The sequence below is a fragment of the Paramagnetospirillum marisnigri genome, from assembly GCF_001650715.1.
Taxonomy (GTDB): domain Bacteria; phylum Pseudomonadota; class Alphaproteobacteria; order Rhodospirillales; family Magnetospirillaceae; genus Phaeospirillum; species Phaeospirillum marisnigri.
Genome location: NZ_LWQT01000043.1, coordinates 1 through 55,643, shown reverse-complemented (window position 1 = coordinate 55,643; position 55,643 = coordinate 1). Strand labels below are relative to the sequence as shown.

The window sequence follows — 55,643 nt, the reverse complement described above, 5'->3', positions numbered from 1 at the left end:
AGCCGCGATCGTCAAGGAACACTTCCCCGGCATCACCGTGCGCCACCAGCCCCGCGATTCCCTGATGCCGGAACGCGGCACCCTGAACGTGGACAAGGCGCGACGGCTGATCGGCTACGACCCCTGCTATCCGGTGGACAAGGGCTATCGCCGCTATCTGGACTGGTATCTGGGCTACAGCGCCGCCAAGCCGGACCTGTTCAAGCCATGACCGCCACCGGCGGCGGATCGGTGGGGGTGGTGGTGCTCGCCCGTCTCGACTCCCGTCGCCTGCCGGGCAAGGCGCTGCGACCGCTGGCCGGTCGGCCGCTGATGGGGCGGGTTCTGGACCGGGTCAGGCGGGTCGCGTGCGCCTCGGTGGTGGTCGCCACCAGCGACCGGGGGCTGGACGAGCCCATCGCCGCCTTCTGCGCCGCCGAGGGCGTCGCCGTCCATCGCGGCTCGGCAGAGGATGTGCTGGGCCGCCTGACCGGCTGCGTCGCCGCCCACGACTTCGCCCATGCGGTGCGCATCTGCGGCGACAGCCCCTTCGCCGATCCCGAATTGATCGCCGCCATGCTGGCCCTGCATCTTCGCGAGGGGGCGGAGCTGACCACCAATGTGTTTCCGCGCGGCTTTCCCCCCGGCGCCTCGGTGGAGATTCTGACGGCGGCGGCGCTGGAGCGGCTGGACGCCCTGGCCCGCGATCCGGAACAGCGCGAGCATGTCACCCGCGCCTGCTATGACCATCCGGCCCAGTTCCGGATTCACAATGTGGCGCCACCGCATCCCTTCCCCGCCACCCGTCTGGTGGTGGACGATGGCCGCGACCTGGACCGCGCCGAGGCGGTGTGCCGGGTGTTGGACCGCCATCCCTCGGCGACGTTGCTGGAGTTGGCCGAGGCCGCCGCCCGCTGGGATGAGAGGAACCCGGCATGAGATTTGACGCCAAGACGCCGCCGCGCCGCTTCGCCGTCGGAACCGGAAACAAGCTGACCATTAGCGATTGCGGTTCCATGGCGCTGGACCCCGACGAACAGGTCACCCTGACCACGCCATCGGGGGGCGAATACGACATCACCCGCAAGGACTGGGGCTTCTACGCCACCCCGTCGCTCAACGGCCGACTGATCGGCTTCGGCCTGCGCGGCGCCCTGACCCGTAACACCCAAAGCGGCCGGATTTTCGTGATGCTGGTGGAACGCGGCTTCGAGGATGCCTTCCACGCCTATCTGGCGGAGGAAGCCATGGAGGTGGTGTGCTGGCTGGATGGCTCGGAGCCCTTGGGCGGGAAATAGTTCAGTTCGCCTCCGCCCTGGGGCTAAAATCAGCCAGCGCAATCGGCCGGAGTGGTTTGGCATCATGTCGCTTCCCTTGTCGGGACTGTTGGTGGTGGCCCTGGAACAGGCGGTGGCGGCGCCACTATGCACCTCGCGTCTTGCCGACGCCGGTGCCCGGGTGATCAAGATCGAACGGCCCGAGGGCGATTTCGCCCGTGGCTACGACCATGTGGCCCAGGGCGAGAGCGCCTATTTCGTCTGGATCAACCGGGGCAAGGACTCCCTGACCCTGGACATCAAGGCGCCCGAGGACGCCGCCCTGCTGGAGCGCATCCTGGCCCGCGCCGATGTCTTCGTGCAGAACCTGGCGCCGGGCGCCGCCGAGCGGGCGGGATTTGGTTCCGAGGCCCTGCGCCAGCGCCATCCCCGCCTGATCACCTGCGACATCACCGGCTATGGCGAGGACGGCCCCTATCGCGACATGAAGGCCTATGACCTGCTGGTCCAGGCCGAGGTGGGACTGGCCGCCATCACCGGCGCGCCCGAGGCCCCCGGCCGGGTCGGCGTCTCGGTGGCCGATATCGCCTGCGGCATGTATGCCCATGCGGGTATCTTGCAGGCATTGCTGGAGCGCGAGCGCAGCGGCAAGGGCTCCGGCATCGCGGTGTCGCTGTTCGACGCCCTGGCCGACTGGATGACGGTGCCGCTGCTGCACCACGACTATGGCGGCAAGGCCCCGGAGCGGGTCGGCCTCAACCATCCCAGCATCGCGCCCTATGGCGCTTTCGCCCTGGGCGATGGCCGCCAGGTGGTGCTGTCCATCCAGAACGAGCGGGAATGGGCGCAGTTCTGCGAGGTGGTGCTGGAACACCCCGCCATGACCCATGATCCGCGCTTTGCTTCGAACCGCGTCCGCGTCGCCAACCGGCCCGAGTTGGAAACCATCATCACCGCGGTCTTCGCCGCCCTCGACCATGCCGAGGCGGTGCGCCGCCTGAACGCGGCCCGCATCGCCTATGGCTCGCTCAACGGGGTGGCCGAGCTGTCCGACCATGTCCAGTTGCGGCGCATGGCCCAGCCGACCCCATCCGGCCCGGTCCAGATGGTGGCGCCGCCGGTCCAGATTCGTGGCGAGAACTTCACTCCCCGCCCCGTCCCCGCCCTGGGCCAGCAGTCCGATTCCATCCGGAAAGAGTTCGCGTCTTAAAGTTCACCCCCCGACGAACACCCGGGCCTTGCGCAGGAAGATGGAGACCTCCAGGCCCCGGCGCAGCTTCAGCTTGTCCTTGTGCTCGCGGGTAACCTCGGAGTCCAGCACGGTGCCGTCGGGCAGCACCACCTCCACCCGCACCACCGGCCCCAGCACGATGACCTGGCGGATGGTGGCCTGGGGCAGGTCGGGCGACAGTTCCAGGATTTCCACGTCGTGAGGACGCACGAAGGCGGTGCCGCCGCCATCCACGGCGCCGCCGCCGATATGCAAGCCCCCCACCTGGGCCGCGCCGCCGGTCACCGAACAGGGCACCGCGTTGACATTGCCGAGGAAGCGATAGACGAAGGGAGTGGCGGGGCTGTCGTAGATTTCCGCAGGCGTGCCGATCTGCTCGATGCGGCCCTTGTTCATCACCACCACCTCGTCGGCGACTTCCAGGGCCTCTTCCTGGTCATGGGTGACGAAAACGCCGGTCAGCCCCATCTCGTCATGCAGGTTGCGCAGCCAGCGGCGCAGATCCTTCCTGACCTGGGCGTCCAGGGCGCCGAAAGGCTCGTCCAGCAGCAGCAGGCGAGGCTCCACCGCCAGGGCGCGGGCCAGGGCGACGCGCTGGCGCTGGCCGCCGGAAAGCTGGCTGGGATAGCGCCCGGCCAGCCCCTCCAGCTGCACCAGATTGAGCAGGGTATGAACCCGCTCGGCGATGACCGCCTTGGAGGGGCGATCGGCGCCCTTCCTGACCTTGAGGCCGAAGGCCACGTTCTCTGCCACGCTCATATGGCGGAACAGGGCATAATGCTGGAACACGAAGCCGACCCGGCGGTCGCGGGTGCCCAGGCCGGTGGCGTCGATTCCGCCAAGCTTGATCCGCCCGGCATCGGGTTGTTCCAACCCGGCCAGGATGCGCAGCAAGGTGGTCTTGCCCGAGCCCGACGGCCCCAGCAAGGCCACCAGCTTGCCCTGGTTGACCCTGAGCGACACCCGGTCCAGCGCCTTGAAGTCGCCGAAATGCTTGGAGACGTCCTCGACCTCGATCATGCCCCCGTTCCTCTCAATGTCCCGTGGCGACGAGTTCGTCGCGGTGCCACCATTCAAGGGCAGTCTTGGCCGCGAGCGTGACCAGGGCCAGAACGGCAAGGAGAGACGCGACCGCGAAAGCTCCGACGAAATCATATTCATTGTAGAGGATCTCCACATGCAACGGCATGGTGTTGGTCAAACCCCGGATATGGCCCGATACCACCGAAACGGCGCCGAACTCCCCCATGGCGCGGGCATTGCACAGCAAGACACCGTACAGCAGGCCCCAGCGCACATTGGGCAGGGTCACCAGCCAGAAGGTGCGCCAGCCATTGGCGCCCAGGGTCAGGGCGGCTTCTTCCTCTTCCCGGCCCTGCTCCTCCATCAGGGGGATCAGTTCGCGGGCGACGAAGGGAAAGGTGACGAAAATGGTGGCCAGCACGATGCCCGGCACCGCGAAGACCACCTTGAGATCATGCTCGGCCAGCCAGGGGCCCAGCCAGCCCTGCAAGCCGAACATCAGCACATAGATCAGACCGGAAATCACCGGCGAGACCGAGAATGGCAGCTCGATCAGCGATACCAGCAGGCTTTTGCCGCGAAAGTCGAACTTGGCGATGGCCCAACTGGCCGCCAGCCCGAAGACGATGTTGAGCGGCACCGCGATGACGGCCACCAGCAGGGTCAGCCAGATGGCGGGCAGGGCATCCTCGCCCGACAGCGCCCGCCAATAGGCGTCCCAGCCTTTGGCGAAGGCCTCGGCCAGCACCGCCACCAGAGGCAGCGCCAGGAACAGGGCCAGAAAGCCCAGGGCGATGGCGGTCAACAGCCAGCGCACGACAACCGGATCGCGGGTGGAAGCGGTCTGCATCTCAGCCTCCCATGCGCGCGCGGCGCCATTTCTGCAGCAGATTGACCACCAGCAACAGGGTGAAGGAAATGGCCAGCATGATGGTGGCGATCACCGTCGCCCCCACATAATCGTACTGTTCCAGCTTGGTGACGATCAGCAGCGGCGCGATCTCGGACACGCCGGGCATGTTGCCGGCGATGAAGATCACCGAGCCGTATTCCCCCACCGCCCGGGCCAGGGCCAGGGAAAAGCCGGTCAGCAGCGACGGCGCGACGGCGGGCAGGATGACGCGGAAGAAGGTCTGGAGCCGGTCGGCGCCCAGCGAGGCCGCCGCCTCCTCCAGTTCCAGGTCCACGTCCTGCAGCACCGGCTCCACCGTGCGCACCACGAAGGGCAGGCCGATGAACACCATGGCCACCACCACGCCCAGGGGCGTGAAGGCGACCTTGACGCCCAGCGGCTCCAACAGACGGCCCAGCCAGCCATTGGGGGCATAAAGCGCGGTGAGCGCGATGCCCGCCACGGCGGTGGGCAGGGCAAAGGGCAGGTCGACGAAGGCATCAACCACCTTGCGACCGGGAAAGGGATAGCGTACCAGCACCCAGGCCACCAGCAGGCCGAACACCGCGTTGATCACGGCGGCGGCCAGGGCGCCGCCAAAGGACAGCCACAGGGCCGACAGCACCCGGGGATCGCCCAGCACCGCCAGCCACTGGTCCAGGCTGGCGCTGGCGGCCTTCAGCAGCAAAGCCGCCAGCGGCAACAGCACGATCAGCGACAGGTAAGTCAGGGTGAAGCCCAGAGTCAGGCCGAAGCCCGGGATGACGCTCGACGCCACCCGGGTCCGACGCAACAGCGACAGCGGCACTGATGTCACGCGCCTGTCCTCACTTCTTGGCGATGATGCGGTCGAATACGCCGCCATCGGAGAAATGGGTATTCTGGGCCTTGGTCCAACCTCCGAAGACATCGTCGATGGTGAAAAGGCGAACCGGCAGGAAGGTCGAGGCATATTTCTTCGCCACGTCGGCATCGCGGGGACGATAGAAGTTCCGCGCGATGACGTCCTGGGCCTCGGGGGTGTAGAGATACTGGAGATAGGCCTCGGCCACCGCGCGGGTGCCGCGCTTGTCCACCACCTTGTCCACCACCGCCACCGGCGGTTCGGCCAGGATGGACAGCGACGGCGCCACGATCTCGAAGCCGTTGCCGAATTCCTTGAGCGCCAGCACCGCCTCGTTCTCCCACGACAGGAAGACGTCGCCGATGCCGCGCTGGGCGAAGGTGGTCAGCGCGCCGCGCGCCCCCGAATCCAGCACCGGGACATTCTTGAACAGGGCGGCGACGAAGGCCTCGGCCTTGGCCGGATCATTGTTGTTCTTGTTCAAGGCATGGCCCCAGGCGGCCAGATAGTTCCAGCGGGCACCGCCCGAAGTCTTGGGATTGGGGGTGATCACCGCCACGCCGGGCTTCACCAGATCGTCCCAATCCTTGATCTGCTTGGGATTGCCCTTGCGGACCAGGAACACGATGGTCGAGGTGTAGGGCGCGCTGTTATGGGAAAGGCGCTTCTGCCAATCGGGGGCCAGCAGCTTGGCCTTGTCGGCGATGGCGTCGATGTCATAGGCCAGCGCCAGGGTGACCACGTCGGCGGGCAGGCCGTCGATCACCGAGCGGGCCTGCTTGCCCGAACCGCCATGGGACTGGTTGATCTTCAGGTCCTCGCCGGTCTTGGCCTTCCACGACTTGATGAAGCCGTCGTTGACAGCCTGATACAGCTCGCGGGTGGGATCGTAGGACACGTTCAGCAGCGTCCTGGGCTCGGCGGCCTGCGCTCCCGGGATCAAGGCGGCCAGCCCCAGGGCCAACACCACCACCAACAGACCCACCACCACCAAGCGCCCGACATCCTCGTCGCGGAACAGAGCCATGACCGCCTCCAATCACTTCCAAAGCCACCAATCTATCAATCTGTAGATTATTGGATTATGGGAGTCAAGCGCTCCATTTCGGGACTGAAGACAGCCCGGATAGGCCTATTTGGATTTCAGCTCGTGGACGCCGGTCCAGTCGGCGGGCGGCGGCGCGGCCTGATAGGCCTTGCAGCGTTCGACGAACAGGGCCGCCAGCTTGGCGCCGCCACCTTTCTCGCCGAGAGTCTGGTACAGGGAAATGGCCTGATCCCACTGCCGGGCGCGATAGGCGTTGAAGGCGGCCTCGGTCGTGCGGCACATCTCGATCTGGTCGTGGGTGGCCAGCAGTTCCGGCGGCCCCTGGCGCAAGCCCACCAGCTCGAACACCATTTCACCCGCCTTGCGGCCCTTGACCGCCACCAGATCCAGCGGCCGGATCAGGAGGGAGTCCCCCGCCGCCTGGGCCACCGCCGCGCTGATGCAGATCTTGGTGCCATAGACCTTGTTGACGCCTTCAAGGCGAGAGGCGACGTTGACCCCATCGCCGACGGCGGTATAGCTCATCCGCTGTTCCGAACCGATATTACCGACGATGACATTGGCGGTATGCAGCCCGATGCGGACAAACATGGTGGGAAGTCCATCGGCCTCCCATTCGGCATTGAGAGCCGACTGGAGCTGCTGGGCGCGCAACGCCGCGATACAGCCGCGCAGGGCATGGTCCTCGCGCCAGGCGGGCGCCCCCCAGAAAGCCATGACCGCGTCGCCGATATACTTGTCGACGGTGCCGTCCTCCTGACCGATGCACTGCGACATGGCGGCAAGGTGGCGCGAGACGTGGACCAGCAGGTCGCCCGCCTCCATGCGCTCGGACAGGCCGGTGAAATCGGCGATGTCGGTAAACATCACCGTCAAGGTGCGATCCTGCCCGCCCAGTTCGATGGTGCGGCCGCTGGCCACCAGTTCTCGAACCAGATCGCGGGGCACGAACATGCCGAAGGTTCTCAGCGCCCGCTTCATCATGTTGAGCGAGTCGATCAGTTCGTTGACCTCGCGCACCCAGGCATGGATGGCGATGGGACCGGCCAGGTCGAATTTCTGGATCTTGCGAATCTCGCCGCTCAGCCTGGCCAGGGGTTTGGAAATCCAGCGGGAAATGACGGTCATCCCCACCATTCCCAGCACCATCAACGCCAGACCCACCAGGACGATATCGCGGGTATTGGACTTCAGGGTGCCGACAAAGTCATCTTCCAGCACCACCACGCCCAAGAGCCACTTCTTGCCGAAATCGTCGGGCAATTCGCGGAACGAGCCCAGATAGGCCATGCCCCCTGAATTGAACCGCAGAAACTTCGCGCGCGTGGCGTGATAGGCGGCGAAGGCGTCGCTGACACGGATGTCGTTCAGTTCGGCGGCCTTGACCAGCGACAGTTTCAGCCCGTCCTGGCGCACCACCTTCGAGGCGTCGGGATGGGCGATCAACTGGTCCTTCTCGTCAACGATCATGCCGATGCCGCCCGAGCCCAGTTCCAGCTTGGACATGAAGTCCGATAATTGCCGCGTCGATATGTTGGCGGCGGTGGCGCCGATCACCCGCCCGTCCTTGGCGATGATCGGATAGGCGGCGGCGATGCCTGCCTGCCGGTTGCTGGTGAACACCACCAGATCGGTCCAGATCAGGCTGCGCTTGGCCACCACCTCCTTGTACCAGTCGCGAGTGCGGTGGTCGTAATTCAGTTGGTTGGAGGTCTCCCGTCCCAACACGGTGCCGTCGCGACGAACATAGGTCCAGACATCGGAATAGACGCCGCCCTTGCGGTCGACCACCCGCAACGCGAACTGCGCGCCATGGGGCGGCGGATTGTTGTTGGCACCGAATTTTTCCGTTCCCGGCGGGATCGGAAAGGCCTGGAGAAAGCGGCCATCGGCTTCAAAGGCATAATAGATGCTTTGAAGCTGCGGGCTGGAATCGAGCAGGCTCATCAGATAGGGGAACAGCGAACCGTCGCGGGCCTTGGCCTCGTCCTCGGTGGCCACTTCGGCCATGGAACGGACATGGGCGGCGACCGGGTCCAGCAAGGCCACGGTGCTGGCCATACCCGAATCGGCGACGCGATCGACAAATCTTTCGGTCAAATCCAGAACGGCGCCGGCATTCTTGACATAGGCATAGCTCACCAGCGTCACGATGATGACGCTGAGAAGAGTCGCGAATGCGGTCACGATATTGACCTGGAGGGTCAATCCCTTGCCGCGGGGGCGCCGCCTTCGCTCGGGAGGTGCCGCCATATCCATCCGAAAGCTATTCCTTTTTGTTCAATCCGTTCGGCCCGTCTCCATTTCCCCGTAAGGATATAGGAACAGGATGCCCCGGTTCACAGATACATATATGCGTGACAAAGTCACATATTGCGTTATTTCGTATGAGCCTCACTGTCAAGCCGCCTTGCCCCCCCCCATACGCCAGCATAAGCTCCGGCCATGATGCCAACCACCGTCACTCTTTGCGCCGACGACTACGGCATTGCCCCCGGCGTCGGCCGCGCCATTCGCGCCCTGATCGCCTCGGGACGGCTGCAGGCCACCGGCTGCATGACCGCTTCTCCCCATTGGTCGGACGAGGCCAAACGGCTCCTGCCCCTGGAAGGTCAGGCCGAGTTCGGGGTGCACCTCACCCTGACCGACCATGCCCCTCTGACCACCATGCCCCATCTTGCTCCCCATGGCAAACTACCTCCGGTTGGAGCCATGGTGAAACGCGCCGTGCTGGGCCGCCTCGACCGGTCCGAAATCGCCGCCGAGTTGGAAGCCCAGCTGGACGCCTTCGAGTCGGCCATGGGACGCCCACCGGATTTTCTCGACGGCCACCACCATGTGCATCAGCTACCGGTGGTACGCGACGTGGTGATGGAGCTGTGGTCACGGCGGCTGAAGGCGCGAGGCGGCTGGGTTCGGTCTTGCTGGGAAAATCCCTTGCGCATCGCCGCCCGGGGCATCGACCCCATCCGCGCCACCATCATCGCCGTTCTGGGACTGGGCCTGCGCCGGATGCTGCACAGGGCGGGCGCCCGTCATAACCACAGCTTCCGGGGAGTCTATGACTTTTCCGGCAAGGTTTCCTATGCCGAGCTGTTCCGCATCTTCACCGACCACCCGTCGCCCGGCACTCTGGTGATGTGCCATCCCGGCGAGGTTGACGATGAATTGCGGGCCTGCGAGTGGCTGACCGATCAGCGCGAGGTCGAATACCGTTTCCTGGCCTCGGAGGACTGCGCCCGCTCGCTGGCGGAGCGCGGGCTGACCCTCGGCAGGCTATGAGCCGCTCCGCCGCCGCCTTGCGCCTGGCCGCGTTCTACGCGGCCATCTTCGCCGCCGTCGGAATCCATATTCCGTTCTGGCCGCTTTGGCTCAAGGATCGCGGCCTCAGCCCCACCGAGATCGGCCTGCTGGTGGCCGCCGGATACATGACCCGGCTGGTGGCGACCCCCCTGGTGGGCCATTGGGTGGATCATCGCGGCGACCGCAAGCGGCCGCTGCTGATCCTCAGCATCGCCGCCGCCCTCACCTGGCTGGCCTTTCCCTGGGTGCACGGCTTCTGGGCCATTCTGGTGGTCACCGTGGTCACCATTTTTCCGTTCACCAGCCTGATGCCGGTGGGCGACGCCCTGTCGCTGATGGTGGTGCAGTCCCAACGGCTGGATTACGGCCGCATCCGGCTGTGGGGATCACTCGCCTTCATCATCGCCGCCACCACCATGGGCCAGGTGCTGGCCGACTGGCCGGTAAGCCTGTTGCCCTGGCTGATGGTGGCGGCCCTGGCGCTCACCGCCGCCACCTGCACCACCCTACCCGACGCCCGGGTTCCGGCCCACGAGGCACCAGCGCCCCTGGCGCCGCTGATGGCTTCGGGCATCTTCCTGCTGTTCCTGGCCACCGCCGCCTTCAACCAGTCGGCCCACACCGTCTATTACGCCTTCGCCACCATCCACTGGAAGGCGTCGGGCCTGTCCGACCCCGCCATCGGCATCTTGTGGTCCGAGGGCGTGGTGGCGGAAATCCTGCTGTTCGCCTTCAGTGGCTGGGTCGTCGCCCGGCTGGGGCCATCGGGCCTGCTGCTGGCCGCGGCCCTGGGGGGCGTGGCGCGTTGGTCCATCCTGGGGCTGACCGCCGATCCGGTCTGGGTCGCCGCCGCCCAGTTATTGCACGCGGCGACCTTCGGCTGCGGCCATCTGGGCGCCATGCATTTCATCTCGCGCGCGGTGCCGCCATCGCTGGCCGGCCGGGCGCAAGGAGTCTATGCCGCCATCGCCGTCGGCCTCGCCCCAGGCCTGATGACGCCATTGAGCGGCTATCTGTTCGAGCTTTTGGGCGGCGCCTCCTTCCTGGCCATGGGCGGCCTGTCGGCGATATCGTCGCTGCTGGCCTGGAGGCTGCTCCGATCCTGGCGCAATGGCCACGCCATCCCCATGTGAAACACATTCCCCCGGACCGCGGAGTGGGATAGACTCCCCCATGGGGAAGATGTCACGGGTGGATCGGGGATGAGTGCCAAGCCCAAGAGTGTCGCGGAAATGTCGCGCCAGGAAATGATGGAGATGCTGAGCCGCTTCGCCGGCCTGGCACCGCCCAAGGGGCATGACCAGGACGACTGGGACGGCTGGCTGGTGGCGTCGGTGCTGCTGCGCTGTCGCCGTGATCTCGGCGACGAGGCCAAGGGCGCCGCAGCCGCCATCGCCATGCTGGCACCGCTGAAATTCTTCCCGCAACTGCTGCCTCATCTCGAGGACCAGTTGGGCCGCGCCCTCACCGCCGAGGAATTGCGCCCCGCAGCGGCCCTACGGAAGAAGAAGTAGCCGCCACACCGCCCCGGCCAAGCCACAGGCGGCCAAAGTGGTCAGCATGCCCGCGTGAAAGCGCAGCATGGCCACGGCCGCCAGCACGGCCAGGACCAGCGCCGCCGGGTCCAGCGACGACCATTGGGGAACTCCCAGCTGAATCGGCCCGATCCGCTGCTCGTCAATGCGCGCGAACAGCACATGCAGCGCGAACCAGACCGCCAGGTTGAAGATCACCCCCACCACGGCGGCGGTGATGGCCGAGAGGGCGCCGGACAGGGCGCCGTTGCCGCGCAGCCGCTCCACGAAGGGTGCTCCCGCCAGAATCCAAAGGAAGCAGGGGGTGAAGGTGACCCAGACCGCCATGGCGGCACCGGCCACCCCACCCAGCCAGGGCGCCAGCGGCCCGGGATCGCGCCATCCCGCCAGGAAGCCGACGAACTGGTTGACCAGGATCAGCGGACCGGGCGTGGTCTCGGCCAGCCCCAGCCCGTCCAGCATCTCGCCCGGCCGCAGCCAGCCCTGCACCTCCACCGCCTCCTGGGCCACATAGGCCAGCACCGCGTAAGCGCCGCCGAAGGTGACCACCGCCAGCTTGCTGAAGAACAGGCCGATGGCGGCGAAGGACCCTTCGCCCCAGGCCATGGCCGCGAGCACCGGCCCCCACCACAGCAGCAGCAGCAGGACCACCAGCCGGGTCAGCCGGGCGGCCCCGGGCCGCAGATGGTCGGCCCCCGTCTCGATGATCCGGTCGGCGGCGCCCTGGTCCTGTGCCTGGGCGGCGGGCAGGAAAGCGGGATGGCCGGCCCGGGCGGCGACGAATCCCACCGAACCAGCCGCCAGGACGACCAGGGGAAACGGAATCGCCAGGAAGAAGATGCCGACAAAGGCCGCCGTCGCCAGCCACAGGAATATCCGATGCTTCAGGGCGCGACGGCCGATGCGCAACAGCGCTTCCAATACCACCGCCAGCACGGCGGGCTTGATGCCGTAGAACAGGGCGTCAACCAGCGGCACCTGCTGGAATCCGGCATAGAGCGCCGCCAGCCCCATCATCACCAGGAAGCCGGGCAACACGAACAGAATGCCCGCCGCGACGCCTCCGGGGCCGCGATGCAACAGCCATCCCACATAGGTGGCCAGCTGCTGGGCCTCGGGGCCGGGCAGCAGCATGCAGAAATTCAGCGCGTGGAGGAAACGGGCCTCGCTGATCCATTTCTTCTCGTCCACCAGGATGCGGTGCATGGTGGCGATCTGGGCCGCCGGGCCGCCGAAGCTGAGGAGTCCCACCTTCACCCAGACCCTGAACGCCTCGCCGAACGAAGGATGCCCCTCGTTCACGCCGCGTCACCGGCATCGAGGGCATGCCGCATCAGGAAGATATTGGCCTGATCGGGCGGCATGGGCTTGGCCAGGAAATAGCCCTGCATCTCGTCGCATTCCTGGGTGATCAGGATGGCTTTCTGGTCGGCCTCCTCGATCCCTTCCGCCACCACCTTGAGCCCCAGGCTGTGGGCAATGCCGATGATGCTGCCCACCAGCATCATGTCCCGCGAATCGCGGGCGAGGTCTCGCACGAAGGAGCGGTCGATCTTCAGGGTGTCCACCGGCAGGCACTTGAGATAGCTGAGCGAAGAATAGCCGGTTCCGAAATCGTCGATGGCCAGGCGTATTTCCAGTTTCTTCAACGCGTCGAGTACCTGGCGCTGCTGCTGTTCAAGGTCCAGAACGAAGGTCTCGGTGATCTCGAGCTCCAGACACTCGGCGGGGAAACCGGTCACGGCCAGCACGGCGGCAATGGTCTCGGGCAAATTCCCATCCCGGAAATCGCCGCCTGACAGGTTCACCGCCATGGTGATGTCATGTCCGGCCTCGCGCCAGATCCTTCCCTGGCGGCAGGCCTTGCCCAAGACCAGCATGTCGATACGCTCGACCAGATGCATTTCTTCCGCGATGGGGATGAAATCGGCGGGCGAGACCGCGCCAAACTGGGGATGGGTCCAGCGGACCAGGGCCTCGAAGCCAGAGATGGCGCCGGTCCTCAGATCAGCCTTGGGCTGATAATGGACCTCGAAGCCGCCGTCCTCGACCGTCTGGCGCAGGGCCGATTCCAGTTCCAGGCGGCGTTCCTCGCGGCGGGTCATCTCGGCGGCGTAGAAGTTGTGCCGCCCCTTGCCGCTCGCCTTGGCCTGATACATGGCGGTGTCGGCATGTTTCAGCAATTCGTCGCCGCTGCGGCCATGATCGGGATAGACACTGATGCCGATGCTGGCGCCGATGAAGACCTCCCGCCCCTCGATGACCATGGGCAGGGCCAGTTCGGCCAGGATCTTGTCCGCCACCACCACGGCATCGGCGGGTGACGCGATCTCATCCACGATGACGGTAAACTCGTCGCCACCCAGCCGGGCGATGGTATCGGTCATGCGCACGCATTGGCGCAGCCGCCGGGCGACTTCCTTCAACAACTCGTCCCCGGCCCGGTGGCCCATCGTGTCATTGACCTTCTTGAACCCGTCCAGGTCCAGGAACAGCAGCGCCGCCTGCCGGTCATGCCGCAAGGCATGCACCACGGCGCGCTCAAGCCTGTCCTGGAACAGCACCCGGTTGGGCAGTTCGGTCAAGACGTCGTAATGGGCCAGGCGCAGGATGTGCCGCTGGGCCTCGACCTGATCGGTGATGTCGTTGAAGCTGCCGATATAGTAGCGGACCCGCCCCTGCTCATCCTTGACCGCAACGATGCTTTCCCAGGCGACAAAAATGCTGCCGTCGCGCCGCCGGTTCCATATTTCGCCCTGCCAGCGGCCGGTGGCGGAGATGGACTGCCACATTTCCTGATAGAAGGACTCGTCGTGGTGGTCCGAGCGCAGAAGCCGGGGATTGGTGCCGATCACGTCTTGCGACGTGTAGCCGGTCATCTCGGTGAACATGGGATTGGCCCGCAATATCCGGCCATCCACATCGGTGATGATGGTGGCATCCAGGGCATAGCGGAAAACATGGGCGGCGAGGCGGTTTTCCTCCTCGGCGCGCTCCTTCTCCGCCATGCGGACGGCGCTGCGCCGGGAAATGACCAGGATGCCTCCCAGCCCCAACAGCCAGATGCCCCCGTGGGAGGCGGCCAGGGCAAGCACCGCCGCCGCCTCGGCGGCGCGATAGGGCGCCAGCGGCACCGCCACGCCCACCGCCCCCCGAACCTCGCCGTTCTTGAACCCCAGATGCCCATGACATTTCTGGCAGCTCTGTTCCATGATGAAGGGCTTGATCAGGCGCAGATGCGGCGCGCCGTCCACATCGGTGACCGCCAGCTTCTCCTTAATGCTCCCGGCGGAGAACTGGCGGATGGCCTCGGCCTCCCAAGGGTCCGCCTCGTTATTGGGATTGAGGTAGACGATGCCGACGATGCGTCCCTTGATGCCATAAAGGTCACCGTAATCCTGCATCATCTCGCGCAGCATATAGGCGGGATTCATCAAGGTGAGCAGGCGCCCGTCCGTGGTCAGCAGGTCCCGGTCGGGCAGATGGGCCATCCAGGGGCTGGGCGGTGTTTTCTCGGACGGCTCCACATAGACGCCACCATGGGAGGATGCCCAGGCGCGGTAGGCCACGTCCTTGTCGAAGGCACCCCGGGCGGAATTCAGTGCCATGTCAAACGAGATGATTTCCTGGCGCTGCACATTCCACCAGAGCGAACCGCCGAGCAGAAGACTCCAGGCCAGGACGGCCAGAGCGGCATAGCGCAAGACAATGGAACGCGCGCGTCTAGGCAAGCGATCCGTCACCCGGTCGGGCGTCTCGCCATCCCCATCCAGCCCTGACCGTGACGCCTGGATCACACGCTCTCCTCACTCAGGGAACCGCCCTGCGGCGCTTCCGCTTCGCCCACTATGCCGACCCCGCCGCGTTCCAGCGAATGGCCCCGGTGCCGGTGATATCGTATCCGCCCAGCGCCGCCGCGCGGGCGGCGAATTCCGGCGTCCTGGCAAATGCCAGCAATGCCTGGACCGCCGGTTCGAAATAGGCCTGCCGGTCGATGACCAGATCGAAGCGCTCGCCACACAGCGGCACGAAGCCCAATTTCAACGTCTGGGCCACGGAGGCCACCGCCAGCCCGGCATCGGCGGTGCCCTCCAGGATGGCCAGCCCCATATCGGTCTCGCTGCGAACCGGGGTTCCAACCACCATGATATCGTCTTCCGACAGCCCGGCCTCGGCCAGCAGACGCTGGAACAGCACCCGGCTCCCAGCCCCCTGTTGTCTCAGCGCGACCCTGTGCCGGTGCTGCGCGAGATCGGCCACCCCGGCGATCCCCAGCGGATTTCCCGCCGCGACCACCAGCCCTTGCTGCCGCCGCGCCCACTCCACCAGCACCACATTGTGTTCGGCCAGCGCTTGGCGCACATGAGGGATATTGTATTCGCCGCTCTCCGGATCAAGCAGATGCAAACCCGCCAGCGCCGCCTCGCCGGCGGCAACCCGCGCCAGCCCATCGGCCGAACTGCCGGGCAGCATGGCCAGGGAGCCGCCAACCTCGCGCAGACACCATTCCAGCAAGGGATCATGGCTGCCGGCCACGACCATGGCGGCAGAACCAGACCGGCTGCCCGCCGATCCCTGGGCGCTGTTCCGCTTCAGCCAGGCATCGATCTCGATCTTGGGAAACAACCATTTCCCCGTCACCCGGGTGCACGGGATGCGTCGATCCTTCAGCAGTTCATAGACCTTGCGCTCCTTGACCCGCAGATATCGGGCCACCTGATGGGTATCCATCATTTCCGGATATTCGGAGGAGGAGTCCATGCACGACCGCCACTTCATTTAATTATTAGCAGAGAGTATCAAAGCCTGCGGCCAAGTCCATTCACCAAAGTCACACCACCCCCTGTCCACGGAAAGTTATCGCCGCATCAGGGGGGGGCAACAAAAAGGCCGGGGCAAGCCCCGGCCTTTGAAGCCATGGTCGATTGGGACGGATTACTCGCCGCCGGCAACCGCCGCCAGGGCCTTGGCGAGTTCATAGACCCGCTTCCTGACCTGGGGGTCGGTGATGTTGTAATAGGCGCGCACCAGTTCCAGCGTCTCGCGCTTGGTCATGGGGTCGGCCTCGTAGGTGGCGGGCTCGTCCGACAGGCCGACGGAGCCCTTGATGATGTTCACCGGGCTCTGGGCCTGGGTATTGTCGGACATGTCGTCGAAGAAATAAGACACCGGCACGTCAAGGACGCGCGACAGGTCGAACAGGCGCGACGCGCCGATCCGATTGGCGCCGCGCTCGTATTTTTGAACCTGCTGGAAGGTCAGGCCGATGGCCTCTCCCAGCTTCTCCTGGCTCATCCCCAGCAGCGTGCGACGCAGGCGCATACGGGCGCCCACATGCACATCGACAGGATTGGGGGCGCCACTTTCAAGCCGACCTCGCGTCGACACGTTTCTTTTGACCAAGATAACCTCACGTAGTCCAGAATTGCTGACAACATTCTAGCGGAGGTTCGGTGCGATGCAACTAGTTTTAGCATCTTCTCCTATACTATCGGCGCGCAACACTGGCCGTTGTATATAGGACCGGCACCCCTATCCGACGAGATAGGGGTGCCCCATGGAGAATTCAATGGCGAATGAGCGGAGGCGTGATCACAGGACCCGGACATTCTTGAACTGCCAGGGGTCAGAGGTGTCCACATCCTCGGGAAACAGCTCACCACGTCCCTGAAGAGGATTCCAATCGGTATAGACCCCGACCACCGGCCCGAGATAGGGCCTGGCGATCTCCAGAATGCGATCGAAATCGATCTCGTCGGGCTCCACCACGCCACGATCCGGATTTTCCAGCGCCCAGATGATCCCCGCCAATATCGTGGCGGTGACCTGGAGGCTGGTGGCGCTGTTATGGGGGGCCAATTCACGGGCCTCGGCGATGGACAGTTGCGAGCCATACCAATAGGCGCCCTTGGCATGACCGGCCAGCAACACGCCCAATTCGTCGATACCCGCGGTGATTTCATTGCCCATCAGGCGCTGGCGCTCCTGCATCTTCCAGTTCTTGCCCGCCAGTTCGTGCAGCGACACCACGGCGTCGTCGCAAGGATGATAGGCATAGTGAACGGTGGGTCGATAACTGACGGCATCCCCGCTCTTCACCGTGAAATAGTCGGCGATGGAGATGGATTCGCTATGGGTAATCAGGAAACCGTGGAACGGGCCTTCGGTGGGGGTCCAGGTGCGCACCCGCTGGCTGGCGCCGGGACGCATCAGATAGATGGCGCTGCCGCCGCCGAATTCATGGCGGCGCCCCTCGGGCGGCAATTCCTTCTCGTGGCTGCCCCAGCCCAGTTCGGCGGGCTGGCAGCCTTCGCCGACGAAGCCGTCGATGGACCAGGTATTGACGAACTCGCCCACCGCCTTGGGCACCGATCCCACCTGGGTGTCGCGCTCGGCGACATGGATGACCTTGACGCCCAGCCGGGCCGCCAGCGCCGCCCAGGCATCGCGGGACCGGGGAGTTTCCACCGCCTGCCCGGTATCGGCGGCGATGTTGAGCAGGGCCTGCTTGACGAAATGCGAGACCAAGCCGGGATTGGCGCCATGGGTGACCAGCGCCGTCGGCATGGGAATGCCGGGAACCCTCAGCTTCAGCATCTCCTCGCGGAGCGCGTAATTGGAGCGCAGCGACGGAGACAGGCCGGGGTCGGTATAACCGCCGGGCCAGGGTTCGATGCAGGTATCGAGGTAAAGCGCCCCCACATCGCGACACAGCTCGACCAGTGCCACCGACGACACATCCACCGAAAGATTCAGCAGGAAGTCGCCCTTGCGCAGCATGGGAGTCAGTCGGTCGCGGTAATCGTCGGAGGTCAGCGCCTTGTTGATGAAGGTGATGCCGTATTCCTGGGCCACCTCGCGGCCGCGTTCACAGGCCGTGATGATGGTCATCCTGGCCGGGTCGATGTCGATATGGCGCAGGATCAGCGGCAGGATGCCCTGCCCGATACTGCCGCAGCCGATCACGACCATGCGGCCGGAAAAGACAATGGTGCGCATAAAGGTCCTCCTCTTACCTCAGTCATTGGCCGGTCGAAGCCGACCCTTGAACCCGAAAACGACGCCCTCCACGCGGTCTCCCGGGAAGGAGACCGCGCTCATGCTCAGCGGCGGCAGGCGACCATGGTTCCGGTCGCGACAGCCGCCGTCACATACTCGTACTGATTTCCGGGATGAAGCCCATCTTATGGGTCACGAACATCTACACCTCCCTTTCGGGCGCCGACCCAACCCCGTCGGCTCTTCCAAAAAGGACGCGGTCGTCGTTGCATAACCGACAAGGGCCATAGGCACGTGCGTGTGCGTCACTGAAGGGGTATATACCCGCCATTTTTCCGCGATGCAACACCCGCCGAGGAATTTTCTATCCCAAGGGTATGATCTTGATCCCGGCAGACGCCAGCGCGGCACGCACCGCGCGCGCCAGGGCCACCGCGCCGGGGTCGTCGCCATGGACGCAGACCGATTGAGCCTGGCAGGCGATCTCGCGCCCCGAAAGGCTGCGAATCACCCCGTCGCGGGCCATGCGCAGCACATGCGCCGCCGCTTCGGCGGGGTCGTGGATCAGGGCATGGGGCGAGGAGCGCGGCACCAGATAACCCTCGTCATCATAGGTGCGATCGGCGAATACTTCCTCCGCCACCCGCAGCCCGCTCCGCCGCCCCGCCTCCACCAGGGCGGACCCGGCGGGCGCCAGCAGGATCAGGCCGCCGTCCACCGCCGCCACCGCCCGCGCCACCGCCTGGGCGATATCCAACTCCACCGCCGCCCGGTTGCTCAAGGCGCCGTGCGGTTTGACATGGGCGAGATGGCCGCCATGCAGCGCCACCACCCCGGCCAGGGCGCCCACCTGGCAGGCCACCACCGCTTCCAGCTCGGCCACGGACAGCTCCATGGCGCGACGACCGAAGCCCTCGCGGTCGGGATAGGAGGGATGCGCCCCCAGCCCGACGCCGCGCGCCATGGCGGCGGCCACGGTGCGGCTCATCATGGCGGCGTCCCCGGCATGGAAGCCGCAGGCGATATTGGCCGAGGCCACCACGTCCAGCATGGCGGCATCGTCGCCACAGCCCTCGCCCAGATCGGCATTGAGGTTGATGGTTTTCATGGCTCCTCCCCGCTGACCATGCCGGAAACCAGATTGGCCGAATAGAGCGCCGCCAGATCCAGCCCCCCCCCATCGGACCGCAGGGCGGCCACGGCGGCGGCCACCGCCTGTTCCAGCGTCCGGCGCGCCGCCTGGGCCTCGGCCAGCGAGACGGCCGAAAAGCGCAGCCGGGTTCCCGGCACCGCGCGGCCCAGCCGGGGCAGATCGGCGGAGATCACCGTGGCGATCTTGGCATAGCCGCCCACGGTCTGGTGGTCGGCCAGCAGCACGATGGGCTGGCCGTTGCCCGGCACCTGGATACAGCCCGCCACCAGCCCGTCGGACGGAATGCCCGCCCCGTCCCGGTGCTCCAGCCCTGGCCCTTCCAGCCGCAATCCCATGCGGTCGGCATCCTTGGCCACCGCATAGTCCGAGGACAGGAACAGGGCCAGGGCCTCGTCGGTGAAGCGATCCGCCTGCGGCCCCGGCATCACCCGGATGGGACCCGCGCCATAATCGAATGGCGCCGCCAGGAGCAGGCACGGCTCGTCCGAGGGATGCGGACGGCGGAGCGGCAGCACCGCCCCCGCCGACAGGGCCTTGCCGCCCAATGGCCCCAGGGCGGCGCGGCTATAGGTGGACAGGCTGCCCAGCACCGGTTCCAGGTCGAAACCGCCTTCCACCGCCAGCACCGCCGTGGCAGCGCCTTCCACCGCTCCCAGGGCGAGGACGTCGCCGTCGCGCAGCAGATGGGCGCGATCATGGTCGAGGCGACAGCTCTCGCCGTCGCGGGTCAGGGTCAGACGGACGGGACCGACCACCGCCAGCCGCGCCCCCTCGCCCACCACCGCCAGACGGGGGCCGAGGGCGCAAAGCTCCAGCCCGGCCTCGCCCGGGGCATTACCCACCAGGGCATTGGCGAGGCGCAGCGCCACCGGGTCCAGCACTCCCGCCACCGGCACCCCCTGGGCCTGATAGCCGAACCGCCCCAGATCCTGGACGGTGGTGTTGAGACCGGGGGAAACAACGCGCAGGGCGGTCATCGCGGCACGAACTCCACCCGGTCGCCCGCCGCCAGCAAAGCGGGCGGATCACGCTCGGCGTCGAACAGGGCGATATCGGCGCGGCCCAGCAGGTGCCAGCCGCCGGGGCTGTCCCAGGGATAAACGGCGCTCATGTCGTCGGCCATGGCCACTGACCCGGCGGGAACCTTCAGGCGGGGCTCGGCCCGGCGCGGCAGGCGCAATTCGGGCGGCAGGGTGCCCAGATAGGCGAAACCGGGCTGGAAGCCCAGCAACCGGACCCGGAAGACCGTTCCAGAGTGCAGTTCCACCACCCTGGCAGGCGTCAGGCCGCAGGCCATGGCCACCGCGTCCAGGTCGGGACCGTCATAGGTTACCGGGATGCGCCACAGCCGCCCCTCGGCCTCGGCCAAGCCCTCTGCCTGCCCCAACCGCTCAACGACCCAGGCCTCGACCTCGGCGCGGCAGGTCGCCAGGGGATCGAAACGGATCAGCACGGAGTCCAGGCCGGGAACCACCTCCACCAGCCCGCGAACACCACCGGCCCGTCCCAGCACGGCGGCCAGCACCGCCGGGACAGGACCGGCGGTGCAATCCACCGAAAAGGCGGCATCCCCCACATCGCTGATCCGCATGACGCCCCACCTTCATTCCCATCACGTGACCATCGGCTATATACTGGCTGCATCTTGTCAAGGATTGCAAACGCCACCAACTAAAGGCCTAGCTTGATCCTTTTCAAATCAAGACCAAAGAATGGAGGAGCTTCACGATGCTGGCGATCAAGGGTCGACTGATCACGCTATGGGCGGCGGCGGCCCTGGCACTCTCCGTCATGGGCGGCATCGTTTTGCATATTTACGCATCCATGGATCGCTCGGCCGAGGAAACCGAAAAGCGCATCAATGACCACGCGGTCCTGACCCGGTTGGGCGGCGACCTGATCCGCCTGACCCTGGTGGCGATGGATTCCATCATTGACCGCGACGAAGGCAAGATTTCTCCAGAGCGCCAGGCCATGATCTCGCGCCTGGCCACAAGCCTGACCGAGGAAGCGAAACGGGCGGTGGCCGTGGCTGATACGCCGGAAGAACGCGCCAAGCTGGTCAATCTGAACCAGGACGTTGCTGCCCTGATTGTCCTGATTGACAAGGATCTGCGGCGCGCCATCGAGACCCTTGCCGCCAAGGAGGAATTTGACCGCCTCGACGATGCCATCGACAAGGCCAGCGAGAAAATCGAGGAGCCGCTGGACTTCGTCATCAAGTCACTTGAGGGCGAGATGACAGCCGCGCGCAAGGAACAGGAGAGAACCGGAGACGCCGCGCTGCGTACCGGAGAGATCGCCTTCGTCCTTAGCCTCATCGCCCTTTCTGCCCTGTCACTGCTTGTGGCCGGAAGCATCGTCACGCCGCTTCGGCGCCTGACCGCCGTCATGCAGGCCATGGCCAACGGCGATACCGCCATGGAGGTTCCCGGTCGCGATACCCAGGACGAAGTCGGCAGCATGGCCCGTTCGGTGGAAGTGTTCCGCGACGGCCTCATCCGGGCCGACCGGCTTCAGGCCGAGCAAACCACCAGCACAGCCAAGGCGCAACAGGAGCGGCAGGCGGCACTGGCCGGAATCGCCGATACGCTGGAACGCCAGGTCAAGGCGGTGGCCGAGACGGTTTCGGCCTCGGCGGGGCATATGAAGTCCACCGCCGAATCCCTGGCCGACAGTTCTGATGAATCGGGGCGAACTGTTACCGCGCTGGCGGCGGCAGCCCAACAGACAGCGGGCAACGTCGAAACCGTGGCAGCGGCAGCCGAGCAGCTGAGCGCCTCCATCACCGAAATATCGCGTCAGGTCGCCACCTCTTCGGCAGTGGCCAACGGCGCAGCCAAAGATGTCCGCGCCATCAACGACCTTGCCCAAGGCCTGACAGAGGCTGCCCGCAAGATTGGCGACGTGGTGGGACTGATCAACGATATCGCATCGCAGACCAATCTTCTCGCGCTGAATGCCACCATCGAGGCGGCCCGCGCGGGCGAGGCGGGCAAGGGCTTCGCCGTTGTCGCCAACGAGGTCAAGCATCTGGCCAACCAGACCGCCAAGGCCACCGAGGAGATCAGCGCTCAGATCGGCGAGGTTCAGATCGCCTCCAAGGGGGTGGTCGATGCCATCGTCGGCATCAGCGGCACTATCGAGCAAATCAGTTCCATCGCGACCGGTGTCGCCTCGGCGGTGGAGGAGCAGGGAGCCGCCACCGCCGAGATCGCCCGAAATGTGCAGCAGGCGGCGACCGGAACCAGCGAGGTCTCCCATAATGTCGACCGCATGACCCGCGTGGTCGAGAAGGTCAGTGTCGGCGCCTCCGAGGTTCTAACCGCCGCCGACACCCTGACCGGCAACGCCTCGACCCTGTCGACCCAGGTGGACGGGTTCCTGCGCCAGATCAGGGGAGCCTGACCGCCGCCTTCAGCCGGGCCTTGAAGGCCCGGTCCTTCTTGATGGCGGCCTCGCGCCGCAGGGCGTCGCCGTGGTCGAGCGGTCCCTCCACATGGATCATTCGCCACGGTCCCTGCCCCCGGGTGAACTTGGCGCCCTGGCCGCAATTATGGCGCCGCAGGCGATCCTCCACATCGGTGGCAATTCCCGTATAGGCAACCCCACGCTCATTCAACACGACATAGACAAACCAAGTCACATTCCCTCGCCCCTCTTCGAAGGCCGTTACAGCCCATTCATACTGGAAGCATACTTTGCTTACATGCATGCCCTAGGATGGTGCCGTGGAGATATATCAGCTCTTCGGAGACATATTGTGGGAATGTCCGCACCTGTGTCGTATCGTGTGCTGATCGTCGATGACGATCCGGCGGATATCGAACTCGTGTCCAAGGCCATCGGACGTGGCCGCTTTCCCTGCGTGGTCGAACGGGCGGTAGACGGTGTCGAGGCCATGGAGATGCTGCGCTCCCCAACGCCGGAAAGCAGCCGGAAGAATCAGCCCGATCTGGTTCTGCTCGACATCAATATGCCACGCAAGAATGGTCTCCAGGTCCTGTCGGAAATTCGTTCCGATCCCTCGTTGCGGCATCTGCCCGTGGTGATGCTGTCCACCTCTTCGGCCGAGCACGATGTCAGCGTCGCCTATCGCTCGGGCGCCCAGGGCTATGTCACCAAGCCCATGGATGTGCGCGACCTGTTCGCCGCCATCCACGCGGTCGAGGAATACTGGTTCAACACCGTGCGGGCGCCCTGTCGCTGAGCCGTCTCCTCATACGGAATCCGATTGAAGAGTTCGTCATCCCGAGCGCATGCGAGGGATCTCCGCCTGCCCCCCCTGGTGTAGATTCTCAAAAGCCATGCCAGGATGACAGAAGGAAGGGATCAATCGGATTTCGCTTTATATCTGTCGCAGCCGGAACCGCTGCACCTTGCCCGTCTGGGTCTTGGGCAGCACCTCCATGAACTTGATGTCGCGCGGATATTTGTAGGGCGCGATGGCGGCCTTGACGAAGGCCTGGATGTCCTCGGCCAGCACCTCGCTGGCCCGCGAGGGATCGGTAAGCACGATGCAGGCCCGCACGATATTGCCCCGGGCCTCGTCCGGCACGCCGACCACGGCGCATTCGAACACCTGGGGATGGTCCAGGATCACCCGTTCCACCTCTTGGGCCGAGATGTTGTAGCCCGACGAGATGATCATGTCGTCGGCGCGGTCCACGTACCAGAACCAGCCGTCCTCGTCCTGCTCCATGATATCGCCGGTGACGTTCCAGCCGTTCTTCACGAAGGCCGACTGGCGAGCCTCGTCGTCAAGATAGCGGCAACCGGTGGGGCCGCGCACCGCGAGGCGCCCGCGCTGGCCTGGCGGCAGTGGATTATCGTCATCGTCGAGAATACAGGCGGAATAGCCGTCCACCGGCCGCCCGGTGGCGCCGGGCTTGGCAACATCGGGGGGCTGGCAGATGAAATGGGTCAGCATCTCGGTCATGCCGATGCCGTTGACCAGTTTCAACCCGGTGGCGCGCAGCCAGTCCTCATAGAGCTTGGGCTTGAGGTGCTCGCCCGCCGAGGAGCATTTGCGCAAGCTTGAGACATCATAGCGCCCGATGATCTGGAGCATGGCATGGAACGATGTGGGCACGGCGTAAAGGCTGGTACAGCGATAGCGTTGGATCGCCTCCAGGATCAACTCCGGCGTCGGTCGGCTGACCAGCACGGCGGTGGCGCGATAGCGCAGCGGATAGGTCAGGAAGGCCGCCAGCCCATAGGTGAAGGCGAAGGAGGGCGAGCCCACCACGATCTCGTCGGCATCAATGGTATAGCTGCGCGGCCAACAGTCGCACACCGCCAGGATATCGCGGTGGAAATGCATGGCGCCCTTGGGATTGCCGGTGGTGCCCGAGGTGAAGGTGATCAGCGCCACGTCGTCGGCCGCCGTCGCCACATTGGCGAAACCGGCGGGCTGTGCCCCCAGACGCCGGTCCAACTCGGCCGAGCCGTCGCCCATGGGCGAGAAATAGGCGACATGGGCCAGGTCGGGGGCCTGGGCGCGGGTCAGCTCCATCTCCTCGGCCAGGCTCTGCTCGCACAGCGCGATCCTGACCTGGGCCTTGGCGACGATATAGGACAGCTCCTTGGCACGCAGCAGCGACATGGACATGACGCAGATGCCGCCCGCCTTCAGCACCGCCAGCCAGCAGGCCGCCACCATGGGGGTATTGCCCGAGCGCATCAGTACGCGGTTGCCCGGCACCAGCCCGAAATCCTCCACCAGCACCCGGGCGATCCGCTCGGCCGTTTCCAGCAGTTGGGCATAGGTCCAGGTGCCGCCGCCATCGCCGCCGGTGTGGAAGTGGAACACCGGCTTGGGTCCGAAGCCATCGGCCACCGCCTTATCCAGCAGTTCGACGGCGGCGTTGATGCGGTCGGGATAGTGGCTCAGATGGTCGGCGGAATAGTCGAACACCGGCCACAATTCGGGCGGCGGCAGCAGTTCGCGGGCGAACCGATCCACATGGGCGGTGGCCCCTCCTCCTGGCAGACGCATGACGGACTCCTCCCGGAAAGCTTATGGGGCATTGTCGGCCGCCCCTTGAATCTTGGCCTGATGCCTGCGCCCCTTGGGGGTCAGCAGGGCCTGGGCGAAAAAGTCGAATCCCTCGGCCACGTACTGGTCGAGGTCGCACAGCTCCTTCAGTCGCCAGTGCTTCAACGCCCAACTGTGGGCGAAGGTGACCAGTTGATAGGTCACCAATTCCACATTGACCTCGCGCATCAGCCCCGCCTTGATGCAGTCCTTCAGGCAGGCGGCGATCATGCCGTTGGTCTCGATCTCCGAACGCTTGATCAACTCGCGGCGATCGTCGGGCAGCGACTTGGTGGAGCGATAGGCGAGAACCGTGGCCTCGCGCCGCTGGTCCACCACCCGGCAATAGGCGGAAATGGCGGCCCAGAACCGTTCCAGCGGATCGGTCAGCCCGCTGATGGCGGCGGGTATCTCCTGCTTGTAGGAGTCCAGCACCGACAGCAGTACCAGCAGCAGCACGTCCTCCTTGTCGGTGACGTATTGATAGATCAGCCCGGCGCTAACCCCGGCCTTCTTGGCCACGTCCTGCATGGTGGTGCGGTAGAAGCCCTGATGGGAGAACAACTCGACGGCGGCGGCGACAATCTGGGCGCGGCGGCGCTGCACCAGCGCCTCGTCCGTCACCTGGGCCTTCACGTCATGGGTCATCGCCGCACCTCCAATCATCACATGATCTCCCCGCCCGCCACCGCGATGCTCTGGCCGGTGATGGAGGCCGAGCCCGGCAGGCACAGCCACCCCACCGCCTCGGCCACCTCTTGCGGCTGGATCAGGCGCTTTTGCGGATTGGACGCGACCAGATCCGCCAGCGCATCTTTGCGCGTCCGGCCGGTCTTGGCGACAATGGTGTCGAGGGTGGTTTCGACGATCTCGGTCTCGGTATAGCCGGGGCAGACGGCGTTGACGGTGACCGGCTTGGCCGCCAGCTCGCGGGCCAGGGCACGGGTCAGGCCGATCAGCCCGTGCTTTGCGGCGCAATAGGCGGCGCAATAGGCCAGCCCGGTCAGTCCGGCGGTGGAGGCCACATTGACCACGCGGCCCCAGCCCAGCTCCAGCATGCCGGGCAGCGCCGCCTGGGTGCAGAGGAAGGCGCCGGTCAGGTCGGTGCGCAGGATGTCGTCCCACAGGGTCAGGTCGGTCTTGAGGAACGGTGCCGCCTTGGCGATACCGGCATTGTTGACCAGGATGTGGACGGGGCCGAGCCGTTCCGCCGCCATGGCGAAGGCAGCCTGGATCGAGGCGGCATCATCCACGTCCAGCGCGACGGCGGCGGCCGAGCCTCCACACTCGGCCGCCACCGCCGTCGCCCGTGCCTGATCGCGTCCCGACAGGGTGACGCTGGCGCCCAGCGACAACAAATGGCGGGAAATGGCCAGGCCGATGCCCCGGCCACCGCCAGTCACGAAGGCGTGGCGGCCGAATAGAGGTTTGCTTTCATCGCCCCTCAGGCGCCGGGCGGGCGCCTCCGCGCCCTTGGCTTTCGCCGCACGAGCGGCGTCGACCTTCGGCCGCAACTCCTCGCCTGACGGCTCGTCGGGTCTATCCATTGCCGAACTCCTCGTAGACCTTGGCGGCGATCACCAGCTTCTGCACTTCCGAGGTGCCTTCGTAGATGCGCAGCGCCCGGATTTCCCGGTAAAGCTGTTCGACCGTCACGCCGGACACCACACCGAGGCCGCCCCACAGCTGCACCGCCTGATCGATCACCATCTGGGCCTGATCGGTGGCGAACTGCTTGGCCATAGAGGCTTCGCGGGTAACGCGGCCGCCCTTGACGTCCTTGGTCCAGGCCGAGCGGTAGATCAGCAGGGCGCTGGCATCCACCGCCACCGCCATCTCGGCGATCTTGGCCTGGGTCAGCTGGTAGTCGGCCAGCCGGGAGCCGAACACCACCCGCTTGACGCTGCGGGCCAGGGCCTCGTCCAGGGCGCGCCGGGCGAAGCCCAACGCCGCCGCGCCCACCGTGGTGCGGAACACGTCCAGCACGCTCATGGCCACCTTGAAGCCCTCGCCGGGCTGGCCCAGCAGATTGGCGGCGGGCACCCGCATCTTGTCGAATTTCAGGCTGCCCAACGGATGGGGGGCGATGACGTCGATACGCTCGGACACGCTGAGGCCTGGTGTGTCGGCATCCACCACGAAGGCGGCGAGGCCCTTGGCCCCCGGCTCGTCGCCGATGCGGGCGAAGACAGTGTAGAAATCGGCCAGACCGGCATTGGAAATCCAGGTCTTGCCCCCGTCGATGACGTAGTGATCGCCGTCCAGAACCGCACGGGTGCTCATATTGCCCACGTCGGACCCGGCCTCCACCTCGGAAATGGCGAAGGCGGCGATCAACTCGCCCCGCCCGACGCCGGGCAGATAGCGGGCCTTCTGCGCCTCGGTGCCGAACAGGGTGATGGCGGCGCTGCCCAGCCCCTGCATGGCGAAGGCGAAATCGGCCAGACCGGCATGGCGGCCGAGAATTTCGCGGCCCAGGCAGATGGCGCGGACATCGAAATCCCTGGCGCGGCCACCATGGGCGGCGGGAATGCTGGCCGCCAGGAACCCGGCCTTCCCCAGGGCGCGGACCAGACGGCGCGCCGTCTGGTCCATCTTGTCGCCATGGGCCTCGTCCTCGGGGCACAACGTCGCCAGATTGGCCCTGGCCCAGTCTTCCAAGGCGCGGGCGAAGTCGCGGTGGGTCTGGTCGAAAAAGGGCCAGTCGAGGAACGAGGAATCGGGCATGGGATCAGTTCCCCTCGAATTTCGGGCTTTGCTTGTTGGCGAAAGCCACATAGGCGCGCTCGAAGTCGTTGGTCTGCATGCAGATGGCCTGGGCCTGGGCCTCGGCCTCGATGCATTCGCCCAAGCCCGCGCTCCATTCCTGCCACAGCATCTTCTTGGTCATGGCATGGCCGAAGGTGGGGCCGTCGGCCAGGGAATGGGCCAGCTTCAGGGCGGCGTCCAGCACCTCTTCCGAGGAATACAGGCTGTTGTAGAAACCCCAGCGTTCGGCCTCCTCGCCGCCCATGGCGCGGCCGGTATAGAGCAGCTCGGCGGCGCGCGACAGCCCGATCAGGCGGGGCAGCAGGGTACAGGCGCCCATATCGGCCCCGGCGAGGCCGACGCGCACGAACAGGAAAGCGACCTTGGACTTGGGCGTCCCCAAGCGGATGTCCGAGGCCGAGGCCAGCATGGTGCCCGCCCCGGCGCAGATGCCGTCGATGGCGGCGATGATGGGCTGCGGGCACATGCGCATGGCCTTGACCGCGTCGCCGGTCATGCGGGTGAATTCCAGCAGTTCCGGCATTTCCATCTTGGTCAGCGGACCGATGATCTCGTGCACGTCGCCGCCCGAGCAGAAATTACCGCCGGAACCGGTGATCACCACCGCCTTGACGTCGTCGGCATAGACCAGGTTGTTGAACAGGTCGCGCAGCTCGCCATAGGAGTCGAAGGTCAGCGGATTCTTCTTCTCGGGGCGGTTCAGGGTCAGGGTGGCGACCTTGCCGTCCACCTTCCAATCGAAATGCTCGGCCTTGTATTCGGCGGCCTTGAACTTACGCATGTGTCGCACTCCATTCTTGTCTCTGTTCGCGTCACCCCCGGGCTTGACCCGGGGGTCCATGGATGCCCGGATCAAGTCCGGGCATGACGAATTTCGGGAGCGGCGAGCCTCAGCCCACCATGGTGATGCCGCCGTTGACCGACAGGACCTGGCCGGTGATGTAGTCGGCGCGGTTGGAGGCCAGGAAGGCGATGGCATCGGCCACTTCCTGCGGCTTGCCGAAGCGGCGCATGGGAATGACCTTCAGGAAGGCTTCCAGGAACTTTTCCGGCTCCGACTTCAGCAGCGGCGTGTCGGTGGGGCCGGGGCAGATGGCGTTGACATTGATGCCGTAGCGGGCACCCTCGCGGGCCAGCGACTTGGAAAAGGCGATCAGGCCGCCCTTGGCCGCCGAATAGACGCTTTCTCCCAGGCTTCCCACCCGGCCCGCATCCGACGAGACATTGACGATCTTGCCCGCCTTCTTCTCGATCATGGCCGGGAAGAAGGCGCGAATCAGCTCGATGGGGCCGTTGAGGTTGAGATTCATCACCTTGGCGATGAAGGCGTCGTCATTGTCGACGAAGGGCTGGATATGGCCCCAACCGGCGACATTGCACAGAATATCGAGACGGCCCCTGGTCGCCAGGACATGGTCGCGCACGGCGGCGATATTGGCCTTGTCGGTGACGTCGAGGCGCACGAACTCGGCCTTGGCCCCCTTGGCGCGGATGCCCGCCGCCGCCTGCTCGCCCGCATCGGCGTTGATGTCGGCGATCAGCACCTCGCCGCCCAGATCCGCGATGGTCTGCACGGTGCACAGACCGATGCCGGAAGCGCCGCCGGTCACCAGGGCGACCTTGTCCTTGAAGTTCATGAGTGTTGCTCCTTAGTTGGCTGACTTGTTCAGGAAGGCCTCGACCCGGGCGCGGGTCTCGGGCTCATGGAGGAGAAGGTCGCGGGTGCGCTCCAGTTCCTCCTGATAGCCGTCGCGGGTCGGATCGAAAGCAGCGGCGATGCAGGATTTGGACGCCGCCACGGCGGCGCGGGGCAGACCGGCGACCCGTTCGGCCAGGGCGGCGGCGAAACCGGCCAATTCGGCGCGGGGCACCGCCCAATGGACCACCCCCAGCGACTGCGCCGCCTCGCCGCCTAGAATCTCGGCGCCCAGGATCAGGCGGCGCGCCACCGACGGCCCGCACAACCGGGTCAGGCGCTGGGTGCCGCCCGCGCCAGGGATCAGGCCCAAATTGACCTCTGGCAGCGCCAGCTTGGCCTCGATCGCCGCGACACGGAAATCGCAGGCCAGCGCCAGTTCCAGCCCACCGCCCATGGCGGCGCCCCCCACCTCGGCGATGGTGGCGACGCCCAATGTCTCGATGCGCTTCAGCACGTCCTGGATATCGCGAACGAAATCGATCTGGGCGTCGACCTTGTCGGGATCGCTCAGATTCTCCCGCATCTCGGCCAGATCGGCCCCGGCGCAGAACGCCTTGCCCGCCGAGCGGATATGCACCGCGCCGACGCCCCGGTCGGCCTCCACCTCGTCCATGGCGGCGTGCAGCGCCTTGATCAGCGCCTTGGACAAGGCGTTGACCGGCGGAGAGTCCAGGGTAAGGACCGCCACCTTGCCGACGCGGGAGATATGGAGAACCGGAACCGACATGCGACCCTCTGACTGAATGACCATTCATTATGACTGAATGATCATTCAGTGAAATGCGCATGTCAATACCCATTTGGCATGGCGGTAATGGAGCGAGGGCACCCCGCCCCAACCGGACTCGTCACCTCCGCCAAAGCGGGAGTCCATGACTGGACCCTGGAGTGTCCGGTCTAAATTCTGGCTGATGGATCAGATGATTCACCACCAAGACACCAAGAGGCTTCCTTTTCCTTCGTCATCACCGGGCTCCGTCCCGGTGATCCACGCGGCTCCTCCCCCTTGGTGCCTTCGCGCCTTGGTGGTCAATCATTTTTCAAGTCCCCTGGCGGGGCCGATGCCCTAAAACGCAGACGCATTCAGGCTCTCGGCCGAACAAGGGAAAATTAAACCGGACAGCCGTGGGCTTGACCCGGCCATCCATGGACCCTCGGGTCGAGCCCGAGGGTGGCGAGAAGGAAAATCGATTCCCGGCAAAGCGGGAATGACGAGCTCAGCCATGGCTTGCCCGACTCGCCCGAACCTGGCTTCCCGGGCTTACTTCAAGGTCTTGATGAAAGCGACCAGGGCGGTGATCTCGTCGGGATTCTTGACGCCGACGAAGATCATCTTGTTGCCGGGGATGGAGCCCTTGGGATCGGCCAGATAGGCGGCCAGATTTGCATCGTCCCAGGACTTGCCCCAGCCGGTCATGGCGGGAGAATATTTGAATCCGGCAGCGGCGGTTCCCGCCTTGGAGCCATAGACACCGAACAGGCTGGGGCCGACGCCGTTGGCTCCGGCTTCCAGCTTGTGGCAGGCCTTGCAGGCGGCAAAAGCGGCGGGCGGATCGGCGGCGAGCACGGGCTGGGCGGCGAGAACGGCGAAGGCGCCGATGATGGCTGCGCTGAGAATGGTCTTCATGACGTCTCCGGATGATTAGCCTGGGTGATTATGCCCATAGGATAGCGTGACTGGCGGCCGCCAGAAAGGCGAAATGCCCGCAACCGCGCCTTGCCTCGCGATGGCGGATCGGACAGGCTATGCCCCATGGGGAGGGTTATGATCATGAACCAGGGAACAGTTTCCATCGGCACCAAGGGGCAGTTGGACGAGGACGTCGCCTTCATCCTGGCCAAAGCGGCGGAACTGAAGCTGCCGTCGCTGTCGTCCATGACGCCCATCGAGGCCCGCGCCGAGTTCGCCCGCAGGCTGTCGCGCACCAATCCCGCCGCTCCCGAGGGTGTCGATGCGGCCGACAGCGCCATTCCCGGCCCCGGCGATGCCATCCCCATCCGCCTGTACCGCCCGCAAGCCGCCGCGCCCAAGGGCGTGCTGCTGTATTTCCACGGCGGCGGTTTCGTGGTCGGCGACCTCGACACCCATGACGCCATCTGCCGCGTCATCGCTTCGCGCACCGGTTCGGCGGTGGTGTCGGTGCACTACCGCCTGGGGCCGGAACACCCCTACCCCGCCGCCATCGAGGACGGCATCGCCGCCTTGCGCTGGCTGGCCGCCACCTTCACCGCCGTCCCGCTGGCGGTAGCGGGCGACAGCGCCGGAGGCACAATGGCGGCGGTGGTGGCGTTGCATGCCCGCGACCTGGGCATTCCCCTGGCCCTGCAGGCCCTGATCTATCCGGCAGTGGACCAGTCGGGTGACTTCCCCTCCCGTTCCCGGCTGGCCGAGGGCCATCTGCTGACCGAGACCGATATCCAATGGTTCACCCGGCAGTATTTCGTCGGGCGCGAGTTGCCGGTGCTGGAATCTGACGCCTCGCCGCTGCGCGCCGCCCTCCATGCCGGTCTGGCCCCCGCCCTGGTGCTGACCTGCGGCTTCGACCCCCTGGTGGACGAGGGCGACGCCTATGCCGCCGCCCTGACCAAGGCGGGCGTGCCGGTGCGTCATGTCCGGCTGGAAGGCGCCATCCACGGCTGCCTCGGATTGGCGGCCTATCTGGCCTGCGGCCGCGCCGCCCTGGATCAGGTTTGCGACACCTGGAGCGCCATCCTGGGCGGCTGAGCGACAGGCCGCTGTCGCAACCCCGACAATGGTCCAGGCCTGACCACGTAAATCCGCCATTTCCGGCCATGGCACGGGCTTTGCTTTTGTGCACCGCAACGCCGTTTGGGGAATACGGCCGCTTCGCATCTGCGAAAGCCGCATTTTTCCTGCGACTATTCCCACCCGAAGGGCGGGAAGATGCCTCCCCCGCCGGGTTGGCATAGGGTTAACGTATTGTTTTGCAATGGTGAATAATTCGGCATCTTGATGCGTATTTTGGTGCGGCCCGGGCTTGCAGTCCTCATCCAGGTCGCATACCATCAATGTGACGCATTTTTGAGCAACTTTAAACTACCGGATCGCAGGATATCTTGCCCGAGGGAGGCCCAGGTTCCATGACCGTTCGTATCACCCGCCGCCGTGCCATCACCGTCCTGGCCGCCGCCGCCGGTCTGCCGCTGCTCCTCAAGGCGAACCGGGCCGAGGCCCGCCTGTATCGCTGGGAAGGCACCACCCTGGGCGCGCCATCCTCCATTTCGCTCTATCACACCGACGAGGCCAAGGCCCGCGCCGCCGTGACCGCCGCCCTGGGCGAGCTGGCCCGGCTGGAGGCCATGTTCAGCGTCTATCGCGCCGATTCGAGCCTGTCGGCCCTGAACCGCGACGGCAAGCTGGACAATGCCCCGGTGGAATTCATCGAGATGATCGGCCGGGCCAAGAGCCTGGCCGCCATCACCGGCGGCGTCTACGACCCCACCATCCAGCCGGTGTGGTCGCTGTATTTCAGCCACTTTACCCAGCCCGCCGCCCCCACCGCCGCCCCGGCCGAGCGCGATCTCGCCGCCGCCCTGGCGTTGGTGGACTGGCGCGGCATCGAGATCGACGCCGCCAACCGCCGGGTCTCCCTGGCCCGGCCGGGCATGGCCGTGACCCTGAATTCCGGCGCCCAGGGCTATATCACCGACAAGGTGGCCGAGGTGCTGCGCGCCCACGGCTTCGCCAACATGCTCGTCGACATGGGCGAGCCCCGCGCTCTTGCCACCAAGCCCGACGGTTCGGCCTGGCGCATCGGTATCGCCAATCCGGCCGATCCCTCGCGCGCCGTCACCGAGATCGACGTGGTCGACAAGGCGGTGTCCACCTCGGGCGGCTATGGCACCTTGTTCGACGACGCGGGCAAGTTCACCCATCTGATCGATCCGCGCACCGGCCAGACCGCCCCCGCCCTGCTGGGTGTGTCGGTGGTGGCCGAGACCGCCGCCGTGGCCGACGGCCTGTCCACCGCCATGGTGCTGGCCCCGGTCGAGCGTCGCCAGCAGATCCTGCGCGACGCGGGCGGCCTGTCGGCCATCTTCGTCACGCCCGATGGCGTGGCGGCGACGGTAACGGCCTGATCCTGATGGACGCTCCTGGCTCCACCTTTCCGGATAGCGGCACCCACGGGCTGATCGAGGGCTTCGCCCGCGTCGTCGCCGTGGATGGCGGCCGGGCGTGGCTGGAGCCCGAGGAAACCACCAGTTGCGGCACCTGTCATTCGGCGGGGCTGTGCAGCATCGGCAAGGACGGCGGCAACGCCAAGCGTCTGGCCGCCAAGCGCTTCCCGCTGCCCGGCGATCTCGACCTTCGGGTCGGCGAGCGGGTGGTGGTGGGCATCTCGGAAGGCACGCTGCTGCGCGGCGCCGCCACCGCCTATGGCCTGCCGCTGGTGACCTTGCTGGCGGGCGGCATCCTGGGCCAGGAGGTCTACCGCACCGATTCCATGGCCGCCGCGGGCGCCGTGGCCGGGCTGGTGCTGGGCCTGGGGCTGGCCCGGCTGGTGGCCAATCATCTTTCCGCCCGGGGCGTGCTGTCGCCCCGCTTCCTTCGCAAGGCCTATGCCGCTCCTTCGGACGCGGCGTGCCATCCAGAACACGGCTAAGGGGAAACCGGACGATGGAACATTATCTTCTGCTGTTCATCAGCGCGGCGCTGGTCAGCAACGTGGTCCTGATGCGGTTCCTGGGCCTGTGTTCGTTCATGGGCGTCACCACCCGGGTCGATACCGCGCTGGGCATGGGCGCCGCCACCACCTTTTGCATCACGGTCTCGGCCATGATCGACTGGGGGGTGGAGAAGGCGCTGCTGGAGCCCTACGACCTGGGCTATCTGCGCACCGTCACCTTCATCCTGGTGATCGCCGCCGCCGTGCAGTTCACCGAGGCGGTGGTGCGCAAGGTGTCGCCCACCATGTTCCAGATGCTGGGCATCTATCTGCCGCTGATCACCACCAACTGCGCCGTGCTGGGCGTCAACCTGCTGCTGGTGGAAGGCAAGATGAACTTCATCGAAAGCACCGTCTTCGCCTTCGCCTCGTCGCTGGGCTATTCGCTGGTGATGGTGCTGTTCGCCGGTCTGCGCGAACGCCTGGCGCTCTGCAACGTGCCGCGCCTGTTCGCCGGACCGCCCATCGGCTTCATCACCGCCAGCCTGCTGGCCCTGGCCTTCATGGGCTTTTCCGGCATGAGCACCAATTAGGAGTCGCCGATCATGTTGTTGGATGTCGGAAGTCTGGCGGTAATGGGTGTGACCCTGGGCGCCATGTTGGGAACCGCCGCCAAGCTGCTGGCGGTGCCGGTCAACCCCATCGAGGAGGAGCTGCAGGCGCTGCTGCCCGGCTCGCAATGCGGCCAGTGCGGCTTCGTCGGCTGCTCGCAATACGCCGCCGCCCTGGCCAAGGGCGGCACGCCGATCACGCTGTGCGCGCCGGGCGGCAAGGGCACCATCGAGGCCCTGGCCAAGCGGCTGGGCGTCTCGGCCGATACCGACGGCCACGAGGAGAAGGGCCCGGAAGTGGCCTTCATCAACGAGGATTTGTGCATCGGCTGCCTGCGCTGCATCGGCGAATGCGGCTCCGACGCCATCGTCGGCGCGCCCAAGCAGCTGCACACGGTGATCTCGGACGCCTGCCACGCCTGCGGCAAATGCTTCAAGATCTGCCCCACCGAGGCCATCGTCATGAAGCCCATCGCCCCCACCATCGCCGGCTGGCATTGGAGCAAGCCCGGCGATACCCACGCCACGCATTGAGGAGAGACGGTCGATGAAGCTGTTTCCCATCATGGGCGGCATCCATCCGGAATACCGCAAGGAGCTGACGAGCGAGAAGGCTATCGTCGCCCTGCCGCTGCCCGAGGCCCTGTACCTGCCCCTGCAACAGCATATGGGCGCCCCCGCCGGCACCACGGTGGAGCCGGGCGATCTGGTGAAGAAGGGCCAGTTGCTGGCCCGCGCCTCGGGGGCCATCTCTGCCGCCGTGCACGCACCGACCTCGGGCCGCATCGAGGCCATCACCGAGATCACGGCGCCGCATCCCTCGGGCCTGCCGACGCTCACCATCATCCTGGTGCCCGATGGCAAGGACGAATGGGCCGAACTGCCCGACGCCATCGCCGATCCCTTCGCCGTCACCCCACAGGTCATCCGCGACCGCGTCGCCCAGTCGGGCATCGTCGGCATGGGCGGCGCCACCTTTCCCTCGGCGGTGAAGCTGGGGCTGGGCACCAGCCACAAGCTGGAAATCCTGCTGCTGAACGGCGCCGAGTGCGAACCCTATCTCACCTGCGACGACCGCATCATGCGCGAGCACGCGGACGCGGTGGTGGACGGGGCGCGGATCATGGCCCACGCCCTGGGCGCCCCCAAGGTGATCATCGCGGTGGAGACCAACAAGCCCCAGGCCATCGAGGCCCTGGGCAAGGCCGCCGCCGCCTTCGACAATGTCTCGGTGGCGCCGGTGCCGGTGCAGTATCCCATGGGGGCCGAGCGCCACCTGACCCAGGCCATCACCGGCCGCGAGACCCCGGCGCGCAAGCTGACCGCCGATGTGGGCGTAGTGGTGCATAACGTCGCCACCGCGCGGGCGGTGCATGACGCCGTGCGCCAGGGGCGCCCGCTGCTGTCCCGCGTGGTGACGGTGAGCGGCGGCGCCGTGGCCGAACCGAAGAATGTCGAGGTCCTGCTGGGCACCAAGGTGACCGAGTTGCTGAAGTTCTGCGGCGGCGCCCAGGGCGCCAAGCGCTTCGTCAGCGGCGGGCCGATGATGGGCCAGCCCCTGCCCTCGCTGGATGTTCCGGTGGTCAAGGGAACCTCGGGCATCCTGGGCCTGACCCTGGCCGAGACCAAGGAAGCCGAGCCCAGCCCCTGCATCCGCTGCGGCTCCTGCGTCACCTATTGCCCCTGCGGCCTGGTGCCGGTGGAGATGGCCTCGTTCATCCGGCATGAGAAGCTGGAGGAAGCGGCAAAGATCGGCGTGCAGGACTGCGTGTCCTGCGGCTCGTGCTCGTATATCTGCCCGTCGCACATCCCGCTGGTCCATTACTTCAACTACGCCAAGGGCCGCATCGCCGCCCTGGACCGCGAGCGGCGCAAGATGGAACAGACCAAGGCCCTGGTCGAGGCGCACAACGCCCGTCTCGAGCGTCAGGCGCAAGCCAAGCGCGAGGCCGCCGCCAAGGCCAAGGCTGCCAAGGAGGCGGCCGAGGCGGCCGCCCAGGCTCAATCCTCCACCCAAGGCGGGGCCAGCGCATGAGCATCGTCGTCGATCGTAGCGGACCGTTCACCCACGGTTCCAACAATGTCTCGCGCACCATGTTCACGGTGCTGGCGGCGCTGACTCCCGCCACCTTGTTCAACCTCTATCTGTTCGGCTGGCCCGCCATCTTCCTGTTCGTGGTCACCATGGCCGCCTGCCTGGCCTCGGAATTCATCGCCATCCGCGTCGGCGGCGGCGATCCCAACCGGGCGCTGGGCGATGGCTCGGTGCTGATCACCGGCTGGCTGCTGGCGCTGTCGCTGCCGCCCTGGGCGCCCTGGTGGGTGGCGGTGGTGGCCTCGGTCTTCGCCGTCTTCCTGGCCAAGCACGCCTTCGGCGGCCTGGGCCAGAACGTGTTCAACCCGGCCATGGTCGGCCGCGTGGTGGTGCTGGTCTCCTTCCCGGTGCAGATGACCGCCTTCGTGCCCGCCAAGCCGCTGTTCTCGGCCGGAGCCCCGGGCTTTGCCGAAAGCCTGCACATCACCTTCGGGCGTGGGGTGAGCCTGGACGGCATCAGTGCCGCCTCGCAGTTGGGCTATATCAAGACCGAGCTGTCGCGCGGCGTGCCGGTCACCCAGTCCATGGCCCATCTGCCCGACCTGTCGGACATGATGCTGGGCTTCCACCCCGGCTCCATGGGCGAGACGGCACTGCCGCTGATCCTGCTGGGCGGCCTGTTCCTGATGGCGCGCAAGATCATCACCTGGCATGTGCCGGTGGCCATGCTTGGCACCTTGTTCGTGCTGGGAACCGTGTTCAACACCCTGGACCCGGCGCGGCACGCCTCGGGCTGGTTCCACCTGATCTCGGGCGCGTCCTTCCTGGGAGCCTTCTTCATCGCCACCGACTATGTCACCTCGCCGGTGTCCAAGCAGGGCCAGCTGGCCTTCGGCATCGGAATCGGGCTGCTGACCTGGATCATCCGCACCTATGCGGGCTATCCCGAAGGCGTCGCCTTCGCGGTGCTGCTGATGAACGCGCTGACGCCCATCCTCGACCAACACTTCCGGCCGCGCGTCTTCGGACGCACGCGCAAGGGCGAGCCGCTGCCGCTCAAGGGGGACAAATGAGCACCGCCATGAAGCCCACCTGGGTCCACGCCACCATCCTGGGGGCCTTCTGCGCCGGTTTCGGCGTGCTGCTGGCCCTCACCGACGATGTCACCAAGGAGCCCATCAAGGAGCGCGCCCTGGAGGACAAGATGACCTCGCTGGGCCAGGTCATCCCCAAGTCCATCCACGACAACAACCCGGTGACCGACGCCATCGCCATTCCCAACCCCAATGCGGGCGGACATGGCGGCACCGCCGAGACCGTGGTCTATCGCGCCATGAAGGGCGGCCAGATCACCGGCCTCGCCTATGAGGTCAATGCCAGCGGCGGCTATGGCGGGCCGATCAAGCTGATGCTGGGCGTGGCGCCGGACGGCAAGCTGCTGGGGGTGCGCGTCATTTCCCACAAGGAGACCCCCGGCCTGGGCGACAAGATCGATGCCGTCAAGACCGACTGGATCACCCGCTTCACCGGGTTGAGCCTCGGCAATCCGCCGGTGGAGAAGTGGAAGGTCAAGAAGGACGGCGGCCAGTTCGACCAGTTCTCCGGCGCCACCATCACGCCGCGCGCCGTGGTCGGCGGCATCCGCACCGGACTTGAATTCTTTGCCGCCAACGCTCCCCGCATGATGGAGAAGAAGTGATGTCTGCCAAATACGGACAGATCGTCAAGGACGGATTGTGGGAAAACAACGGCGTGCTGTGCATGCTGCTGGGCATGTGCCCGACCATGGCCATGACCGGCACCGCCACCAACGGCTTCGGCATGGGCATCGCCACCGCGGTGGTGATGGCCGCATCGAACCTGATGGTGGCCATGTTCCGCAACTACGTCACCCACGAGGTGCGCATCCCGGTCTATATCCTGATCGTGGCCGCCAATGTCACCTTCGTCGACCTGGGCATGAACGCCTGGATGCACGAGTTGTACAAGGTGCTGGGCCTGTTCATTCCGCTGATCGTCTCCAACTGCCTGCCGCTGGCCCGCCTGGAGGCCTTCGCCGCCAAGGAGCCGGTGCTGCCCTCCTTCCTGGACGGATTGTTCATGGGCCTGGGCTTCACCTTCGCCCTGACCGCCATCGGCGCGGTGCGCGAGATGATCGGCCAGGGCACCCTGTTCGCCGACGCCGCCCTGCTGCTGGGGCCGTGGGCCAAAGTGCTGGAACTGCGCATCATGCCCGCCGACTGGGGCATCCTGGTGCTGATCCTGCCGCCCGGCGGCTTCCTGGTGGCCGGGTTGATGGTGGTGGCCAAGCGCATGATCGACCTTGCCTCGGGCAAGGAAATCAAGATGGCCGGTGCCCACAGCGTCTAGGAACGGGAACATCGGAGCGCGGGCGTCCCCGCCCGCCGACCGAGGGACAGATGTTAAGAGGAAGCGGATCATGAAGGTCGGTGTCGTCTACGCCATTCCCACCCGCCAGTCCTGGCTGACCATCGACGTGCCCGAGGGCACCACGGTGAAGCAGGCCATCGAGAAGTCGGGCATCCTGCACCAGTTTCCCGAGATCGATCTGGAGACCCAGAAGGTTGGCATCTTCGGCAAGTCCACCACGCTCGACGCCGTGATCGAGGAAGGGGCCAGGATCGAGATTTACCGCCCCATCACCGCCGACCCCAAGACCGTCAAGCGCCGCGCCAAGGAAGGCGGCGAAGGAGCCGAAGGATGAGCACCCAGGACGATCTTACGGTCACCCAGGCCGTCGCCTATGCCGTCATGTACGCGCTGGACACCGAGGCGGGAGCCTCGTGGAAGGCCTGGGCCCATATCTGGCTGAAGGGCGACGACCGTTCGGCCCATTCCGCCCAGGTGGCCGCCGCCGGGGCCACCACGCCCTCGGCGCGGCATGCCGCCAACGCCGCCCGCCTGCTGGCCGAGGCCACCCAGTTGCAGACCGAGGCCGCCATGCTGATGAGCGAGAACCGCAACGCGGTGTGGCAGTTGGACCAGTACGACCAGCGTAACGCCCAAAGCCTGAACGAGGTGGCGGAATCCATCCGCATGTCGTCCAGCGACGGCACGCTGGACACCGAGACGCCGCGCGCCGCCGAATTGCGCGCCAAGGCCATGCGCGAGTTCTGAGACCTTTACGATCGACCCCTCTCCCGCTTGCGGGCGAGGGATATCGTGCGCCGAGTGCCCTCAGGCCTCGCCGATGGCGGCGAGGTAAAGGTCGAGGATCTGCTGTTCCTCTTCCCGCTCGGCCCGGTCCTTCTTGCGCAGGCTGACGATCTTGCGAATGATCTTGGTGTCGAAGCCTTGGCTCTTGGCCTGGGCATAGACGTCCTTGAGATCGGCGCCCAGCGCCTTCTTCTCTTCCTCCAACCGCTCGATCCGGTCGATGAACTGGCGCAGGGCTTCCGCGGCAATGCCGCCGATCTGGCTGTTCGTCTGGTCGTCGCTCATGAAGGTCTTCCTCTGCTTCGCGGATCGCCGACCATAGCCAAGCCCCGCCCCGGGTTCAAGCGAGTGTTGCCCATAACGGCATGATCCTGTTACGCTAGAATCATGATGAGAAATATCGCCACCATCCTGTTATGCCTCGTCCTGGCCGCCTGCGCCAACTGCAACATCAGCGCGGACAATGACGACAATCAGGAGCGCTGCTGGATATTCCAGAAGGGCATCTGAGGTCAGTAGACCTGGACCCGGTGCAGGGCGGGATCGTTCAGCACCGGCACCAAGACCTCGGCCAGCAGATCGGCCCAGCGCTGGCATCCCGCCTCGTCCATCAGCAGGTCCTGACGGATTTCGAACGAGACATTGGGCAATCCCGCCGCCCCGGCATGGGTGTCCAGGGTATAGTTGATTTCCTTGCCGGAATAAGGCTGGTTGTCGCCGACCACCAGATCGCCACGGGCGCGCAGCGCCGCCAGCAGCGGCTCGGACATGCGGGGATCGCGGTTCCACAGCACGCCCACATGCCAGGGTCGCGGTGCGCATCCATTGATGCGGGGCGTGAAGCTGTGCACCGCCACCACCGCCGGGGCGGTGCCGTGGCGCCACAGATGGGCGATGCGGTTGCCGATCTCGGTGTGATAGGGCCAGAACCAGCGCTGGGCGCGGTCCGCGGCCTCGGCCTCGCTCAGGCCCCGATTGCCCGGGACTTCCACCGTGCAGGAATTGGCCGGAATCGAGGTGGGATCGCCCGGCTGGCGGTTGCAGTCGATCACCAGGCGGCTGATGCCCGCCAGCACCGCCGGGCAGCCCAGGCGGGCGGCCAGCGCCCGCGTCACCAGGGCGGCGCCGATATCCCAGGCCACATGGCATTCCCGCTCCGACCGCTCCAGGCCAAGCTCGCCGAGATCGGGCGGAATCGCCTTGGACGCATGGTCGCAGACCAGAAGCACGCGGGCATCGTCGTCGCCCTCGACACACTCGAAAGCAGGTGGAAGATTGGGCGGATCGGGAATGAAGGTCAGCATGACCGCACTATAACCCGACCGATGGACAGGATTCGAGCGCCGGATACAAAATATGTTCCATGGGGGTGTTGACAGCCCGCGCCAGTTTCCCTATTTTCCCGCCTCCAGTCGACGCCGTTTTGGGCGACCTTACGCATTCAGGAATTTGGACCATGAAGATTCGCAATTCGCTCAAGTCGGCCAAGCTGCGCGACAAGAACTGCCGCATCGTCCGCCGCAAGGGCCGGGTCTACGTCATCAACAAGACCAACCCGCGCTACAAGGCTCGCCAGGGCTGATCGCCCCGGCCGGACCGGTGCGTCAGGCCCCGGTCGATGCGAACCGCGCCCCTCCAGGGAGCGCGGTTTTTGCATTTGCGGCAAAGGGGCCCGATCGGTCAGCGACAGGAATTCAGGCGCTGGCCTGCCTTGGTCCGCCGGTCATGGCCAGGAATCGCAGGCATTGCTGCTCGCGGTCATAGCCAAGCAGCGTCCCCAGGATGAAGTCCTCTTCCGGTGTCAGGTGGCACAGCGGCTTGGTCACCATGCGACGGACCAGTTCGACGCAGGGAGCCCGGCCGAAAAAGACATTGGCCTTGGCGGCGCTGACCCGATGGGCGTAATGCTCGATGGCCTCGGCCTGCAGGCGCCGGACCACCACCGCCGCTTCCTGGGTGGTCATGGTCATCATGAACAGCTGCCGAACCCCCTTGCGGTATTCGTAGAGCTGGTGGACCACATGGCCCATGACCGATGACTTCATGGCAGTTGTCCGATCCAGGCGTTGACGCGGTCGTCGGTCAGGTGGGACTGGGTGTCCTCGTCCAGGGCCAGGCCGACGAAACGCCCATCGCGGAACGCCGTCGAGGCGGAAAAGTCATAGCCGAAGGTGTCGGTGAAGCCCACCACCTGGGCGCCGCGCGCCACCACCTTGTCGTAAAGAATGCCCATGGCGTCCACGAATGAGTCGGGATAGGTCATCTGATCGCCGGTTCCGAACAGCGCCACCTTGCACGACGCCAGATCGGCGGCCTCCAACTGGCCGATATGGGTGTCCCAATCGCTCTGCAACTCGCCGATGCCATAAGTGGGACAGCCCAGGATCAACAGATCGCAGCTTTCGTAATCCGCCGTCCTGGCCTTCTGGACGCTCAACAGGCGCCCCCCGGTCTTGGCGGCGATCTTGACGGCAACGGCCTTGGTGGCCCCGGAATCAGATCCGAATATCACGGTCACGGTCATATCCTGCTCCTGGCTGAGGACGATGCCAGACAATATCGCGATTGACACTCATTCGCAATAACAGACAGTGAGCCGTCACATGGCGTCGATGGCCTCGCCCACCTCGACAAAGGCGATCTTGGCCACGGGCAGAAGTTCGGCGGCGGCGTCCAGATTGCCGGCAGCGCAATCGGACTCGATCTCGGCGCAGTAGCGGGCGAAGCGGAAGGCACCCGCGCTGTTGCCACCGCCCTTGCAGGAATGGGCCGCCTCGCGGGCGGCAATGGCATCTCCGGCGATGATGGCGGCTTCCAGCTCGTCCAGCAGCGGGCGGGTGGTATCCATGAACAGTTCCAGCAGTTCGCGCACCTCGTCGCCGATCTCGCCGAAGATCTGGCGCATGGGATCAAGGTCCAGGACCGGCGGCAGGTTACCTGACGGAATGCGGCTGGTCTGGCTGGCAATTGGTGGCGCCTCCCCCGCCGGGCGGCGCGAGCGAAGTGCCGCCGCCATGGGCAGCAGGCGGCGAATGGTGCCGTCCAACTGCTTAAGGTCGATGGGCTTGGCCAAGAAGCCATCCATGCCGCATTCATGGCAGCGCCGGGAAGTGCCCGACAATGCGTCGGCGGTCAGCGCCACGATGGGCAAATGGTCGCCGGTATCCAGTTCGGCTTCCCACTGCCGCACCCGGTGGGTCAGTTCATAGCCGTCCATCTCGGGCATGTGGCAATCGGTCAGCAGCAGCCCATAGTCCCGAATCTGCATGCGGTCCCAGGCCTCGGCACCATTGTCCACCACCTCGATGGCATAGCCCAGCCGCTCCATCAGATGGCGGATCACCACCTTGTTGGTGGGATTGTCCTCGGCCACAAGAATCAGCGCCCCGGCGGCGGCGGCTTCCTCCACCGTGGGCTGGATCCATGTCTCCACCTGTCCGTCCTCGACCTGGGCGGCGGCAGCCGGATCGGCACGACCGACCGCGGCGGACACGGCGCGCCACAGCAGGCGCTGGCGCACGGGCTTGGGCACGACACCGAACAGTCCCAAGGCATCGGCTTCGGCGGAGGCGGCGGGATAGGCATCCTGTCCGACCATCATCATCATCCGCATCTCGCCCTCGGAACCGGCAGCGGTGATCAAGGCTCCGGCCAGGCCGAGACGCTGACGATAGTCGACACCGCCGTCCAGCAGGGCGACATCATAGGCCCAACCCGCCAGCGCCGCCGCCCTCACCGCCGCCAAGGCGCCATCGGGCGAGGCCACAACCGCCACCTGGGCCCCGAGATGGCCGAGATATTGCCGGATGGAATCCGCCGCCACCGGCCCCTCGGCCAGAACCAGAACCGCCTTGCCGGTCAGATCGGGACCGGTTTCCGATTGCTCCACCGCCACATCCAGGGGGATTTCGAACCAGAAGGTGGACCCGGCGCCGATATTACTGGCGACGCCGATATCGCCATTCATGATCGCCACCAGACGGCGGCAGATGGACAGACCAAGGCCGGTGCCGCCATAGCGGCGTGAAATGGTGATATCGGCCTGCATGAAGGGCTCGAACAGGCGGGCCTGCTGCTCGGAATCCAGGCCGATACCGGTATCGGTGATGGAGAAACGCAGCCGCAGCGGCCGGGCCGAACCGTCGGCCGCGCCGACGCCGATGCGCACATAGCCCTTGTCGGTGAACTTGATGGCATTTCCCGCCAGATTGGTGATGATCTGGCGCAACCGCACCGGATCGCCCAGCACCCGCGACGGCAGCGTCGGGTCCACATGGGTGATGAGGCCGATGCCCTTTTCCTGGGCGCGCAAGGTCAGCAGTTCGGCGACGCCTTCCACCAGATCGACCACCGACATCTCCACCGTCTCCAGTTCGAGCTTGCCCGCCTCGATCTTGGAGAAGTCCAGGATGTCGTTGATGATGGTCAGCAGCGCCGTTGCCGAGTCGCGGATGACGCGGGCCATCTCGCGCTGCTCGGCGGCAAGCGGCATGTCCTCCAGCAACTGGGCCATGGTCAGCACGCCGTTCATGGGGGTGCGGATTTCGTGGCTCATGGTGGCCAGGAACAGGGATTTGGCCTGGCTGGCATCCTCGGCCATGCGCTTGGCCTCGGCCAGGGCGGCCTCCTCCTCCTTGTGGCGGGTGATGTCGGTGGAGGAGACGATCACCGCCGGCTCGCCATCCATCTCGATCTCGGCCGCCGACAGCATGGCCCAGAATTCGTGGCCGGAGCTGTCACGCATACGGCACTCGAAACCCGGCACGAAGCCGCGCTGGCGCACCAGTTCCACCAGCTTGCGCCGATCGGCGGGCTGAGCATAGCAACTGGCCACGCTCATCCCCATGGCCTCGGCCTCCGAGATCAGATAAAGCTCGGTCCAGCGGGGATTGACCGAAATCAGGGAGTGATCGGCCACCCGGGATATGGCCAAGGCCAGCGGCGAGGTATCGAGAATCCGGCGCAGGCGTTTCTCGCTTTCCACCAGGGCACGGGTGGATTCCTGCACCTTGGCCATGGCATCGCGGAACACCACCAGCTCGGCGGCCATATCGGCGATCTCGTCCTTGCCGGTACCGGGAATGGGCGTGTGGAAATCACCCTCGACGATACGGTGCATGGCTTCCGCCAGACCGGTCAGACGGCCCACGAGGCTGCGGCCCAGATACAGCCAGACGAACAGCAGCGGCCCGAAGAAGGTCAGCATGGCCACCACCAGGAGGGTGTAACGGCCAAGTTTCACCGCGTTTTCGGTGCGGCGTTCATTGTCGGCGGCATCGGTCTCGGCGGCGGAAACCAATCGCCCCACCGCCGACGAGGTCCGTGCCACCAGATCGCGGCCCTCGTCATTGGCCGCCGCCAGGCGGGCAATGGTCAGCATCTGCAGGCTGCGCAGCTCGAACACGTTCTCGGGGCCAGTGCCCAGCGCCAGCACCCGGCGGGTCAGTTCGCGCCCGCGCAGGCCACGGCTGCCCTCGCCCGCCGCTTCCACCAGCATGGGCAGCTTGCGGACCTGCTCTTCATAGGCGCTGCGCAGCTCGCCCACCTTTTCCAATTCGGGCGCGACCACCGCCTCGCGCAGATAATTCGAGGCCAGCACCACCACCGCCAGAATGGGATCGGTGCCGATGCCTTCGACCTCGCGGTGGATTTCCAGATCAAGACGGGTGATGACCTCGGCCAGGACCCGGGCGCGTTCGACCAGTTGCAGACGCTTATCCACCAGGATGTTGCGATCGACCACATTGTCGCCGAAGGCGGCGATCATCGAGCGCAGTTCCTCGACCCGGCCGGTATCGGAGGAACTCACCGCCAACTGGTCGATCAGGGCCAGCAGGCGCTCCGTCTGCTGTTGCAGGGCGACGAAATTGCTCTGACGCTGGAACTGGGACTGCGAACTGTCCAGGGCAGGCGCCGCCGCCGCCAGCCGCGCCGTGGCCTCGGAAAGCTTCAGGGCATTGGACACGCTGGGCAAGTTGGTCCGCGTCACCGCCGCCAACAGCCGCTCGATCTCGGAATAGCTGAACCAGGTCAGGACGGCACCCGCCAGAATCATGACGGCCACGGTCCCCACCGCGACCACCAGTTTGGCGCGGATGCCAAACCGCCACCGTCCCCGCGCGTCCTTGTCCGCCACAGCGCTACCCACGCGCCACATCCCCCGTTTCATGCATAGGCGGCCATAATGCCCCAGGTCACCCCGCCATGGAAGTAGGACGGGCGGAGGTGCTAGGATGCGCCGACCATGAGCAAAGCCAAGACGAAGATCGAACCCGCCGCCGTGCTCGCCGAGGCGCAGCGGCTGATGAATGCCCAGTTGCTGCTGGACGCCATCGCCCTGCTGGAACCCCTGGATGGCGAACCGGAATGCGACTATTGCCGGGCGGGGATGCTGCTGGTGCTCGACCGCCCGGCCGAATCGGAAGTTCTGTTTCGCCGCCTGCTGGCCCTGGCGCCCGACCACCTTGAATGCGCCGTCGGCCTGGCGGGCAGCCTGGTGGCCCAGGGGCGTGCCACCGAGGCGCTGCCGCTGCTGAAACGGGCGGTGGCCGCCCAGCCGGATTCCGCCCGCATCGCCTATCTGGCCGGCGTGGCGCTGGACGAGGCCGGACTGCTGGACGCCTCCGCCGCCCAGTTGGCGAAGGCCCGCAATCTGGTCATCGCCCCCGCCGAGCGGCGTGGCCTGGTCCCGTTCGAGATTTATGTCCAGCTGTCGCGCCGCTGCAATCTGCGCTGCACCATGTGCGGCTGGGAAATCTGGAAGGACAATTCCGGCTTCATGGAAGCGGACGTGTTCGAGCGGGTGATCGCCGAGGCCAAGGCCTGCGGCATCAAGACCATGCATATCCTGGCCGGACAGGGCGAGCCCTTCTTGCACCCCCAGATCTTCGAGATGCTGGAACGCGCCGTGGCCGAGGGCTTCGAGGTCGGCATCGTCACCAACGGCACGCCGTTCACGCCAGAGCGGATCGAGCGGCTGGGCCGCCTGGGCTTGGCCTATCTCCAGTTCTCCTTCGCCGGGTGGGACGCTCCCAGCTATGAAAGCGTCTATGTGGGTGCCAAGTTCGAGCGCGCCATCGTCAATCTGAAGGCCATCAATGCCACCCTGGCCGGAACCCGGACCAATTTCATGGTCAAGGCGATCGCCCTGGGCGATTGGCAGGAGGACCTGCGCAAGACCCGCGCCTTCCTCGCCAGCCAGGGCGTCACAAAGGTGTGGACCCTCAAGGCCAATAATTTCGGTGGTTCGGTCCAATGCGGCCAGTTGCACGAGCGCCACAAGGTCTGGACCCTGAAAAGCATCGACCACCACCGCCTGATGCCGTGCCGCATCTTCCTCAAGGCGGTGGGAGTATTCTGCGACGGCACCGTCACCGCCTGTGGCTGCTACGATTCCAATGCCCAGTTGAAAATCGGCAACATCATGGAGCAGGGGCTGGCGGAAATCCGCAATGGCGAAACCTGGCGCCGAATCCTGGAGGGCTTCCGCGCGGGCGACGTGTCCGGCGTCCCCATGTGCGGCACATGCGACGATCCGTTCGGCTGATCAGGCGGCTGGCAGGGTGAAGACGAAGGTCGAACCGCTGGTTCCGTCGGAGTCCACATGGATGCTGCCATCCGCCGCCTCGACGATCTTGCGGGCGATGGCCAGCCCGATGCCGGTGCCCGCAGGCCCGGCATGGTGGTGGAGCCGCTCCAGCGGCACGAAAATCCGCTCGAAATAAGTGGCCTCGATACCGATGCCGTTGTCGCGAAGCCGCAACCGCCAGAAGCGGCCGTCCGGCTCGGCGTCGAGCACCAGCAAAGGTGGCCGGTCGGGGTGGCGGAAATCCACCGCGTTCTTCACCAGGATGTCGAACAACTCATCCAGCCTGCGCTGGGACATCGCCACCTGGGGTAGTGCGCCATGCTCCACCGTCAGGGTCCCGCCGGGGCAACCGGGCGCATATTTGGCCACCGCGGTGTTCAAGGCCCGGGCGACATCGGCCACCACCCCCTTGACCTGTTCGCGCTCCATGGCGAGATAGCTCTGCACGCCGCGCAGCATGTCCACCAGCCGGGCCGAGGCGGAAATGATCCGTTCCGCCGGGGTCTTCTCTTCGACCGAGGCATCCGGACCCAGCCGCAGCATCAGCAGTTGCGCCTGCAACCGCATCTGTCGGGCAGGTTCCTGCAGGTGGTGGGCGAGCACGAAGGAGAAGCGCTCGAGATCGGCGCTGGTGCGCGCCACGTCGTCATAGGCGGCGGCCAGGGCGGCGCGCGCCTCTTCCTCGTGGGTGACATCTCGTTGAACGCCGACCCAATGGGTGATCACGCCGGTGGAATTGCGGACAGGAGACAGGGAGACATGGTTCCAGAACGGCGTCCCGTCGGCCCGCACATTGCGCAGCAGCACCGTCACCGCGCGGCCTTCCGCCAGCGCCTCGCGAATACGGTCCAGCCCCTCCTGGTCGGCCTCGCCATCATGCAGAAAGCGGGCATTGCGTCCCAGCACCTCGGCGGCGCCATAGCCAGTGATCTGCTCGAAGGCCTGGTTGACATAGAGCAGCGGCAGATCGCCCGATGACGCGTCGGCAATGGTGACACCGTTGGAGACATTGGCGAGCACACGGTCGCTGAGCCGCAGCCGCGCTTCGTCGCGGGCGCGCCGGGCCAGGGTCCGCACCAGCACCACCGTCAGTCCCAGCACCACCAGACTGACCAGCCCCACCGGGACGGCGATGCTGTCCAGGTTGCGGCGCCAATTGGCCAAAGCCCGATCCATGGGAATGCCGACGCTGACCACCAGCGGCCAGGCCAGCGTGGTGCGATAGCTGGTGATCCGCTTCACGCCATCGTCGTCATGGTCGATGAAGCCCCCCATCTCGGATTTCTTGAGATGGACGGCGAACAGCGGCAAGGTCGATCGGCTTGTGGGAGGCGTCGTCACCATGGCAACCTCGCCCGCCAGCAGCACGCCATCATAGCGCCACAGCCGCACCCGGGCGCCACTTTCCTGCTCGATCTCGTGGAACATGCCCGAGAAGTATTCGGGGTTGATGGCCGCCACCACCAGCGAGACGATGGAACCATCCCGATTGCGTACCGCCGCGCTCACCGGAACCAGACTGTGACCTGCGGCGCGAGCGCCATCGCCCATGAATCGCCCGGCCATGGGCGCGCCGATGACCAGCGAGCGGGGTAAGCGGTTCAGATCATCAAGGGTGGCGGAGATATCCACATGCCGCCCGCGGGGAGGCGCCGCGCTGTCGAACAGGATATGGCCGTCCAGGCCCACAACCACGATCTGACGGATATGCGGCGCCAGTTGCAGACGTTGCGCCACCTGACGGGCCAGCCCCCCCTTGCGGTCATCGGCCAGATCACCGTCGCGGACCGATTCCGCCACCGAGGCCAGGGTGACATCGATGGAATTGACCGACCGGGCCACGGAGTCGGTCAGGGCACGGGCCAGGCTGCCGGCATTGCTTGCGGCCGCCGCGATGGCGTCCTGCCGCCCGGCCCACAGCGCCACTCCGGTAGCGATGGCCACCGCCAGGGCGACGCCAACGCCAAACACCGCCACCAGCCGTATCAGGGCGGAGGAATACAGAGGGTCCACCGGCACGCTGCCCAGCACGACCGTATCGGTCGGAAGGGGAGGCGACGTGGAACGATGAGAAGGCCTTCCCAGCATGGTTCAGATGCAATAGCATATATCCATTGTATCGGGAGGGAAAAATGAAGCGTCTGGCCCTGGCTTTGTGCGCGGTGGTGGTGTTGGGCGGCACGGCCGACGCGGCCGACCCCGGGCGACTGGATCGGATCAAGAAGGCGGGCGAGGTCCGCGTCTGCATCTGGCCCGACTACTACTCCATTTCTTACCGCAACACCCGCACCGGCCAGTTGGAAGGCATCGACATTGATCTGGCCAAGGAGTTGGGCAAGGATCTGGGGGTATCCGTCCGCTTCATCGACAGCTCGTTCAAGACCATGATCGACGATCTTCTGGCCGATCGCTGCGACGTTTCCATGCATGGCGTCGCCATCACCCCGGCCCGCCAGGAGAAGCTGGTCTTCACCAAGCCCCATCTGCGCAGCGGCATCTACGCCATCACCACCAAGACCCACCCGGTGATCAAATCCTGGGCCGATATCGACAAGGAGGGCGTGGTGGGCGCCGTCGCCGCCGGAACCTATATGGTCGAGGCCATGAAGAAGGAATTGAAGCAGGCCAAGCTGGTGGAAGTCGCCACCCCCGAGGCCCGCGAGCAGGAAGTGATGAGCGGCCGCGCCGACCTGTTCTTCACCGACTACCCCTATTCGCGCAAGATGCTGGCCCGCCATGACTGGGCCAAGCTGCTGGAACCGCCGACGCCGCTGGCGCCCAACGGCTATGCCTATGCCATGGCACAGGGCGATGCGGGCTGGCTGGAGGCCATGGACGCCTTCGTCGCCCGCGCCAAGGCGGATGGTCGGGTCCTGGCCGCCGCCAAGGCCAACGGCCTGGACGCCATCGCCGAGCTAAAATAGCACCCCGACTGACTTGAGGCGCGCCAGCAGTTCGGCCTCCTTGTCGACAGGGAGGCCGACCAGCGGCGGTCGCACCCGCCGCCAGCCCGCGTCACCAGTCCGGATCGCCGTCACCGCCTTCAAGGCGGCGATCAGCGGCATGCCTTCCATCACCGCCCGGAAGCCCTCCAGCCCGGCCTGCATGGCCTCGGCCCCGGCATCCCGCCAGCCGCGCACCAAGGCCAGCATGGCGGCGCCGTGGATATTGGCGTTGGCGCTGATGCAGCCCGCGCCGCCGGCCCGCATCACCGGCAGGATCAGCCGCTCGGTCCCGGCGAAGACCTTGAAGCCGGGGAAGGCGCGGCAGAGCGACACCATGTTGGAAAGATCGCCCGAGGAATCCTTCAGCCCCACCACCACGCCCGGATAGGCGGCCAGCAGCCGCTCGATCAGGGCATGGCCGATGGGAATCTGGCTCTGCTGCGGGAAATGGTAGAGGTAGACCCGCAGGCGTGAGTCGCCCACCCGCTGGATCACCTCGGAGAAGGCGGCGAACAGCCCGTCCTCGGAGACAGTCTTGTAGTAGAAGGGTGGCAGCATCAGCACGCCGGAACAGCCCCGCGCCACCGCATGCGCCGACAGCCGCACCGAATCGGTGAGCGCGCAACAGCCGGTGCCCGGCATCATCCGGCCGCGATCCAGACCGGCCTCGGCCAAGGCGTCCAGCAGCGCCATCTTCTCCTCCACCGACAGCGAGTTGCCCTCGCTGGTAGTGCCGAACGGCGCCAGCCCCAGCCCCTGGTCCATCAGCCAGCGCGCCAGCGCGACGAAGCGGACCGGATCGGGGGCAAGGTCGTCGCCATAGGGGGTGAGGATGGGCGCCAGGACGCCGTCCAGACTGGTCATGCCGCTTTTCCCTTTCGCAATCCGGCCCGAAACGCCACTCTACCCCTCTCGCGGATGGAGTCCATGTCCCTGCCCTTCGACACCGCCCTGGCCCTCAAGCTCGTCCCCCTCTACATCCTGGTGGCGGTGGGCTTCGCGCTCGGCCGCCTGCTGGATGTGAAGGGCCAGGACTTGGGTCGGCTGGCGCTTTACGTATTGTCGCCCGCCGTGGTGTTCAAGGCCTTCGTCGGCGCCGATCTCAAGGGCGCGCTGCTGCTGCTGCCGCTGGGAGTCTTCGCCCTGTGCGCCCTCACCGCCCTGCTGGCGCGGCCGCTGGCGGCGCGTTGCTGGACGGACGGACGCGAGCGCATCGCCGCCTTCACCGCCGGGACCGGCAATACCGGCTTTTTCGGCATTCCCGCCTGCCTCGCCCTGATCGGCCCGGAGTCGCTTCCTTATGTGGTGATGGTGTCGTTCGGCGCCACCGCCTATGAGAATTCGGTGGGCTATTACACCGTCGCCCGCGCCGAGGCCACCATGGGCGGCGCCCTGCTCCGGGTGCTGAAATTCCCCGGCCTGCACGCCTGCTGGATCGGGGTGGCCGTCAATCTCTACGGCATCAAGGTACCGCCCTCCCTGATGCAGACCGTCGATATCCTGAGCGGCGGTTTCGTGCCGGTGGGCATGATGATCGTCGGACTGGGCTTGGCCCAGATCCGCCGCCTGTCGCTGGATGTGGGCTTCACCGCCTTCACCTTCGCCTTCAAGTTCGCCCTGTGGCCCGCCTTGGCCCTGGGCTTCATCTGGCTGGACAAGACCTGGCTGCACGGCCTGGGCCGCACCGCCCATCAGGTGTTGCTGGTGGAAAGCCTAGTGCCGCTGGCCGCCGTCACCGTCGTCCACGCCCATCTCCGCAACATCCATCCCGACCGGGCCGCCATCGCGGTGGCGGGCTCCACCCTGTTCGCCCTGGCCTGGCTGCCGCTGGTGTTCGGCCGATTCGGGCCTTGACCCCAGCCCCGCCGCCCCCGAGACTCCGCCCCCATGGCCGATAACCCCACCCCCGAGCAGCAGACCGACTATCTGGTGCGCAAGCTGGAACAGACCATCCGCGACAACCGGACTGTCAAGGGCATGTCGTTCCGCACCTGGCAGGCCATCGCCCGGGAAGAGATCTACAACGCCATGCGCGCCAACGAGAAGCGCCAGCGCCAGCATGACCAGACCGTCAACCGGCTGGTGCTGGTGGCGGCCTCGTCGCTGGTGACCATCGGTTTCTGGGGCGCCATGGTGGCGGTCAACAGCGCCTATGGCGGGGTCGCCGCCGTCATCACCCTGGTGGCCGGTGCAGCCCTGTTCTTCGTCACCGCCGATTGGGGGATCAAGCGCTTCGTCTCGGGCTACGCCAGGGAGAAGCGGGCCGAGCGGCTGGCCCATATCGAGGACCTGGACAAGCGCATCAAGCGCATGGAACGCGACATGGAAAAGAAGGCCAAGTGGCTGAAGGAAAAGATGGAGGAAATCGAGGTTTGATGGTGGGAATGGTGTACGACGTCGCGGTGATCGGCGCGGGCGCCGCCGGGCTGATGGCGGCGGCGGTGGCGGCTGGCCGGGGACGCCGGGTGGTGGTCCTGGACCACAACGACCAACCGGGGCGCAAGATCCTGATATCCGGCGGCGGACGCTGCAATTTCACCAACCGCTCGGTTTCCCTCGCCAACTATCTGTCGGCCAATCCCCATTACGCCACCTCGGCGCTGAAACGCTTCGGCCCCGGCGAGTTCCTTGATCTGGTGGCCCGCCACCGCATTCCCTGGCACGAACGCGACCACGGCCAGTTGTTCTGCGACGATTCCGCCGCCCGCATCCTCGACATGCTGCTGGCGGAATGCGGAACGGGCGGCGTCGACATCCGCCTGGGGGCGCGCATCGGCACCATTTCCGGCGACGGGCCGTTCGAGATCGCCAACAGCCGGGGCAGTGTCACCGCCCACTCCCTGGTGGTGGCGACCGGCGGTCTGTCCCTGCCCAAGATCGGCGCCAGCGGCTTTGCCCATGCCCTGGCAAAGCGTCATGGCCTCGGCGTGGTCCCCACCGCCCCCGCCCTGGTGCCCTTGAGCTTCGCCGAGCCCGAACTGGGACTGATGCGCGATCTGGCGGGTATCGCCGTTCCGGCCGAGCTGTCCCTGGGCAAGACACGCTTCCGCGAGGCGCTGCTCTTCACCCATCGCGGCCTGTCCGGTCCCGCCACCCTGCAGATCAGTTCCTACTGGCGGCCGGGACAAGCCATCTCCATCAACCTGCTGCCGGATGTGGACGCCCGCGCCTGGCTGGTGGAGCGCAAATCGGCGCGTCCCAAGGCGCAGGTGGAAACAGTGGTGGCGGAACTGCTGCCCGCCCGCCTGGCCCGGGCCATGGTGTCCTTGGCGGGACTGGCGGACAAGGCCATCGGTCAGGTCCGCAATGCGGAACTGGAACGTCTTGCCCTGCACTTGGCGGCCTGGAGCCCGATTCCGACGGGAACCGAGGGCTATCGCGTGGCCGAGGCCACCCTGGGCGGCGTCGACACCCGTGATCTGTCGTCAAAGACCATGGCGGCCAAGCATCTTGACCGGCTGTTCTTTGTCGGCGAGGCGGTGGACGTCACCGGCTGGCTGGGCGGCTATAATTTCCAATGGGCGTGGTCGTCGGGCTGGGTGGCGGGCCAAAGCGCCTGACCTCTCCGCCGCAATCGCTATGGCTGGCACAGCCTATGACGCCGACCATTTCCGGCAGGTGATCGCTGACAAGGGAGCCATCGCCGTCACCCCCAACAATCCATCCCGCAGCCGCATACAATCTGGCGAGGTTGCCCAGGCTGATGGCGGCGGCCTGACCACGCCCGGTTCCGCCCAAAATCGGGCGGAACCGGGGAAACGAGGCCAATTACTCCGCCAAACCGCTCAAATTCGAGCGTCAGCGGTGGGAGTGTCGCTCAAGAGCGGTTCTTATCCGCAGCCTGTTAGCGGGTCGGAACCGGGGTCTCGCCGGTGTAGTCATAGAAACCGCGACCGGTCTTGCGACCCAGCCAACCGGCTTCCACATACTTCACCAGCAGCGGGCAGGGGCGATACTTGGTATCGGCCAGACCGTCATGCAGCACCTGCATCACCGCCAGACAGGTGTCGAGGCCGATGAAGTCGGCCAGTTCCAGCGGACCCATGGGATGGTTGGCGCCCAGCTTCATGGCGGTGTCGATGCAGGTGACCGAACCGACGCCCTCGTACAGGGTGTAGACCGCCTCGTTGATCATGGGCAGCAGGATGCGGTTGACGATGAAGGCCGGGAAGTCTTCCGCCGAAACCGGCTGCTTCTTCAGCTTCAGGGTCATGTCGCGCACCAGGGAGAAGGTCTCCTCGCTGGTGGCGATGCCACGGATCAGCTCGACCAACTGCATCACCGGCACCGGGTTCATGAAATGCATGCCCATGAACTTGGCGGGGCGGTCGGTGGCGGCACCCAGGCGGGTGATGGACAGCGACGAGGTGTTGGACGCGATATGGGCTTCCGGCTTCAGCACCGGGCACAGCTGGTTGAAGATCGCGCGCTTGATCTTCTCGTCCTCGGTGGCGGCTTCGATCACCAGATCGGAGTCGCTGAAATCCGCATAGGCGGTGGTCGGCTTGATGCGCGACAGGGTGGCGGCCTTGTCGGCCTCGGTCAGCTTGCCCTTGGAAACGGCGCGGCTGAGATTCTTGTCGATGACGCCCAGACCCTTCTTCAGGGCCTCGTCGCTGATGTCCAGCAGGATGATGTCGAAGCCCGATGCGGCACAGACATGCGCGATACCGTTGCCCATCTGGCCTGCGCCGATGACACCGATTTTCTGGATAGCGGTCATATGGATGACTCCCGGTTTATGGGCGCTGGCGCCGAAATGATGAAACTACTTGCCCAACTCGGAGGCGAGTTCAGGCAGAACCTTGAAGAGATCGGCCACCAGTCCGTAATCGGCCACCTGGAAGATGGGGGCCTCCTCGTCCTTGTT

57 protein-coding genes and 2 pseudogenes (1 of these 59 running past the window's edge) are annotated in these 55,643 nt (G+C 66.0%); 28 read left to right on the top strand and 31 right to left on the bottom strand.

The window, feature by feature from the left end:
- From A6A04_RS05790 to A6A04_RS05775, 4 genes are all read left to right on the top strand, one after another.
- Positions 1–211, top strand: partial view of an NAD-dependent epimerase/dehydratase family protein gene (locus tag A6A04_RS05790; RefSeq protein WP_068490840.1) — the end only. It extends 848 nt beyond the left edge of the window; only the last 211 of its 1,059 coding nucleotides appear in the window; the start codon falls outside the window, past its left edge; it ends in the stop codon at positions 209–211.
- A complete protein-coding gene (locus A6A04_RS05785; RefSeq protein WP_068490838.1) occupies positions 208–918 on the top strand; it encodes a cytidylyltransferase domain-containing protein in 711 nt (236 codons plus the stop codon). The genes A6A04_RS05790 and A6A04_RS05785 overlap by 4 nt, the downstream gene beginning before the upstream one ends.
- Complete coding sequence (locus A6A04_RS05780) at positions 915–1,277, top strand: hypothetical protein (RefSeq protein ID WP_068490836.1); 363 nt, start codon at positions 915–917, stop codon at positions 1,275–1,277. The genes A6A04_RS05785 and A6A04_RS05780 overlap by 4 nt, the downstream gene beginning before the upstream one ends.
- Before the next feature lie 64 nt (positions 1,278–1,341).
- Positions 1,342–2,466 (top strand): CaiB/BaiF CoA transferase family protein, encoded by a 1,125-nt coding sequence (locus A6A04_RS05775; RefSeq protein ID WP_068490835.1) that lies wholly within the window; start codon positions 1,342–1,344, stop codon positions 2,464–2,466.
- Between the two features lie 3 nt (positions 2,467–2,469).
- Here A6A04_RS05775 and A6A04_RS05770 read toward each other — a convergent pair whose 3' ends face one another.
- The 5 genes from A6A04_RS05770 to A6A04_RS05750 form a co-directional block, all read right to left on the bottom strand.
- Complete coding sequence (locus A6A04_RS05770; protein WP_068490833.1) at positions 2,470–3,507, bottom strand: sulfate/molybdate ABC transporter ATP-binding protein; 1,038 nt, start codon at positions 3,505–3,507, stop codon at positions 2,470–2,472.
- Positions 3,508–3,520: 13 nt separating this feature from the next.
- Positions 3,521–4,360, bottom strand: a complete 840-nt coding sequence (gene cysW / locus A6A04_RS05765; RefSeq protein ID WP_068490831.1) for a sulfate ABC transporter permease subunit CysW — start codon at positions 4,358–4,360, stop codon at positions 3,521–3,523.
- Position 4,361: 1 nt separating this feature from the next.
- The gene (gene cysT / locus A6A04_RS05760; RefSeq protein WP_068490829.1) at positions 4,362–5,219 is read right to left on the bottom strand and encodes a sulfate ABC transporter permease subunit CysT; all 858 of its coding nucleotides are present in this window, start codon (positions 5,217–5,219) and stop codon (positions 4,362–4,364) included.
- Between the two features lie 10 nt (positions 5,220–5,229).
- Positions 5,230–6,273 carry a sulfate ABC transporter substrate-binding protein gene (locus A6A04_RS05755; protein ID WP_068490827.1) on the bottom strand — a complete coding sequence of 348 codons (1,044 nt, stop codon included), beginning with the start codon at positions 6,271–6,273 and terminating at the stop codon, positions 5,230–5,232.
- 105 nt (positions 6,274–6,378) lie between these two features.
- Positions 6,379–8,481 carry an adenylate/guanylate cyclase domain-containing protein gene (locus A6A04_RS05750; protein ID WP_245651089.1) on the bottom strand — a complete coding sequence of 701 codons (2,103 nt, stop codon included), beginning with the start codon at positions 8,479–8,481 and terminating at the stop codon, positions 6,379–6,381.
- A gap of 258 nt (positions 8,482–8,739) precedes the next feature.
- Here A6A04_RS05750 and A6A04_RS05745 point away from each other — a divergent pair, with 258 nt between their 5' ends.
- The 3 genes from A6A04_RS05745 (at position 8,740) to A6A04_RS05735 (ending at position 11,111) form a co-directional block, all read left to right on the top strand.
- Positions 8,740–9,576, top strand: a complete 837-nt coding sequence (locus tag A6A04_RS05745) for a ChbG/HpnK family deacetylase (RefSeq protein WP_068490823.1) — start codon at positions 8,740–8,742, stop codon at positions 9,574–9,576.
- On the top strand, positions 9,573–10,730 hold the full coding sequence (locus A6A04_RS05740) for a 3-phenylpropionate MFS transporter (RefSeq protein WP_068490821.1): 1,158 nt from the start codon (positions 9,573–9,575) through the stop codon (positions 10,728–10,730). Before A6A04_RS05745 ends, A6A04_RS05740 begins: the two co-directional genes overlap by 4 nt.
- A gap of 69 nt (positions 10,731–10,799) precedes the next feature.
- Positions 10,800–11,111 (top strand): acyltransferase, encoded by a 312-nt coding sequence (locus A6A04_RS05735; protein ID WP_245651088.1) that lies wholly within the window; start codon positions 10,800–10,802, stop codon positions 11,109–11,111.
- On the opposite strand, the gene chrA is transcribed toward A6A04_RS05735, so the two are convergent.
- The 8 genes from chrA to pxpB form a co-directional block, all read right to left on the bottom strand.
- Positions 11,094–12,434 carry a chromate efflux transporter gene (gene chrA, locus A6A04_RS05730; protein WP_068490819.1) on the bottom strand — a complete coding sequence of 447 codons (1,341 nt, stop codon included), beginning with the start codon at positions 12,432–12,434 and terminating at the stop codon, positions 11,094–11,096. The genes A6A04_RS05735 and chrA overlap by 18 nt on opposite strands.
- Complete coding sequence (locus A6A04_RS05725; RefSeq protein ID WP_245651087.1) at positions 12,431–14,929, bottom strand: EAL domain-containing protein; 2,499 nt, start codon at positions 14,927–14,929, stop codon at positions 12,431–12,433. Before A6A04_RS05725 ends, chrA begins: the two co-directional genes overlap by 4 nt.
- 49 nt (positions 14,930–14,978) lie before the next feature.
- Positions 14,979–15,893, bottom strand: coding sequence for a helix-turn-helix transcriptional regulator (locus A6A04_RS05720; RefSeq protein ID WP_068490818.1), 915 nt, complete (start codon positions 15,891–15,893; stop codon positions 14,979–14,981).
- Positions 15,894–16,067: 174 nt separating this feature from the next.
- Positions 16,068–16,535: a helix-turn-helix domain-containing protein gene (locus A6A04_RS05715; RefSeq protein ID WP_068490816.1), complete on the bottom strand. Its 468-nt coding sequence runs from the start codon at positions 16,533–16,535 to the stop codon at positions 16,068–16,070.
- Between the two features lie 189 nt (positions 16,536–16,724).
- Positions 16,725–18,131, bottom strand: a complete 1,407-nt coding sequence (locus tag A6A04_RS05710; protein WP_068490814.1) for a homospermidine synthase — start codon at positions 18,129–18,131, stop codon at positions 16,725–16,727.
- Between the two features lie 364 nt (positions 18,132–18,495).
- Positions 18,496–19,239, bottom strand: coding sequence for a 5-oxoprolinase subunit PxpA (locus A6A04_RS05705; RefSeq protein WP_068490812.1), 744 nt, complete (start codon positions 19,237–19,239; stop codon positions 18,496–18,498).
- Positions 19,236–20,261, bottom strand: coding sequence for a 5-oxoprolinase subunit C family protein (locus A6A04_RS05700; protein WP_068490810.1), 1,026 nt, complete (start codon positions 20,259–20,261; stop codon positions 19,236–19,238). The genes A6A04_RS05705 and A6A04_RS05700 overlap by 4 nt, the downstream gene beginning before the upstream one ends.
- A complete protein-coding gene (pxpB, locus tag A6A04_RS05695; protein ID WP_068490808.1) occupies positions 20,258–20,875 on the bottom strand; it encodes a 5-oxoprolinase subunit PxpB in 618 nt (205 codons plus the stop codon). The genes A6A04_RS05700 and pxpB overlap by 4 nt, the downstream gene beginning before the upstream one ends.
- 137 nt (positions 20,876–21,012) lie before the next feature.
- Here pxpB and A6A04_RS23390 point away from each other — a divergent pair, with 137 nt between their 5' ends.
- Positions 21,013–22,692: a methyl-accepting chemotaxis protein gene (locus A6A04_RS23390; protein WP_068490806.1), complete on the top strand. Its 1,680-nt coding sequence runs from the start codon at positions 21,013–21,015 to the stop codon at positions 22,690–22,692.
- Here A6A04_RS23390 and A6A04_RS05685 read toward each other — a convergent pair.
- A complete protein-coding gene (locus tag A6A04_RS05685; RefSeq protein WP_245651086.1) occupies positions 22,679–22,930 on the bottom strand; it encodes a GIY-YIG nuclease family protein in 252 nt (83 codons plus the stop codon). The genes A6A04_RS23390 and A6A04_RS05685 overlap by 14 nt on opposite strands.
- Positions 22,931–23,053: 123 nt before the next feature.
- Here A6A04_RS05685 and A6A04_RS05680 point away from each other — a divergent pair, with 123 nt between their 5' ends.
- Positions 23,054–23,494, top strand: a complete 441-nt coding sequence (locus A6A04_RS05680; RefSeq protein ID WP_068490802.1) for a response regulator — start codon at positions 23,054–23,056, stop codon at positions 23,492–23,494.
- 138 nt (positions 23,495–23,632) lie between these two features.
- Here A6A04_RS05680 and A6A04_RS05675 read toward each other — a convergent pair whose 3' ends face one another.
- From A6A04_RS05675 to A6A04_RS05640, 8 genes are all read right to left on the bottom strand, one after another.
- Entirely contained in the window at positions 23,633–25,282 is a 1,650-nt protein-coding gene (locus A6A04_RS05675) for an AMP-binding protein (RefSeq protein WP_068490800.1), read from the bottom strand.
- A gap of 21 nt (positions 25,283–25,303) precedes the next feature.
- Positions 25,304–25,969: a TetR/AcrR family transcriptional regulator gene (locus A6A04_RS05670; RefSeq protein ID WP_068490798.1), complete on the bottom strand. Its 666-nt coding sequence runs from the start codon at positions 25,967–25,969 to the stop codon at positions 25,304–25,306.
- Between the two features lie 17 nt (positions 25,970–25,986).
- The gene (locus tag A6A04_RS05665; RefSeq protein ID WP_082914727.1) at positions 25,987–26,868 is read right to left on the bottom strand and encodes an SDR family NAD(P)-dependent oxidoreductase; all 882 of its coding nucleotides are present in this window, start codon (positions 26,866–26,868) and stop codon (positions 25,987–25,989) included.
- Complete coding sequence (locus tag A6A04_RS05660; protein ID WP_068490797.1) at positions 26,861–28,048, bottom strand: acyl-CoA dehydrogenase family protein; 1,188 nt, start codon at positions 28,046–28,048, stop codon at positions 26,861–26,863. Before A6A04_RS05660 ends, A6A04_RS05665 begins: the two co-directional genes overlap by 8 nt.
- 4 nt (positions 28,049–28,052) lie before the next feature.
- The gene (locus A6A04_RS05655) at positions 28,053–28,871 is read right to left on the bottom strand and encodes an enoyl-CoA hydratase family protein (RefSeq protein WP_068490796.1); all 819 of its coding nucleotides are present in this window, start codon (positions 28,869–28,871) and stop codon (positions 28,053–28,055) included.
- A gap of 109 nt (positions 28,872–28,980) precedes the next feature.
- Positions 28,981–29,727 (bottom strand): SDR family NAD(P)-dependent oxidoreductase, encoded by a 747-nt coding sequence (locus A6A04_RS05650; protein ID WP_068490793.1) that lies wholly within the window; start codon positions 29,725–29,727, stop codon positions 28,981–28,983.
- Between the two features lie 12 nt (positions 29,728–29,739).
- The gene (locus A6A04_RS05645; RefSeq protein ID WP_068490791.1) at positions 29,740–30,516 is read right to left on the bottom strand and encodes an enoyl-CoA hydratase/isomerase family protein; all 777 of its coding nucleotides are present in this window, start codon (positions 30,514–30,516) and stop codon (positions 29,740–29,742) included.
- 534 nt (positions 30,517–31,050) lie between these two features.
- The gene (locus tag A6A04_RS05640; RefSeq protein WP_068490789.1) at positions 31,051–31,416 is read right to left on the bottom strand and encodes a c-type cytochrome; all 366 of its coding nucleotides are present in this window, start codon (positions 31,414–31,416) and stop codon (positions 31,051–31,053) included.
- Positions 31,417–31,560: 144 nt separating this feature from the next.
- On the opposite strand from A6A04_RS05640, the gene A6A04_RS05635 reads away from it, so the two are divergent.
- From A6A04_RS05635 to A6A04_RS05585, 11 genes are all read left to right on the top strand, one after another.
- Entirely contained in the window at positions 31,561–32,514 is a 954-nt protein-coding gene (locus A6A04_RS05635; RefSeq protein ID WP_156612487.1) for an alpha/beta hydrolase, read from the top strand.
- Between the two features lie 377 nt (positions 32,515–32,891).
- Positions 32,892–33,890, top strand: coding sequence for an FAD:protein FMN transferase (locus A6A04_RS05630; protein WP_068490787.1), 999 nt, complete (start codon positions 32,892–32,894; stop codon positions 33,888–33,890).
- A 5-nt stretch (positions 33,891–33,895) separates the two neighbouring features.
- Positions 33,896–34,414 carry a SoxR reducing system RseC family protein gene (locus tag A6A04_RS05625; RefSeq protein ID WP_068490786.1) on the top strand — a complete coding sequence of 173 codons (519 nt, stop codon included), beginning with the start codon at positions 33,896–33,898 and terminating at the stop codon, positions 34,412–34,414.
- 14 nt (positions 34,415–34,428) lie between these two features.
- On the top strand, positions 34,429–35,010 hold the full coding sequence (gene rsxA, locus A6A04_RS05620; protein WP_068490784.1) for an electron transport complex subunit RsxA: 582 nt from the start codon (positions 34,429–34,431) through the stop codon (positions 35,008–35,010).
- A 12-nt stretch (positions 35,011–35,022) separates the two neighbouring features.
- Entirely contained in the window at positions 35,023–35,562 is a 540-nt protein-coding gene (locus tag A6A04_RS05615) for an RnfABCDGE type electron transport complex subunit B (protein WP_068490782.1), read from the top strand.
- Positions 35,563–35,575: 13 nt separating this feature from the next.
- The gene (gene rsxC, locus A6A04_RS05610; protein WP_068490780.1) at positions 35,576–37,063 is read left to right on the top strand and encodes an electron transport complex subunit RsxC; all 1,488 of its coding nucleotides are present in this window, start codon (positions 35,576–35,578) and stop codon (positions 37,061–37,063) included.
- Positions 37,060–38,136, top strand: a complete 1,077-nt coding sequence (locus A6A04_RS05605) for an RnfABCDGE type electron transport complex subunit D (protein WP_068490779.1) — start codon at positions 37,060–37,062, stop codon at positions 38,134–38,136. The genes rsxC and A6A04_RS05605 overlap by 4 nt, the downstream gene beginning before the upstream one ends.
- Positions 38,133–38,762, top strand: coding sequence for an electron transport complex subunit RsxG (rsxG, locus tag A6A04_RS05600; protein WP_068490777.1), 630 nt, complete (start codon positions 38,133–38,135; stop codon positions 38,760–38,762). Before A6A04_RS05605 ends, rsxG begins: the two co-directional genes overlap by 4 nt.
- The gene (locus tag A6A04_RS05595) at positions 38,762–39,433 is read left to right on the top strand and encodes an electron transport complex subunit E (RefSeq protein WP_068490775.1); all 672 of its coding nucleotides are present in this window, start codon (positions 38,762–38,764) and stop codon (positions 39,431–39,433) included. The genes rsxG and A6A04_RS05595 overlap by 1 nt, the downstream gene beginning before the upstream one ends.
- Positions 39,434–39,503: 70 nt before the next feature.
- A complete protein-coding gene (locus A6A04_RS05590; RefSeq protein WP_068490773.1) occupies positions 39,504–39,788 on the top strand; it encodes an RnfH family protein in 285 nt (94 codons plus the stop codon).
- On the top strand, positions 39,785–40,201 hold the full coding sequence (locus A6A04_RS05585; RefSeq protein ID WP_068490771.1) for a hypothetical protein: 417 nt from the start codon (positions 39,785–39,787) through the stop codon (positions 40,199–40,201). Before A6A04_RS05590 ends, A6A04_RS05585 begins: the two co-directional genes overlap by 4 nt.
- 60 nt (positions 40,202–40,261) lie before the next feature.
- Here the strand turns inward: A6A04_RS05585 and A6A04_RS05580 are convergent, their stop codons facing one another.
- Positions 40,262–40,525 carry a DUF2312 domain-containing protein gene (locus A6A04_RS05580; protein ID WP_068490769.1) on the bottom strand — a complete coding sequence of 88 codons (264 nt, stop codon included), beginning with the start codon at positions 40,523–40,525 and terminating at the stop codon, positions 40,262–40,264.
- 102 nt (positions 40,526–40,627) lie between these two features.
- Here A6A04_RS05580 and A6A04_RS23385 point away from each other — a divergent pair, with 102 nt between their 5' ends.
- Positions 40,628–40,750, top strand: coding sequence for a hypothetical protein (locus tag A6A04_RS23385; protein ID WP_281196679.1), 123 nt, complete (start codon positions 40,628–40,630; stop codon positions 40,748–40,750).
- Between the two features lie 2 nt (positions 40,751–40,752).
- Here A6A04_RS23385 and A6A04_RS05575 read toward each other — a convergent pair whose 3' ends face one another.
- Positions 40,753–41,544, bottom strand: coding sequence for an N-formylglutamate amidohydrolase (locus A6A04_RS05575; protein WP_068490768.1), 792 nt, complete (start codon positions 41,542–41,544; stop codon positions 40,753–40,755).
- Positions 41,545–41,696: 152 nt separating this feature from the next.
- Here A6A04_RS05575 and ykgO point away from each other — a divergent pair, with 152 nt between their 5' ends.
- Complete coding sequence (gene ykgO / locus A6A04_RS05570; protein ID WP_068490766.1) at positions 41,697–41,822, top strand: type B 50S ribosomal protein L36; 126 nt, start codon at positions 41,697–41,699, stop codon at positions 41,820–41,822.
- A 112-nt stretch (positions 41,823–41,934) separates the two neighbouring features.
- Here the strand turns inward: ykgO and A6A04_RS05565 are convergent, their stop codons facing one another.
- From A6A04_RS05565 to A6A04_RS05555, 3 genes are all read right to left on the bottom strand, one after another.
- The gene (locus tag A6A04_RS05565; protein WP_068490764.1) at positions 41,935–42,285 is read right to left on the bottom strand and encodes a DUF2023 family protein; all 351 of its coding nucleotides are present in this window, start codon (positions 42,283–42,285) and stop codon (positions 41,935–41,937) included.
- Positions 42,282–42,764: a flavodoxin FldA gene (gene fldA, locus A6A04_RS05560; protein WP_068490762.1), complete on the bottom strand. Its 483-nt coding sequence runs from the start codon at positions 42,762–42,764 to the stop codon at positions 42,282–42,284. Before fldA ends, A6A04_RS05565 begins: the two co-directional genes overlap by 4 nt.
- A 75-nt stretch (positions 42,765–42,839) precedes the next feature.
- Complete coding sequence (locus A6A04_RS05555) at positions 42,840–46,388, bottom strand: ATP-binding protein (RefSeq protein WP_245651085.1); 3,549 nt, start codon at positions 46,386–46,388, stop codon at positions 42,840–42,842.
- Between the two features lie 96 nt (positions 46,389–46,484).
- On the opposite strand from A6A04_RS05555, the gene A6A04_RS05550 reads away from it, so the two are divergent.
- Entirely contained in the window at positions 46,485–47,786 is a 1,302-nt protein-coding gene (locus tag A6A04_RS05550) for a radical SAM protein (RefSeq protein ID WP_068490758.1), read from the top strand.
- On the opposite strand, the gene A6A04_RS05545 is transcribed toward A6A04_RS05550, so the two are convergent.
- Entirely contained in the window at positions 47,787–49,859 is a 2,073-nt protein-coding gene (locus A6A04_RS05545; RefSeq protein WP_245651084.1) for a sensor histidine kinase, read from the bottom strand.
- A 101-nt stretch (positions 49,860–49,960) separates the two neighbouring features.
- Here A6A04_RS05545 and A6A04_RS05540 point away from each other — a divergent pair, with 101 nt between their 5' ends.
- Entirely contained in the window at positions 49,961–50,752 is a 792-nt protein-coding gene (locus tag A6A04_RS05540; RefSeq protein ID WP_068490754.1) for a substrate-binding periplasmic protein, read from the top strand.
- Here the strand turns inward: A6A04_RS05540 and A6A04_RS05535 are convergent.
- Positions 50,744–51,637, bottom strand: coding sequence for a dihydrodipicolinate synthase family protein (locus A6A04_RS05535; protein WP_068490752.1), 894 nt, complete (start codon positions 51,635–51,637; stop codon positions 50,744–50,746). The two genes, A6A04_RS05540 and A6A04_RS05535, sit on opposite strands and share 9 nt — an antisense overlap.
- Before the next feature lie 63 nt (positions 51,638–51,700).
- Here A6A04_RS05535 and A6A04_RS05530 point away from each other — a divergent pair, with 63 nt between their 5' ends.
- The 4 genes and pseudogenes from A6A04_RS05530 to A6A04_RS22660 all read left to right on the top strand — a co-directional run.
- Positions 51,701–52,627: an AEC family transporter gene (locus A6A04_RS05530; RefSeq protein WP_068490750.1), complete on the top strand. Its 927-nt coding sequence runs from the start codon at positions 51,701–51,703 to the stop codon at positions 52,625–52,627.
- A gap of 33 nt (positions 52,628–52,660) precedes the next feature.
- A complete protein-coding gene (locus tag A6A04_RS05525) occupies positions 52,661–53,149 on the top strand; it encodes a hypothetical protein (RefSeq protein WP_068490748.1) in 489 nt (162 codons plus the stop codon).
- Entirely contained in the window at positions 53,149–54,333 is a 1,185-nt protein-coding gene (locus tag A6A04_RS05520; RefSeq protein ID WP_407670241.1) for a BaiN/RdsA family NAD(P)/FAD-dependent oxidoreductase, read from the top strand. Before A6A04_RS05525 ends, A6A04_RS05520 begins: the two co-directional genes overlap by 1 nt.
- Positions 54,308–54,448 (top strand): annotated as a pseudogene (locus tag A6A04_RS22660) (IS5/IS1182 family transposase); the annotation flags it as partial. The gene A6A04_RS05520 and the pseudogene A6A04_RS22660, both read left to right, overlap by 26 nt.
- A 169-nt stretch (positions 54,449–54,617) precedes the next feature.
- Here the strand turns inward: A6A04_RS22660 and A6A04_RS05515 are convergent.
- Both A6A04_RS05515 and A6A04_RS23070 read right to left on the bottom strand, forming a co-directional pair.
- Positions 54,618–55,496, bottom strand: a complete 879-nt coding sequence (locus A6A04_RS05515) for a 3-hydroxybutyryl-CoA dehydrogenase (RefSeq protein WP_068490745.1) — start codon at positions 55,494–55,496, stop codon at positions 54,618–54,620.
- Between the two features lie 45 nt (positions 55,497–55,541).
- Positions 55,542–55,643, bottom strand: a pseudogene (locus A6A04_RS23070) (electron transfer flavoprotein subunit alpha/FixB family protein); the annotation flags it as partial.

Coding starts and splice junctions, on each gene's coding strand:
- A6A04_RS05785 (WP_068490838.1), top strand. CDS start 208: ATGACCGCCACCGGCGGCGGATCGGTGGGGGTGGTGGTGCTCGCCCGT.
- A6A04_RS05780 (WP_068490836.1), top strand. CDS start 915: ATGAGATTTGACGCCAAGACGCCGCCGCGCCGCTTCGCCGTCGGAACC.
- A6A04_RS05775 (WP_068490835.1), top strand. CDS start 1,342: ATGTCGCTTCCCTTGTCGGGACTGTTGGTGGTGGCCCTGGAACAGGCG.
- A6A04_RS05770 (WP_068490833.1), bottom strand. CDS start 3,507: ATGATCGAGGTCGAGGACGTCTCCAAGCATTTCGGCGACTTCAAGGCG.
- cysW (WP_068490831.1), bottom strand. CDS start 4,360: ATGCAGACCGCTTCCACCCGCGATCCGGTTGTCGTGCGCTGGCTGTTG.
- A6A04_RS05755 (WP_068490827.1), bottom strand. CDS start 6,273: ATGGCTCTGTTCCGCGACGAGGATGTCGGGCGCTTGGTGGTGGTGGGT.
- A6A04_RS05745 (WP_068490823.1), top strand. CDS start 8,740: ATGATGCCAACCACCGTCACTCTTTGCGCCGACGACTACGGCATTGCC.
- A6A04_RS05740 (WP_068490821.1), top strand. CDS start 9,573: ATGAGCCGCTCCGCCGCCGCCTTGCGCCTGGCCGCGTTCTACGCGGCC.
- A6A04_RS05735 (WP_245651088.1), top strand. CDS start 10,800: ATGAGTGCCAAGCCCAAGAGTGTCGCGGAAATGTCGCGCCAGGAAATG.
- A6A04_RS05720 (WP_068490818.1), bottom strand. CDS start 15,893: ATGGACTCCTCCTCCGAATATCCGGAAATGATGGATACCCATCAGGTG.
- A6A04_RS05710 (WP_068490814.1), bottom strand. CDS start 18,131: ATGCGCACCATTGTCTTTTCCGGCCGCATGGTCGTGATCGGCTGCGGC.
- A6A04_RS05705 (WP_068490812.1), bottom strand. CDS start 19,239: ATGAAAACCATCAACCTCAATGCCGATCTGGGCGAGGGCTGTGGCGAC.
- A6A04_RS05700 (WP_068490810.1), bottom strand. CDS start 20,261: ATGACCGCCCTGCGCGTTGTTTCCCCCGGTCTCAACACCACCGTCCAG.
- pxpB (WP_068490808.1), bottom strand. CDS start 20,875: ATGCGGATCAGCGATGTGGGGGATGCCGCCTTTTCGGTGGATTGCACC.
- A6A04_RS23390 (WP_068490806.1), top strand. CDS start 21,013: ATGCTGGCGATCAAGGGTCGACTGATCACGCTATGGGCGGCGGCGGCC.
- A6A04_RS05680 (WP_068490802.1), top strand. CDS start 23,054: ATGTCCGCACCTGTGTCGTATCGTGTGCTGATCGTCGATGACGATCCG.
- A6A04_RS05675 (WP_068490800.1), bottom strand. CDS start 25,282: ATGCGTCTGCCAGGAGGAGGGGCCACCGCCCATGTGGATCGGTTCGCC.
- A6A04_RS05670 (WP_068490798.1), bottom strand. CDS start 25,969: ATGACCCATGACGTGAAGGCCCAGGTGACGGACGAGGCGCTGGTGCAG.
- A6A04_RS05665 (WP_082914727.1), bottom strand. CDS start 26,868: ATGGATAGACCCGACGAGCCGTCAGGCGAGGAGTTGCGGCCGAAGGTC.
- A6A04_RS05660 (WP_068490797.1), bottom strand. CDS start 28,048: ATGCCCGATTCCTCGTTCCTCGACTGGCCCTTTTTCGACCAGACCCAC.
- A6A04_RS05655 (WP_068490796.1), bottom strand. CDS start 28,871: ATGCGTAAGTTCAAGGCCGCCGAATACAAGGCCGAGCATTTCGATTGG.
- A6A04_RS05650 (WP_068490793.1), bottom strand. CDS start 29,727: ATGAACTTCAAGGACAAGGTCGCCCTGGTGACCGGCGGCGCTTCCGGC.
- A6A04_RS05645 (WP_068490791.1), bottom strand. CDS start 30,516: ATGTCGGTTCCGGTTCTCCATATCTCCCGCGTCGGCAAGGTGGCGGTC.
- A6A04_RS05640 (WP_068490789.1), bottom strand. CDS start 31,416: ATGAAGACCATTCTCAGCGCAGCCATCATCGGCGCCTTCGCCGTTCTC.
- A6A04_RS05635 (WP_156612487.1), top strand. CDS start 31,561: ATGAACCAGGGAACAGTTTCCATCGGCACCAAGGGGCAGTTGGACGAG.
- A6A04_RS05630 (WP_068490787.1), top strand. CDS start 32,892: ATGACCGTTCGTATCACCCGCCGCCGTGCCATCACCGTCCTGGCCGCC.
- A6A04_RS05625 (WP_068490786.1), top strand. CDS start 33,896: ATGGACGCTCCTGGCTCCACCTTTCCGGATAGCGGCACCCACGGGCTG.
- rsxA (WP_068490784.1), top strand. CDS start 34,429: ATGGAACATTATCTTCTGCTGTTCATCAGCGCGGCGCTGGTCAGCAAC.
- A6A04_RS05615 (WP_068490782.1), top strand. CDS start 35,023: ATGTTGTTGGATGTCGGAAGTCTGGCGGTAATGGGTGTGACCCTGGGC.
- rsxC (WP_068490780.1), top strand. CDS start 35,576: ATGAAGCTGTTTCCCATCATGGGCGGCATCCATCCGGAATACCGCAAG.
- A6A04_RS05605 (WP_068490779.1), top strand. CDS start 37,060: ATGAGCATCGTCGTCGATCGTAGCGGACCGTTCACCCACGGTTCCAAC.
- rsxG (WP_068490777.1), top strand. CDS start 38,133: ATGAGCACCGCCATGAAGCCCACCTGGGTCCACGCCACCATCCTGGGG.
- A6A04_RS05595 (WP_068490775.1), top strand. CDS start 38,762: ATGTCTGCCAAATACGGACAGATCGTCAAGGACGGATTGTGGGAAAAC.
- A6A04_RS05590 (WP_068490773.1), top strand. CDS start 39,504: ATGAAGGTCGGTGTCGTCTACGCCATTCCCACCCGCCAGTCCTGGCTG.
- A6A04_RS05585 (WP_068490771.1), top strand. CDS start 39,785: ATGAGCACCCAGGACGATCTTACGGTCACCCAGGCCGTCGCCTATGCC.
- A6A04_RS05580 (WP_068490769.1), bottom strand. CDS start 40,525: ATGAGCGACGACCAGACGAACAGCCAGATCGGCGGCATTGCCGCGGAA.
- A6A04_RS23385 (WP_281196679.1), top strand. CDS start 40,628: ATGATGAGAAATATCGCCACCATCCTGTTATGCCTCGTCCTGGCCGCC.
- A6A04_RS05575 (WP_068490768.1), bottom strand. CDS start 41,544: ATGCTGACCTTCATTCCCGATCCGCCCAATCTTCCACCTGCTTTCGAG.
- ykgO (WP_068490766.1), top strand. CDS start 41,697: ATGAAGATTCGCAATTCGCTCAAGTCGGCCAAGCTGCGCGACAAGAAC.
- A6A04_RS05565 (WP_068490764.1), bottom strand. CDS start 42,285: ATGAAGTCATCGGTCATGGGCCATGTGGTCCACCAGCTCTACGAATAC.
- fldA (WP_068490762.1), bottom strand. CDS start 42,764: ATGACCGTGACCGTGATATTCGGATCTGATTCCGGGGCCACCAAGGCC.
- A6A04_RS05550 (WP_068490758.1), top strand. CDS start 46,485: ATGAGCAAAGCCAAGACGAAGATCGAACCCGCCGCCGTGCTCGCCGAG.
- A6A04_RS05540 (WP_068490754.1), top strand. CDS start 49,961: ATGAAGCGTCTGGCCCTGGCTTTGTGCGCGGTGGTGGTGTTGGGCGGC.
- A6A04_RS05535 (WP_068490752.1), bottom strand. CDS start 51,637: ATGACCAGTCTGGACGGCGTCCTGGCGCCCATCCTCACCCCCTATGGC.
- A6A04_RS05530 (WP_068490750.1), top strand. CDS start 51,701: ATGTCCCTGCCCTTCGACACCGCCCTGGCCCTCAAGCTCGTCCCCCTC.
- A6A04_RS05525 (WP_068490748.1), top strand. CDS start 52,661: ATGGCCGATAACCCCACCCCCGAGCAGCAGACCGACTATCTGGTGCGC.
- A6A04_RS05520 (WP_407670241.1), top strand. CDS start 53,149: ATGGTGGGAATGGTGTACGACGTCGCGGTGATCGGCGCGGGCGCCGCC.
- A6A04_RS05515 (WP_068490745.1), bottom strand. CDS start 55,496: ATGACCGCTATCCAGAAAATCGGTGTCATCGGCGCAGGCCAGATGGGC.